Consider the following 41,063-nt stretch of genomic DNA (forward strand, 5'->3'; position numbering starts at 1 on the left):
GTACGCAGGCCGTCGAGCTCGCACGAAGCGTCGGCGATGCCACGCTGCTCGCGCAGACTCTCGTCGATTGGCTCGCGGGGCAGTGGTATCTCGACAACCTCGCCGCGCAGGACGCCGTCAGCGAGGAGCTGATCGATGTAGCAGGGCGCAGCGGGGACGGTGCGCTGCTGGCCACGGCGCACGGCTGGCGCGTGGTGATCGCGCTGTGCCGCGGAGAGATCGACCGTGCCGAAGCGCACTGCGAGGCGCTGTGCGATCTCGCGCAGCGCCTCGGACAGCCGACCTATCGATGGTGCGGCCTGTATCTGTCGGCGACGCTGGCGCTGCTGCATGGCCGGCTCGACGCTGCAGAGCGCTTCGCGACCGAGGCATTCGACATCGGACGCACCGCCAGCCCGCAATCGGCAACCATCGTCTATTTCACGCAGATGGTCTCGATCCGTCGCGAGCAGAACCGGATCGGCGAGCTGCTCCCGATGCTGGAACAGAACCCGGCGAGCATGAGCAGCGACGCGCTCGCCTGGAATCTTCCGCACTTCTACATGGAAGCCGATCGCGTCGAAGACGCGGCTTCGGCATTCGCGCGTGCGTGTTCACTCGGCTTCGACGCGATGCCGGGCGAGAATTCGCGCAATCGCCGGCTGCTCACGCTCGGCGCCATGTCGCTGGCGTGCGCCGCGCTCGGCGACAAGGCCGCGGCGGCCCCTCTGTACGAGATCGTGCGCCTGGAGTCGCATCGATGGGCCGTGGCCGGTTTCGGTGCGGTCAACTACGGGATGGTCGAGAACGGCGCCGGAGCGCTTGCGGCGTGCCTCGGCGATTACGAAGCGGCGGTCGGACATTTCGAACGCGCCATTGCCGAGTATGAGCGCAAGAACGTCCCGATCGCGCTTGCGCGGGCATGCTGTCTTTACGCCGATGCATTGCTGCGCCGCGGATCGCCGGGCGACCCGCAGCAGGCGTCAGCGCTGCTTCAGCGTGCAGAGCTGCTTGCCGACGAGCTCGGGCTCGTTCGCGTGCGCGAGATGGCAAGGCGCGTGCGCGACGGCGCTTCGCGTCCGTAGCGGATCCAGCAGTCCACGCGATCGGCGTACCGACCGGTCGATGGCGCACGATGTCGATCTGATGCTTGCGCAGGACGTCCATCGTGACCTTGCGCGTGTTCTCGTTCGTGCCCGCCCGTCTGCGTGGTGCGGGAAGAAATCCTCTGTAAATGGAGCACAAGCGTGGGAAAGGGTGCGGGATGATTTCCCGCATACTGCGGTAACTTCGCGCACCACTTGAAACACGGCCCAACCCGTACGGGTAGGCCGCGAGGTCACTCCATTGCATCTGTGAAGCCAAATGCCCACTTCGATGAGGGGTGTGCTTGTCGAATTCGCCCCCGGACGCTCTTTTGGCCTCGCAATGGCGCACGATTTGCAATGTCGGGAACGGGGAACGCGACTCAACTGCTGGGGGAACGGAAAGATGAGCAGCAAGATCGACACGACCGGAACGATGGAAGGTGCGCAGGAGCTGGCGCTTCAGGAAGTGGAGAGGACGGCGGGGGATCGTCCGGTCGCTGTGCATGACGAATTGCTGCTCGAGTCGCAGGGCGCTTCGCTCGACGGACGCGAAGGGGATCGCGTCCGGCCGAGCGACTGCTCGAGCATCGCTGCGATTGTCTCGCCGCCTGCGGACATCGCAGAGACCGACGAGGTGGTGCTGTTCAGCATCGAGCTGCCGGGGATGAGCGAGAAAGATGTCGAGGTCCAGATCAGTCCCGACCTGCTGGTGATTCGCGGGGTGCGGCGGTCAGACGATCCGGGGATCACGCTCTGGCACCTGCGCGAACGCTCGACCGCCATCGTCGAGCGAATGATCCTCATTCCGGACGGCGTCGATACCGAGGACTGGTCGATGCAGTTCCGCGACGGCGTTCTTACCGTGCGCATGGCGAAATCCTGCCGGCAGAGAAAGAAGCGGCGCGTTTACGCTTCGTAAACACCTTCGGTTTCGAACGCGGGCGTCCGGCCAAGGGGGGCGGACGCCCGCGTTCGAGCCGCAAGCCGACGAGCGCTGCGTGTCATGACGCTGCCTCGGCGCGGGACTATCGTTGCGCGCCGGCATCTCCTGCGATAGCTCCGAGCCATCGATCCGGGCCTCGCGGCCTTCGTCTGCGTGACTTCCATCGAAGCGCTGCGCAGACGGCGGTTGCGCATCGCCCGGACGTACTCTCGGACAAAGCGGTGGGAATGCTCGTCGACGAAGCCACGCGCCTGGTAGTCGGGTATCCGCGATGAAGGGTAGCCTGGGGATTTGTCTCGTTGCTGCCCTGCTGCTTGCCGGCTGTACAGCGACCGTTGCGCAAAAGCCGGTCCGCCCGGAAAGCAGCCGCGTCGAAAAAGCCCCGATCAAACCGGCGCCGGTGATTCCGCGCGCCGAGCACTGCGGGCCGGCGATGGATACGAAGGTGTGGAAGGTCCAGTGCTCGCAAGGAGACCTCGCCATGATGTGCCGGAAGTCGGATCCGACCGACCGCCGCTGCGCCTACAAGCGGTCGGGCAAGTATCGATGGACTTACGGCTCCTACTGCCACCGATCGCTGGCCTGCTACAAGCGGGCTTGCCGCTGAGCGGCGATCCTTCGCCTCGAGCGCGCGCCCGTCCTAGATTTCGCCGCGTGGAACAACAGAAGAAGAGTCTTTACTTCGAAGCGGCGACGATGCCGGCATCCGGCGCGTGGGCGCAGAAACGACGCCTCGCCGCCAATCTGCGAATCATCATCGACCGGCTGGTTACGAGCGATGCGCCCGAGGAACAGCTTGCCCGCGCCGCCGATGCCGCCGCGAGCTTTGCCGAATCGCTCGCCGGGCATCCGCATCGCCAGCGAATGTGGGGTTTTGCCGAAAGCGCGAACGCCGGCGTGGGAGCGTTCTTCGACCAGAGCCCGCTCATCGGCCTGTCGAACCCATTGGCACCGCCGATGACACTCGAAGCCCGGGGAGATCGCGTGTACGGAGAAGTCTGCTTCGGTTCTGCCTACGAGGGGCCGCCCGGCCATGTGCACGGCGGCTTCGTTGCGGCTGCGTTCGATGAGCTTCTTGGCTTCACGCAGTCGCTCACCGGCAATCCCGGCATGACGGCGAGTCTCACCGTGCGTTATCGCCGGCCGACGCCTTTGCACGTGACCCTTCGTTTCGATGCGGGAGTCGATCGCGTGGACGGTCGCAAGATCTACGCGTCCGGTCGAGTCCTCTCCGGCGAAACCGTCACGGCGGAGGCCGACGCCCTGTTCGTTTCTGTCGATCCCGAACGTTTCCAGGCGCTGATCGACGAGGTCCGGACGCGATGAGCCAGCCGCTCCATTTCCCGCCCGACTACTCCGAGACGCGCGTGGTCAAGGACGGCACCGAGATCGGCCTTCGCCTGCTGCGACCGCATGATCGCGATGTGCTCGCGAAGGGCTTCGAGGAGCTCTCTGCCGAGTCGCGCTACACGCGCTTCTTCTCACCGATGAGCAAACTGCCGGAGAAGATCCTCGAGAAGATGCTGGAGACCGACGACTGGAATCACCTGGCGATCGTCGCGTTCCGCAAGGAAGACGGCAAAGGGCTCGCCACCGGAAGATTCATCCGTCTTGCCGGCGAGCCGGAGGTCGCGGAGTTCGCCGTCGCGGTCATCGATTCGATGCAGGGTCGCGGGCTCGGCAAGCTGCTGCTCGGCCTGGTTGCGCGAGCTGCTCGCGAGCGCGGCATCACGCGCTTTCGCGCGCACGTGCTCGCGGGCAACGACGCGATGATCACGCTGCTGCGCGAGCTCGATCCGACGCTCGACGCGACCAGCGACGGCCGTTCCATCACGTACGACCTCGACCTGCCGGAGATGACCGACGAAGCCTCTTCCAGTGGTCCGATCTTCGATCTGCTGCGCGCCGCCGGTCGCGGCCTGGACGTTCTACTTCAGAGCCTGCGGTCGGGCTGAGAGCACTGGCCCGCGCAGACGACCAAGCCGCCGGGCGTCCGGTGCCCGCGCGTCATTCCGCGACCACGGTCACGACCGGGCTCGGCTGGATCTGGTCGCCCTGATTGTCGGTGGCATCGACGATCGTCACGTGGAAGTCGGCGCTTGCCGGAGTCGCCAATCCGTAGAACGTGCAGCGCGCAAGCGTCACAGGGCCATGGAACGGGTTCAGGCTGATGATGCCTACCGACAGCAATGCTCTGCCCTGCTGCACATGCGTCGCGGACACCACCTGCGGAATCAGGATCTCGCAGTCGGCGGTCTCTCCGATCGGGACGAGATCGCCTGCGGCATCCATGTAGTCGACGTCGAATTGCAGCGCGCCAAGGCTTTCGTCCGACGTGAGCACGAGATCGATTTTGCGCGCAACGCTGCACGCATCAACGGCCAGCCCGACCGCCACCCGCAGCGTGCCGAGCGCGTCGATTGCCGTCACGCGTCCGTCGCCGTTGCGATCGCAGCGCTGCCTGGGGCAGCGCGCGGCAAGCCCGACGGCCTTGCGCAGCACGACCAGTGCGCTGGTGGCGGTGACTCTCTCGCCATCGCCGGCGGGGCAGACAAGATCGAGTCGGCAGCGGCGCGTGCAGCGGTCGCCGCCGTCGAGGTTGCCGTCGTCGCACTCTTCTACTCCGGCCCAGACGTAGCCGTCTCCGCAGCGTGCAACTCGGCAACTGGCCAGGCAGGCCGCGTCCCAGTGGCGATCCTCGCCGTCGTCGCATTCTTCGACGGTGTTCTGGACGAAGCCGTCGCCGCAGACCGCGATGCGGCAATTGCTCAGGCAACCGTCGTTCTCGTTGGAATTGCCGTCGTCGCACTCCTCGAGGTCACCGTGCTTTGCGCCGTCGCCGCAAACGGCGTTGCGACAGTCGGACAGGCAGTCATCGGTATCGTCTTCGTTGCCGTCGTCGCACTGCTCCGCACCGGTGACGGCCTCGCTGCCGCACCCGGTCGGACGGCACGTCGAATCGCATCCGTCGCCGTCGACCGCATTGCCGTCGTCGCAGGTCTCGCCGACGTCGCCGGTGCCGTTGCCGCAGCCGCCGATTGTGCGTGCCAGCCGGACAGGACCGATGAGTCCTTCGTATGGCGAAAGCATCGTATCGGCGAGCCACAGCACGGCCCACGTGTTCGCGCCTGCATGCTGAATTTTCGGGTTGCGGTCGACCAGCGCATCGACGGCCTCGGCGGGATCCACCAGCGCCGGCATCGTCCACGTCGCCCCGCTGTCGCTGGAAAAGGACGTGACGACATCGGCGTCGAAGCCGCCGCCGCTCGAGTAGCTGCTCCACGCGATGGCGAACTCGCCGTTGTCGCCTGCGGCGACGCTCGGCGAGAAGTCGCCTCCGCCCGTGTCCTCGTGCCACGGCGCGAGCGCGGAAGGCACGGTCCATTCGGACAGAACCGACGGCGACCGCGAGACGAACACGCTGAGCTTGCGCTCTTCGAGCGGGTCCGCAACCCAGCCGACGTACGCAAGCAGCCAGCTACCGTCGCGGTTGGCTGCCACGCTGAGCTGCTGCGGCGAACGGTGACGTGTGCGAAACAACTTCGCGGCGGCCGACCACGTCGAAGCGTTGTCGATCGAATGCGCAGCCGAGATGCCGTCACCGCTCCACGCCACCAGCCAGTTGCCGGAATGGTCGGTCGCGACAGTCACGGCGTTGACGGTGTAGCAGGGCACCTCGTCCAGCGTGGATGCCGGCGACCAGGTCCTGCCGGAATCGACGGAAACCGACGAACGAATCGCGCAGAACGACGTGTACTTGTACTCGTCCGGAGAATCGATGTAGCGCGCGCCGAAAAATCCTTCTGACCACGCCGCCACCCAGCGTCCGCCGGCGCCGCCTGCGACCGCAACGTTGGAAAGCTTGTACTGCTGCTGATCGAAATCCGGTTTGTGCTCGACGGCATAAAGAACCTGTCGGTCGCCCCAGTTCTGACCGGCATCCGTCGAGCGATTGAACTGCAGATGCTCGTCGCGATAGTCGGCGCCCGCCTGGATCCAGACGCCGTTGCCATCGGTGGCGACGGTTGCTTCGTAGACATCGTCGAACGCGACCGGTCCCGGTTGCAACGGCCGCGCCGGCGGCGACAGCCATCGCCGCGCGTCGTCGAGCGAGGTCGCGACAACCGGCTGGTAGGACTTCTCGTCGACGTAGGCGGTCCATCCGGCGGCCCACCGCCCTTCGGCATCCCCTGCAAGGCTGAAATATGGTGGTGCGGAGCTGGACAGCGAAAAGAGCTGGCGAGTCGAGACGAAGCGAAGCGCATCGGGATCGAGAGTAGTTGTGGTCGTCGTGGTGGTCGTAATGCTGTCGTCGAGGCTCATGCGTCGCGAAACCCAACCGCCCTGCGTGTACGGGTTGCGCCACGACGCTAAGAGTGTTCCGGCCTCTTCCACCCGAAGCATCGGCCACAGACAAAGCCCGGTCGCGGCTTCGCTCAGATCGATGGGCACGCCGGCTGCACCGCTGCTGTCGATAACGACAGCGCGTACGTGAAGAGCGTAATTCGTCATCGAGCGCTCGCGCCAGCCGATGACGATCGTGCTGCCGACCATGGCTGTCATCGTGCCTTCGATGCGATTGTCGACGGGCAACTCCAGGATCCGGATGGTATCGCCGGCGGCGACGCCGTCTCGCGTGAAGAAGCGGCCGAACAGCTCGGTGCCTTGCTCGGCCGCCCACGCGGCGAAAAAACCATCGGCGGTTGCCGTTATGCCCGGCTGATACGCTGAGCACGAGGTTTCACCGCAGACCGTCGCCGCCGATTCGCGGCGGCCCTCCGGATCGACGACGGCCACGCGTCCCTCGGAGATCACCATCACCGCGCCATCGCCGGCACACCCAAAACCATAGTCACGCGAAGCGTCCGTGAATCCGAGCGAAACCGGTCCCGAGACGAGCGTACCGTCCGCGCTGCGCCACTCGACCACCGGTTCGCCGGAATCCGAATCGCACGCTCCGTTGACGGTCGTGAACTCGCAGCGGAAGAAGACTCTGGCCGTCGAGCCGTCGGCCGCGACGCACGGGTCGATGCCGTCGCGTTCGGCGGCGGTAGGGCGGAACTCGTGGCCAACGGCATTCAGTCCGGCATGGGCGACGGCCGGAATCAGGGCGAACGCAGCTCCGAACGAGATCACTGCCTTGCTGGCCAGCGTGAGCGTGCGACGTTTCATTGTGACCCCCTTCGCGCTGGAACCCGCGTCCCGTCGCGATCGTGAAAGCATGACGCCGCGCGAGGGTCGGCGCTACTGACTTTCCCCCACCGGAGGAAAATGCGGCGGGCGCCATTGCTGGCTGCCGCGCCAACGTCTACCTACATATCTGTAAGCCGAGCGATCGGCGGGGAGGGTAAAAGAGGAGGAAAGAACAGAAATGAGAGTTCCGTGTGTCCGGACCGCGGCCGTGCTGTTGGCTGCGCTGACATTTCCCGCCCTGTCTCCCGCCCGCGCGAGTACGTTCGACTACAACCCGGTCCTTTTCGTGCACGGCATCGAGGGCTCCGGCGCGCAGTTCGAGTCGCAGGCGATGCGCTTCGAAAGCAATCGCTATCCGGCCGACTGGATCGACGAGGTGGATTACAACTCGACGCTTGCCGTCGGCGACAAGACCGAAGTGCATCAGCAGATCGACGCTGCCATTGCCGCGTTGCAGGAACGAAGCGGCAAGGCGCAGGTCGACGTCGTTGCGCATTCGCTCGGCACCTCGGTGATGTACGACTACCTGACCGATGAGACACTCGGTGCCGCGCGGCGCGCGAACGTCGGTCATTACGTCAACGTCGATGGACAGAGCGAGCACCCCGGTGTTCCGACGCTCGCCATCTGGGCCGGACGCGGTACGCCCGGCCGCAGCATGGACGGAGCCGAAAACGTCACCGTTCCAAACCAGACTCACGTTCAGGCGTGCACGTCGTCGGAAACATTCGCTGCAATGTACAGGTTCCTTACCGGACGAGAGACTCACCGCAGCATCCGCCGGCACAGCCACATCGAAGTTTCGGGACGGGCACTCGAGTTTCCGCAGAACTCCGGCCTTTCGGGCGCCACCGTCGAGGTCTGGCCGGTGGATTCGGACGGCCGGCGAACGACGGATGCTCCGATCGCAACCGTTGCGATCACCGACGGCTCGGTCGGCGGCGGAAACTGGGGACCGGTCCCCGTCGAACGCCGCGAGCGTTACGAGTTCGCCCTCGTACGTCCGGCGCTGCCGACGCTTCACATCTACTACGAGCCGTTCGTGCGCAGCGATCACACGCTCAGGCTTCTCGCCTCCACCGCTTTTGAGCAGTACGCGGGCAATCGCCCCGGCAGCTCGTCGTTCGTGAGCATCCGCTACAAGGAGCTGTGGGGCGACCAGCCGGGCGAAAGCGACCAGCTTCTCGTCGACGGGCTCAACATCGCTACCGCGGATCTGTGTCCTGCGAGCAAACAGGTCAACGGTTATTTCGGTTTCGACCGCAATCGGGATTCGCAGACCGATCTGAGCGGCGATCCCGTGATCGGTGCCTTGCCGTTCCTTCAGGGTGCCGACGTGTACGTCCGCGGAAGCGCTCCGCCCGACGCGACCATTTCGTTCCAGCTCCTGTCACGCGGCGGCGGCGACATACGGACGCTGAACGTTCCGAACTGGCAGGCGCTCGGCGATGGAATCACGCTGACATGGAGCGATTTCGACCGGCTGAAATTCTGACACGTTTGGCGAGCACGGGCTCCGGCACAGGTTTCGGCGGAAAACCGCATTCGGGACGACCTCCCTTGACCGTCTTCCGGCTGCTGCGATAGGTTCGATCCTGACGCGAAGCCTCGACGTTGCCGGTTCGAAGCATCCGGAGAACCCGAAGGCCAGTCTTATGGCCGAACGGGACGTGAGAAGGCGGAACAGCTGGAGGGGAAAGTGAAGCGCGACAAGCAAGACAATTCCGCAGAACCACAAGATACCCGCAGCACGCGACGGGAAATTCTCCGTGGCGGACTGCTGATCGCAGGCGCCGCCGCCGTCGCTCGCGTGGCCGGCGGAGGACCGAAGGAAGCTCAGGCTGCCAGCGGCTCCCCGCTGATCCTGGGCCAGCCGAACGACGCGACGAGCGCGACCACGCTGACCGTATCTCCCGGCGTCTCGGGTCTCGTCGTCTCGAGCTCTTCGATCGATCCGAACCAACCGGACGGCACCGTCGAGGCTGTATCGGCCCTGCGCGGCATCGGCGGCGATGGGGTCGGAGTCCATGGCACCACGACCACTGGCGTAGGAGTATTCGGCTCGTCGATCAATACCGACCCGAATCAGCCCGTGAACGGAATCGGCGTATTCGGCTCATCGATCAATACCGACCCGAACATGCCCCTGAGCGGAATCGGCGTCTTCGGCCAGGCCGGAACTTCGATCAGCACCGATCCGAATCAGCCGATTTTTGCCGGTGTGTATGGATCATCGGTCGAGGCAATCGGCGTCGGCGGCCGTTCGCTCGAGAACTACGGAGTTCTCGGACAGACGGGCGAGTCGCCGGTCCTTGACCCGAACCAGGTCTTTCCGTTCGCAGGCATCATTGGTCTCGGCGGCAGCACGGGCGATCCGAACACTCCCAATGACTTTGCGGGTGTCATCGGTTTTACCGCCGATCCGAACATGCCGGGTGTGCTGGCCTGGAACTCGACAGCCGACGGCCTTGCGCTCAACGTCCAGGGCCGCGCGCTCTTCTCGAGCGCCGGCACTGGAACGATTGCTGCGGGAAGCGATCGCGTGTCGATCTCTCATCCCGCAGTAACATCGAGCAGCATCGTGCTGGTCACGTTGTCGAGCGATCCCATTGGAGGAAGACGCCTCAAGTTCGCGAGAGTGAAGGGTGGCGGCTTCGACGTGGTTCTGTCGAGCAAGGCGAAGACTCCGGTCAGTTTTGGCTTCCTCGTCGTGAACTGAACGAGCCGGGTCGAATATTCGCGTGAGCGCCAGCGTACCGCGCGCCGCGATGGCGGTGCAGCGGGATCCGGGACTCGCCCGCATCGCGAATCTCGTCCCGGACTCTGCGCGAAGGATTCTCCATCTCGGCTGCGGCACGGGCGTCGCGGCGCTGCTCCTCAAGCTGCGCCGCGCCGATCGCTACGTTACGGGCGTCGTCGGCGACGCGGCGCTCGCGCACGAGGCTGCACTGCGCTGCGACGAGATTGTCGCGCCTGCGCTGAGCGCACGTCTTGCACCCGGATCCTTCGACTGCATCATCGCCAGCGATCTTCTCGACCGTGCGGCCGATCCGCAGGCCGCACTCGCATCGACGCTCCGCCTTCTCGTCCCGGGTGGTCACTTCGTCGTCGAGGCACCTTCGGCGGCGCATGCTTTCGCCGTCGCGTCGTTATCCCGGCGGAAGCAGGCGGCGAGCGCCGGTTTCACGCGCCGCGCGCTCGTCGAGCTGCTGCAGCAGAACGGTTGCGAGGTGACGAGCCTGCGGCTCGATCTCGAGCACTCCATTCCGGTCAGGCCGCTGCCGCTGGTGCGGCAGCACGGGCTTCGCATCGAGCACATCGAGGAGGCTTCCACGCCTCGCCTTTTCGCGACCTGTGTCTACGCGGAAGCCGCCGAACGAATTCCCGTCTGTTCGGTGATCGTGCGTCCCGGCGGCATCGAACCGTCGAGCGGCGATGCGCGAGCGGCGATGGATGCGACACTCGCGGCGCTGCGAAAGGATGCGACACGGCTCGCGATCGAGCTTCTCGTCGCCGGCGGCGCGACGTCGGCCGATCTCAACCGGATCGTCCCCAATGCGCGCGGCCGCTATCTCGCTTTTTTCGATGCCGGCACCGAGCCGCAGCGCGGATCGCTCGCGTCGATGATCCAAGCACTGCAGACGACCGGCGCCGGAGTGGCCGGCAGCGTGCTCGTCGACGAGAACGGTGCGGTCGAGCACTCGGGCCTCGCGTTTCATGCGACCGATCTGCCGTACCGGCACTACCCGTTCCCGATTCGTCGCCCGCCCGGCGAAGCCGCGGCCGTCGTACCAGCAGTCTGCGGCGACGGGATGATGATCGAGCGCTCGCGATTCATCCTGCTCGGCGGCTTCGACGAGCGGCTGCGGTCGGAGCTTTTCGACGCGGATCTTTGCCTTCGGCTGCGTGCGCACGGACGGGCGACGATCTGCTCGGGCGCGAGCATTGTGCATTCCGGTCGCAGTACCTCGCCTACGAACGCGCCCGGTGGCGCGGATGCCGATCACGCGCCCGGTGGCGCGGATGCGGATGACGCGCAGCCGGACGAAGCGCTTTCGAGCGCACCGCGCGGCTATACCGAGCGCCAGTACTTCGCCGACAAATGGTCTCCGGGGATCGAAGCGACCTTTCTCAACCAGCCCGTCGCCGCCAGCCCTCCCGGCGTCGATCTGCGCTCGCGCGCGAACGGTCGGGCGGACTCGAAGCGGGCGCTGGTCTGGTCCGGCCATTTCTACGGCGCCGGCGGCTATGCGGAAAGCACGCGCAATTTCCTGGCCGCGCTCGATCGCCACGGGGTGCGGACGCTCGCCAACTCTTTCACCTCGGACAACCCGAGCTCGCTCGCCGAAGCGATCGAGATCGATCCGTTCGTCATCGACCGTGCGCCTGCGGGTTTCGTCAGCATCGTGTCTCGTCCGGCAATTTTTTTCCGGCGCCATCCGAACGAGCACATTGCGATCGGACGGACGATGAACGAGACCGACAGGATCGGCCCGGGCTGGGTGGCTCGCTGCAACCAGATGGATCAGGTCTGGGTGCCGAGCCGTTTCAACCTGGAAGCGTTTGTCCGGTCCGGCGTGGACCGCGAGCGGGTCTTCGTCATTCCGGAAACCATCGACGACCGAATGTACGGCCCGGATGTCGAACCGATGGCCATCGAGAATGCGAGCGGCTTCGTCTTTCTGTCGGTGTTCCTGCTCGGCCCGCGCAAAGGCTGGAAGCTGCTGCTGCGCGCGTACTTCGACGAGTTCCGGCGCGACGAGGACGTGACGCTGCTCTTGCGCGTCTCCCCGTCCATCCGGTCGCCGCTGTCGGAGCTGACGGATTTCATCGGCGGGCATTTCGGCGGTGACGCGGGGCTCGGGCCGCGGGTCGTGCTTTGCCCCGCGAACGTCGTCGGACCGACGATGCCGCGCCTGTATCGAAGCGTCGATGCGTTCGTGCTGCCGTCGCGCGGCGAAGGTTGGGGACGGCCGTACATGGAGGCGATGGCATCGGGGTTACCGACGATCGGGACCGGATGGAGCGGCAACACCGAGTTCATGACCGCGCAGAACTCGTACCTGATCGACTATGCGCTCGTACCGCACAACGACGAAAGCCTGCCGGCGCACTTCCAGACTCCGGACGGGACGATGTGGGCGGAGCCGTCGCTCGATCACCTCAGGCAGCTGATGCGCACGGTGTTCGAGAATCGCAGCGAAGCAGCCCGTCTCGGCGCTGCCGCCCGGGAATCCATTCTCGATCGCTTCCGGCACGATCAAGTCGCCGCGCAGATCGTCGAACGCCTCGAACAAAGCGGCGTCGAGATCGCGCGGACGATCCGCCGGCTGCCCCGGACACCCGCTCCGGTCTGTTCGGTGATCCTGCTGGTGCACGGCGTCGTGGAAAACGCCCGCGAGTGCATCGAACGACTGGATGCGAACGCGCCCGGGTTCTGCTGGGAGCTCGTCGTCGTCGTGCGCGCTGAGGATCGATCGGTTGCCGCGCAGGCGCCGGCTTTACCATCTGCCGATGCCCGCGCAACGCGCGAATTCCGGATCGTGACCGTCGCCGGCGAGCTCGGCGAGAGTGCGGCGCGGAATCGCGGCGCTGCAGAGGCTCGCGGTGACTACGTCGTCTTCGTGGACGAGGGCACGCGTGCGTGCCCGGGCTGGCTCGACAACCTCGTCGCGGCATTCCGCACCGGTGCGGGAACGGGCGTGGTCGGAAGCAAGCTCGTTGCCGAAGACGAATCGCTTGTTCATGCCGGACTGGTCTTCGGTCCCGAGCTGCTGCCATATGCCATCTATCGCGGAGCGCCGGCTTCGGCGCGTGCCGCAAATCGAACTCGAGCGATGCGCGCTGTCGCGGGCATCGGCATGCTCGTCCCGCGTAAGAACCTGCAGGCGCTCGGCGGCTTCGACGTTTCGCTCCACGGCGTCTATGCCGATGCGGATCTCTGCCAGCGCGTGCGCGAGGTCGGTCTGGAGGTTTTCTACTGCGCGGAGAGCGTGCTCGTGCAAGCCACGTCTGCGGAGCCGGGACCACGCGACGATCACGATCACGGCCTCGATTTTCTCGAAAAGTGGGCGCCGGGCGTCCGCTGCGATGATGCGGACCGGTGCGCGCAAGACGCTACCGACGTGCTTTCCGTTCGCGCGGCATTCTGGCCGATGCCGCCGCGAGGACGAGCCGCCGCTTCGCGGCCGCCGGCGGTACTGTGGTCTGCACCTGTTTTCGATCGCAGCGGTTACGCGAACGAGGCCCGCGACTACGTGCTTGCTCTCGACGATTCCGGCGTGGACATCTATGTCAATCCGTATCCGTGGCAGCACGTCGCCCCGGATCTTCCCAGGCGCGACCTGACGCGAATCACCGAGCTGTCTCGCGCCGCGCTGCCGGCCGATTTCGTTCACGTGATCCAGCACCAGGCGATCCGCTTCTCGCGACATCCCGACGCCATCGCGAATATCGGCCGCACGATGTTCGAAACCGACTCGCTGCCGCAGGATCGCGTCGAGCTGTGCAATGCCATGGACGAAGTGTGGGTGCCGAGCCGCTTCAACGTCGAGACCTTCACCCGTGCCGGCGTCGATCCCGGCCGGATCGTCATGATTCCCGAAGCCATCGACGCCGATCTCTACCGCCGCCGCATGCGGCCGCTCGGGATCCCCGATGCCGGCGGCTTCGTCTTCCTGTCGGTCTTCGCATGGAGCGTACGCAAAGGCTGGGACGTGCTGTTGCGTGCATTCGTCGAGGAGTTCGGCCGGACCGAGGACGTCACGCTCGTTCTCGCGATCAGCACGAGCGCTGCAGGAACGGCCGGCACCCCGGCGCCCGCGATCGTTTCGTACCTGCGCGAAACGCTGCATGTCGATCCGCGGCAGACTGCTCGCGTCGTCGTGTTGCCGCTTGCGCTCTCGCCGGAGCGAATGCCGGCGCTTTACGCCGCGGCCGATGCGTTCGTCCTGCCGTCACGCGGCGAGGGCTGGGGCCGGCCTTACATGGAAGCCATGGCCTGCGGGCTGCCGACGATCGGCACGGGCTGGAGCGGAAACACCGAGTTCATGAACGCAGGCAACTCCTGGCTGATCGACCATGAGCTGGTCGAGTTGCCCGACGACGGATGGGCACGTCCCGGCCTCTTTCGCGGGCAGCGCTGGGCGTCGCCGTCGGTCGAGCACCTGCGCAGCCTGATGCGCGAGGTGTACACCAACCGTGAGGCCGCCCGCCGTATCGCCCGGCGAGCCCGCGCCGAAATTCTCGAGCGCTACGACCGCCGCCGCATCGCGCAGATGATGAAGGAGCGCATTGCGGCGGTTGCGAGTTGAGCGCGCAGCAGGCCATGTCGCTCGTTCCGTCGTAACGATGTCGAAACTGGCTCGACCGAGGGCTTTGCGCGCCGTTCCGACTTGTCCCCGACGGCTATCGGGTTCAGCTTTTTTTGAGCGGCGCGAAGCGCGCGCAGAACGAAAGGAGTCACTCCGATGGCGTTGGACAAAGTGCATGTCAGAACGGCCGTACTCGCGACGATATTGAGCGCAATTCTTCCGGTCGCGCGCAGCTTCGCGGAGGAAGGCGCCAGCGTGGGGATCGATGGCAGAGTCAACACGGGCGAGCAGCGCCTCGGTGTCGGAACGAAGCTCGACGCAAGCCCGGGCGGCGTCTCCGGAGGCGCGGACGCTACGAACAGTGAGCCGAATCTTCGCGAACAGACGCATGGCGGAAATGTACCAAGCGTAAACGTCGGCGGCGGACGACAGGGTGTCCGGGCCGGTGCGGGCGTTGAGACGAGAGACTCGGGCGCCGATCCGGACCGGAACGTTCAGGGTCGCTGAAGCCTTGCATGCCGTCGGCTGCGCCGCTTGCCGCGCGGCGGAACGCGGCAGCACGCATCTCCGGCCCTATCCCACGCCCGGCAATTCGACTTCACAGATCGGGCAAAGCCGTGCCACCGGCTGGGCTACGGCGAATTTCAGAATCAGAAGAGCGTCACCGGCGCTGATTCCCCCCGAGCCGTTCGCGTCACAAAGGCAGAAGTCGCAGGTTTCGAGGCCGACCGCGGTCTGCAGTGCGTCGAGCGCATCCGTCGCCGTGATCGATGCATTGCGGTTCGCATCCCCGCAGTGGAAGAACGGCGGAAGCAGATCCTTGTCGGCCGTGTTCGCAAGCCGGATCTCGTCGAGCGTGCCGGTAAAGTGAATCGTCTGGTCTTGTGCGGTGCATGCGCTGGTGCCGGCAACCAGAGATGCGTCATTGGAAACGTTCGCAGCCGTGCCGCGATCGATCTCCTGATCGAGGAAGCCATCCACGTACGACCTCATGACCGTACCTTCGCGCGTGAACACGACCGTATGAAACAGCCCGTCGTTGATCGGCCGGGTGGTCGTCGTTCCGAGATTCGTATCGGTCTCGTAGACTTCGAGGCTCAGGTCTCCGTGCCCGCGCGTACGAATGTCCCAGAACGAGCCGAACGCGCAGACCGACCGCTTTCCGAGAACTCCCTCGACGACGCCGGTGCTCGTGGTGCGAATGACGAATGCGATCGTAAAGTCGCTGTTTCCGAAGTTGCCCGCGGTCTGTCCGAAGCTGACCTCGTCGTCGACGCCGTCGAACACGAAGGCCTCATCGAACAGGCCCTGTCCGAACGTCGTGCCGCCGGAAAGCGTTCCGTCGGCATCACCGACCGCGTCGAGCGCGTCGCCGTCCGCGGGCCATTCGTGGGTCAGTCCCGCATGGACGGTGGACACGTACAGCAACGGCGGAAGCTGGAGAACGGCGAAGGCCGCGAGCGCAGGAAGCGTGCGAAGGATGCTGCGGTCGGACATATGCCCGCGAAGATATCGTATTTGTCGGTGCGCGGGGAAGGACGGCGGCCCGGTAGCCCGGGTGAGGGTGAGGCGCGATGTGCATGCTCCCATTCCGCCAGCATCCCGAGCGTGCCGTTCGATCCGCTGACGACGTCTCCCGCGCCGCGTCAAGCCGCGGCGACCGGTGTTGCAGTGGCTTCGCGGAAGAAGCGTTCGTACTCGGCGCGCATTTCGCGGCCGCCGATCTCGATCGTCGCGTGATTCTCGATCCATGCGCGCACCAGGCTGAAGCCGGCACCCGGCGGACCGTTGTGCACCAGATCGGCCCTCCAGCCCTCGCGCGCGAATGCAGCCAGGATCGCGTCCGCGTCGCAGGCATCGGTCGTCACGTAACCATGATGGGGCCACGCCTCGGGCAGTGGCAGATTGCTCAGCTCGAGACGCCCGCTTCCGACGCCGCCGCGTGTCTCGGCTGGCCATATTTCGATGGCGCTGCCGTCGCTGTCACCCGCGTATACCAGGAGCGAGCCGTGCGGGTGCGGCATAGGAACGACGCGCGCGCCAAGCACCTCTGCCAGCACACTGGCGACACGTTTCGGGTCGTGGGCAGGAACGGTGAAGTGATGAATTCTCATTCTGGTTCCTCCTTCGGGTTGACGTGATGTAAACTAACACCGAGGTTTACGTAGTGTCAACCAGAAAAGACGATACCAGGGCCCGTTTGTTTGAGGCGGCGCGCAAGCTGCTGCTCGAGCGCGGCTTTCACGGAGTGGGACTCGAAGACATCGCCGAATCCGCGGGTGTGAGCCGGCAGGCGGTCTACAAGTCGCACTTTGCTTCCAAGGCGGACCTTCTGCTGGAGCTCGTGCGGCACGTCCATGCAGCGGAAAAAATCGACGACTTGACGCGGCCCATCTCCGAAGCGCGGACCGCGCTTGAAATGCTGGCCGCCACGATCCGCGCCAGCATCAAGATCGAAGCCCGTGTGCACGAGCTGTCGCTCACGCTTGCCGCCGCTGCCGTGTCGGACGCCGCAGCTGCCGCCGCGTGGCGCGATCGCATGGAGCTCCGGCGCGGCGCATTGCGCGCAGCGGTGTCACGACTCGAAGCGGAAGGCCGGTTGCGTCCGGGCTGGAAGATCGAGCAAGCCGTGGACGTGCTCGACTCAATGCTCTCTGTGGACACCTATCAGCGACTCGTTACGGAACGAGGCTGGAAGCACGAGGAGCTGATCCGGAAGGTGCAGGAGTTGAGCACCGGCACGTTCCTGGTCGAGCCGCCGGGCAGACCGCGGCGCAGAACCGGAGCTACGGCCCTCGCCGCTCCGCGGCGCTGATCTCGCGAACACCGTCATGGTTTCGGCCGACCGGGATTGCCATCATCACCGTAGTCGAGTCGAGCGATGGTGCGCGGTCCCGTCCGGTCAGTCGAGCTCCGCGAAGACCGAGTCGAGCAGGATCGAGAACCCCGGCAGCACCGAGGACTCGGCGGCGCCGCGCATGATCTGTTTCGCCTCACCGTAAGCTTCGCCTTCCAGGCAGAAGATCGTGACGCGACGAGACCTTGGATCGACGATCCAATACTCGCCGACGCCGTTCTTCTCGTAAATTTTCTTCTTCTCGAGGCGATCTCGCGATGCCGTCGACGGCGACAGGATTTCGACGACGAGGTCGGGCACCAGCCTCAGGAACGCGTCGGGATCGGGCTTTGGACCGCGCGAGAGCGTAGCCGCAGAAACGAACGAGACATCCGGCTCGAGCACGTCGCCGCTTGGCAGCTCGTAGCCGGTGCTCGAATCATATCCCCGCCGGCTGCCGTCGTGCGAAGATAGTCGCCGAGCGCAGTCACGATTTTGAAACCGACCGATCCATGTCCCGACCTGGATGGCGGTGACATGACGACCTGCCCGTCGAGCAGCTCGTAGCGGTGGACGTCCCCCCTCGGCCGGCTCTCAAGCCACTCGAAGAACTCGGCCTTCGTGAAACGCTCTTCGGAGCGGAATGCAGTCTCCATGGGCATCGACCTCCGAGTGTAGTCGCCGGCATGATCGACGCAACGTACGGGCATGACGGCGCTCGCGGCTACGACAGCGATCGCAGAGCGGTTCATGGCTCACTCCTCATACGGCGCGTCCGCGATGAACTGGAAAAAGCCGAATCGCACCATCATTGCCAGTCTCGCACCAGGATGGGCTTCGGCTTCGCGGCTCAGCACCTCGACCAGGTGTTTTTTGAGGTCGAGCCGCGGATACTGCGCGACGACTTCCGCCTTGCGCGGTGACACCTTGGCCAGGTCCCATCCGACCACGTCGATCGATGCGCCCTGCTGCAGCAGGTAGTTCAGGTACGGCGGAGCGACCGGCGCGGGTGCAATGTTCAGATGCATCGTGATGCTCTCTGCGATCGTCGGCGCCAGCGCTGGGCGTTCGTGGTCATGAAGCAGTGCTTCGGCCATCTCGGCGCCGCGCACCGCGAAGCACTCCTTCTCCGAACCCGGCCGTGGTTCGCACGCGAGAGCGAGGTCATGGCAAAGGGATGCCACCAGCAGCTCCTCGCGATCGACGTTGAGAGATTCGAGCTGGCCGAGCAGCCCTCCCCAATAATAGGTGCGTATGCAGTGGTTGAGCAGCCACGGCTGGTAGACCTCCTCCGCGTGCTCGAATGTTCGCTTGACCAGCGCACTGTCGATGAAGCGAAGACCTGCCAGGTCGAGTCTCTCCACCCGCAGCGCGGGCGGATGACCTGCCTCGCGTCGTCTTCGCGCGCGGCTGCGCAGTGCGGATGCGACGAAGAGGAAACGGTCTCGAACGGTCAGGCGACCGCCACGACGACGGGCCCATGGAAGCGTGCCGACGGCACTCACTGCGTATTCCCGGCTGAGCCGAACGCAGACGAAGCAAGAAGTCCGCTTCGTTCCAGATCGAGAGTCTGCGCCACGCTCGGGCGATCCTTGACCGAATCACGAAACGCCAGCAGGGCCGGATAATCCTCCAGCGAGACTCCGAGCTGCGGAAGCAGCACCAGGGTCCAGAACAGGTAAGCATCGGCCAGCGAGAAATCGTCGCCAATAAGGAAGCGTCGGTGCTGCAACGCCGCTTCGGGATGAGGAAGCACCTTGGGCAGCACGTATTCGGCGACGTGCGTCTTCATCGCCTGCGGCACGTCCGGATCGAAATGGGCCCACAATGCCTGCTTGTGAAGCTCGGTCGAGATGAAGCTCAACCATTCGTAGAGTCGCAGTCGCCTCTCGCTGCCGGCGGGTGAGGACAGCCCGGCATCCGGTGCAAGGTCGCCGATTGCGAGGAGTACGGCGATGTTCTCGGTCACGATCGAGCCGTCCGGCAGCCTGAGGGCCGAGACTTTCCCCTTGGGATTCACATCGCGGTATTTGCGTCCGTCCGCCATGGCCAGGCTTCCGCGCGCGACCCATGAAACGTCATGCGGGACGGCCGCCTCCCGAAGCGCGATGTGCGGTGCCATCGAACAGGCAAAAGGAATTGCGTAGAGCGTCGTGCTGGTCGTCATGGCGCGAACGATAGGCCTGTATTCGATCGGCCGAAATGACGATGAGCCCACGATTCGAGCCGTCAATCGCTTCGCGCAGAACGCAGCGTGATCTTGCTTCGCGCGATTGACGTACGGACGACTCCAGCCGGTATTGCGATCGGCCGGTTGTGAGACAGACAGCGGGCAATCAAGGCCACTACACATGGCCTGGCCGGCTGAATATCAAGCCACACGTGCTCGCTTCACTCCTGTCTCTCGTCGCTCCAGCGATGCGGCCTCGTCGGTCGGCACCCGGTACTGCAACGCTTCTGAAACATGTGCGACGTCGGTCTCGTCACTTCCGTCCAGGCACGCGATGGTGCGCGCCACACCAATCGTTCGCGAGATGCCGCGTGCAGATAACGCCATCGAGCGTGACGCACGCGCGAGCAGCCTTTCTGCATTCGGGGAGAGAGACGTGGCGGCGCTGCGTTGCCGCCGTTGGCGCGCAGCGCAAACACGTGCGCGAACAGTCGGACTGCTTTCTTCGTTCGTGTCCGTCCGCAACTCGTCCACATCGATGCTGGGAACGTCGACATAAAGATCGATTCTATCGAGCAGCGGTCCACTGATGCGTGCGCGATAACGCGCGACATCGCCGTCGCTGCAGCGGCACTCCCTCAAGCCCGTCCGCCAGTACCCGCATGGACACGGGTTCATCGCCGCCACCAGCAGAAACCGCGCCGGAAACGTAACTTTCGCGCCCGCGCGGCTGATCGTCAGTTTCTTGTCCTCGAGCGGCTCGCGAAGCTGATTGAGGATACGCGGCGAGAACTCGGGGAGCTCGTCGAGGAACAGCACGCCGTTGTGCGCGAGGCTGATCTCGCCGGGATGCGGCCAGGAGCCGCCGCCGACCAGGCCCGCGCCCGACGTCGTGTGGTGCGGCGCGCGCCACGGACGCTCGAGCACGAGCGCCGCATCGCCCTTGGCGCGGGCGACGCTGTAGACCGATGTCGTCTGGATGGCTTCCGCGACGGTCAGAGGTGGCAACAGCGTCGTCAGCCTTCGCGCCAGCATCGTCTTGCCGGCACCGGGCGGTCCGGAAAACAGCAGCGGGTGCTCGCCGACGGCCGCAATCTCCAGCGCGCGCTTGGCGACGCGAAGGCCTCGAACCTCCGCAATGTCGACGTCGTCGTTGCGTGAAGCCGCCGCGAGCAGCGCAGCGGCATTTGTGCGAACCGGTGTCGCCGTGAAATTTCCTTTGACGAGGTCGAGCGCTTCGCGAAACGTCGAGGCTCCGAACACGTCGACGCCCTCGGCGAGTGCGGCTTCGCGCGCATTGTCCCTGGCGACGACGATGCGCTTCGGACCGTCGCGCGCGGTCGCGATTGCGGCGGGCAGGGCGCCCGCGACGGGTCGCAAAGATCCGTCGAGCCCGAGCTCGGCCAGGAACACCGCCGACGCGATGTTCTGCGCGGGAACTTTTCCGTCCGCGGCCGCGATCGCCACCGCGATCGCGAGATCGAAGCCCGAACCGGCCTTGCGGCGCGAAGCCGGAGACAAATTCACCGAGCACCGCGAGCCAGGAAATGAGCCGAACGCGTCGCGAACGGCTGTACGCACGCGCTCGGCGCCTTCTCGTACCGCCGCGTCGGGCAGCCCGACGATGATGAAGTACGGAAGCCCGGTCGCGATGCTGGCTTCGACTTCGACGAGGTAGCTGTCGACTCCCTGGTGCGCGGCGGTTCGCGTGACGGCGTACACGCGGCGTTCTCGCGCGATCGTGCGTGCGACGTCAATGACACCGCCGACATGATCAGCGTTGGTGTTTACACGCGGCCAGCGGAGCCGCAGCCAGGCCGATAGCCCGCGCTTACGAAACCTTCGGCACTGCCATCCCGCGCTTCACCGCATCGCGCGCCCCGACGCGCTCTACCCACGCGCCGAGCGCCGGCATCTCGCGCACCTTGTCCGGCATCATCGCCGAGAACGGTCCCCACGCGGCTGCTATCCACGGATAGCTCGCCATGTCGGCGATCGAATAGTCGCCGGCGATATACTCGCGCCCATCGAGCGCGCCGCTGAAGACGGTCATCAGCCGCACCGATTCGTCGAGATAGCGCTGGATCGCCGGTGCGAGCTTTTCCGGATGCGTGTTCATCCAGTAGTTGACCTGGCCGAGGAACGGACCGATGCCCGCCATCTGGAACATCAGCCATTCGAGGGCGAGTGCGCGCTCGCGCGGCTCGGTCGCGAGGAAGCGCCCGTGCTTTTCGGCGAGGTAGATCATGATCGCGCCCGACTCGAAGATCGCCAGCGGTCCGCCGGCGGCATCGTGGTCGACGATGGCCGGGACCTTGCCGTTCGGATTGATGGCCCGGAACTGGGGCGTGTGCTGCTCGCCTTTGACAAGGTCGACCGGGATCGTCTTGTACGGCAGGCCGAGCTCCTCCAGCAGAACCGAAACCTTGCGGCCGTTCGGCGTGGTCCACGTATACAGATCGATCATGTGGTGTACTCCTCGGTGCCGCTGCTGACCTTTTCGCGGCCACGATGCAACCCGGCGCGCCGTTTGTCGCACTCGCGACCTACCCCGATGCGTGGCAATCTAACCATACGCTCACATTGACACTTCACTGTCCGCCGTCCTTAGTGAACCGGTCCTCCTTCCGGCTGCCGGACTGACCGGCTTTCGGGCGATGGGGACGGCGATTTCCGATGAAAACCGACGCGGCCACGACGATCTCGCTCGATGCACCCGAGGCGTTCCTGAACAGGGAGCTGAGCTGGCTCGCGTTCGCGCGCCGCGTGCTCGAGCTAGCGGCCGACGTCGATCTTCCGCTTCTCGAACGCGTCAAGTTCGTCGGCATCCACGCGATGCTGCACGACGAGTTCCTGATGAAACGCGTCGGCGGACTGCTCGAGCAATGCCGCAAGGGAAGCAGCAAGAGATCGGTCGACGGCCGCACTCCGTTCGAGGAGCTTGCGGCGTGCCGCTCCGAGATCCGCGAGCAGATCCGCATCGTCTCCCTGCTGATGGTCGAAGAAATCCTGCCCGCGATGCGTTCGGCCGGAATTCCGCTTCTCGACTGGGACGAGCTGATCGACGAGCAGCGCACGCTGCTGCGCGACGATTTCGAACAGACGGTGCTGCCGGTTCTGACGCCGCTGGCGATCGATGCCGAGCACCCGTTTCCGTTCATCGGCGGGCAGGGCCTGAACCTTCTGATTCTGGTGCCCGGCTCGTCGGGCGGACGCGAGCGGATCGTGCAGCTCAAGGTTCCGACCAACCGCTCACGATGGGTTCCCGTTCCCGGCACCAGCGGCTTCGTCGCGATCGAGCAGGTGATTGCGGCCAACCTCGACCTCGTGCTCGTCGGAAGCGGACCGTTCCGGCCGTATCTGTTCCAGGTCACGCGGTCCGCGGAAGGGCAGGTCAACGAAACCGAAGACACCGAAGACGGCGACAGCCTGCTGCCGGGAGACATCGTCCGGCAGGTCACGCGTGATCTGAAGGCGCGGCGCTTCGCCGGAGTCTCGGGCCTCAAGGTCAGCGATGACATGCCGGTCGAGCTCCAGCGGTGGCTCGGCCGCCAGCTTCGCGTTTCGATCGACGACATCTATCCGAGCTCGGTGTTCCTCGGCCTGAGCGACATGATGTCGCTGCGCGTGGCGGGTGCCGACAACCTGCTGCTGCCGGCGCACGAGCCCGTCGATCATCCGCGCTTGCGCTCGTACGTGGGCGAGACGCCGCCTTCCATCTTCGAGGAGATCGCGCGAGGCGACATCCTGCTTCATCACCCGTACCACAGCTTCGAGTCGTCCGTCGTCCGCTTCCTTGCGGAGGCGGCCGAGGATCCGAAGGTGCTCGCGATCAAGATCACGATCTATCGGACCAATCGGGATTCGCCGATCATCCGTGCGCTCGCCGAAGCGGCTCGCCAGGGAAAGCAGGTTGCCGTGCTGGTCGAGATCACGGCACGCTTCGACGAAGCGCCGAACATCGCGTGGGGGCAGCTTCTCGAGCGCGAAGGCGTGCACGTCTCGTACGGCGTCGAGAAGCTTAAGACCCACGTCAAGCTTGCGCTCGTCGTGCGCGAAGAGGGAAGCAAGCTTCGCCAGTACGTGCACATCGGCACCGGCAACTACCACACCGGAACCGCACGAATCTACGAAGACATCGGCCTGCTGAGCTCCAACAAGCCGCTGGCGCGCGACGTGGCGATGCTGTTCAACCAGCTGACGGGAGCGCTCAAGTCGCGCGCGTACGACAAGCTGATCGTCGCGCCGCAGGACATGCGCTCGCGCTTCATCGAACGCATACGGCGCGAGGCCGAGAACGCGAAGGCTGGGCGCCCGTCGGGAATCCGCGCCAAGATGAATCAGCTGCAGGATCAGGAATTGATCCGCGAGCTGTACGAAGCCGGCCGTGCGGGCGTGCCGATCGTGCTGCACGTGCGCGGGCTGTGCTGCATCCGACCGCAGGTACCCGGACTTTCCGAGAACATCCGCGTGTTCAGCGTCGTCGGCCGCTTTCTCGAGCACGCGCGCATCTACGAATTCGCCAACCGCGGCTCACCCGAATACTTCCTCGGGTCGGCCGACTGGATGAAGCGCAACCTCGACCGTCGCGTCGAGAGCGTCGCGCCCGTCGAGGATGCCGAGGCCCGGCGCGAGTTGGCGGCCATTCTCGACGTCTACGACTCCGACAATTACTCGTGCTGGGAATGCAACCCGGATGGCTCGTACACGCGGCGCAGGCCCGCACCCGGAGAGCCGCGCCGCGCTTCGCAGGAAGTATTCCTTGCGCTCGCCGCGAGTCAGAAGAAGCCCGAGCGTCCCTCACGCCGGCGGCGGCGCAAGGATTGAACTTGCAGCATTCGGTCATTGCCGTCATCGATCTCGGATCGAACTCCGCCCGCATCGTCGTTTTCCGTGCCACCGCCGGCGGCGTTCTCGATGTCGTTGCGGACGAGCACGTCTCGCTGCGGCTGATCCGCGGGCTCGACAAGAAAGGCCTGCTTCGCGACAAGGCGATCGACGGCGCCGTGCGATTGCTCAGCGACTTTCGAAAGCTCGCCGACGGCGCCGGCGCCGGCCGGATCCTCGCATTCGGCACTGCGGCCCTGCGCGAAGCCGGCAACAAGGACGAGCTGCTCGCGCGCGCGCGCAAGGAGAGCGGCATCCGTCTTTTGATCCTCGACGGCGACGAAGAAGGGCGGGCGGGATTTCTCGGCGCGGTCTATGGCCTGCCGGTCGAAGACGGGATCGTCTTCGACATCGGCGGCGGCAGTGCGCAGATCACGCACTTTCGCGGTCGCCGCCAGAAGCGTACCACGAGTCTTCCGCTCGGTGCGCTGCGGCTTGCCGATCGCTTCCTCAAGTCCGATCCGCCGGCGGCGTCCGAGATCCAGAAGCTGCGTCTTCACGTACGACGTCTGCTGGCCAAGGAGAAGATAGGAAAACTCGCTGACGGCGCGCGCGTGATCGGTACCGGCGGCACAGTCCGCAACCTGGCGAAGGTCGCGGCCAAGCACTGGAGCTATCCGATCCTGAGGCTTCACGGATACGAGCTGAGCTTCGCGCGGCTGCGCGAGCTGCGCGCGCTGTTTTTGTCGCGCGACTCCGCTTCGCGCGGATCGCTGCCGGGTCTCAACTCGAGCCGCGCGGATTCGATCATTGCCGGCGGTATCGTTGCCGAGACGATCCTGGAGGCCTGCGGCGGCACTCGTTTTCTCGTCGCCGGTTATGGAATGCGCGAAGGCTCGGTGCTTGCGGCGGGCGGCGGTCAGCTGCCGTCGCCCGAACATGTCCGCAAAATGGCCATCGGTGCCTTCGCCGCGCGCTTCGCGAGCTGCGAGCGGGAACGAGCCGTGCGCCGCGCGCGCATCGTTCTGTCGCTGTACGACCAGCTCGAGCCGTTTCCCGATCCCACGTGGCGCGAGATGCTGCTGCATGCGGCCATCGTCGTCGACGCGGGGCGCAGCATCGACTTCTACCGGATGCATTCGCACAGCGGCGAGATGATCCGCTCGAGCGGGCTTGCGGGTTTCAGTCATCGCGGCATCGCGATCCTGTCGTCGATCGTCGAGATGGCCGACGTGGAAGGCTGGGATCCGCGCAAATGTTCGCCGCCGCTCGCTGCGGACGACTACGACGCACTCGAGCGCGCCGGTGTGCTCCTGTGTCTTTCGGATGCGATCGAGCAGCGGCGGCCGCCGGGTCTTGCGACCGCCGCACGCGGAAAGACGAAGGGCAGTGCGTTCGTCATTTCCGATCCCGGCATGACGAGCTGGGACGATGCGTATGTTTCCAGGCGCTTCCGCCAGGCTTTCGGCAAGGATCTGGTGTTTTCGGGCTCGCCGGCGAGCGCCGAGCCCGCGAAAGTCTCTGACGATGCGCCGGAATCCGCTGAGCCCTCCGGCAAAAGAGCCCGGCCCTCGCGCAGCAAGAAACCCGCGGCCCGAGACAAACGCGCAAAGAAGAAGAAGTAGCAGTCCGGCTAGCGGCCGCGGCTTGCGCGGCGGAACAGCGGGCGTTCGTCGTCGGCGGCGGCCTGGTACGTGACCGAGAAATCGTCGAACGCGCTGAGCGCTTTTTCGATGTCCTTGCTGGCCTTGACCGCGAATGAATCGATCCCGCAGCGGCTCATCAGGAACATCTCGTCGCGCATGACGTCGCCGACTGCGCGGATTTCGCCCTTGTAGCCGTGCCGGCTGCGCAGCATGCGCGAGGTCGTGTAACCGCGGCCGTCGGTGAACGACGGGAAGTCGACGGCGATGAGCGCCGCCCTGTCGCGTTCCGCGACGTCATCTGGCGACTCGTTGCTGCGCAGCAGCACGCCGATCGGCTCGCCGGCGGCGACGAGCGTCGGTGTTTCCGCGTTCCAGCGCGCGAGGCTCACGATCGCGTGAGAGCCGGCGGTCTCGTCATCGGCGACGAGATGCCATGCGTCGTCGACGATCCGCCTGTTTCTTACAACTTTCATCGCGTGCGCCTCGCTTTGCGGTCGTTCCGACGTGCCCTGTTCATGCCGCGTAGGCCGCTTCCTTGAACGGCTCTGGTCCGAGCCGCCGGTAGCAGTCGAGGAAGATCTCATCGTCGCCGTTGCGCACTGCGAGGTACTTCGCCAGCACTTTCTCGACCGCGTCGGCGACCTGGTTCTCCTTGAGCGCCGGACCGAGGATGCGGCCGAGCGACGCGGAGTCGCTGTCGTGTCCGCCGAGCATCAGCTGGTAGACCTCTTCGCCGTTCTTGTTGATGCCGAGGATGCCGATGTTGCCCACGTGATGATGCCCGCACGCATTGATGCATCCGCTGATCTTGATGCTGCACGGACCGATGTCTTCCTGGTAGTCGATGTCGTCGAAACGCCGCGACAGCTCGAGCGACAGCGGGATCGATCGCGCATTGGCGAGCGCGCAGTAGTCGAGCCCGGGGCACGCGATGATGTCCGACAGCAGCCGGAAGTTCGGCGTTGCCATGTCGAGCGCGACGAGCTGGTCGAACAGCTCCGCGAGGTCGGCGTCGCGCACGTCGGTCAGCACCATGTTCTGCGTGTGCGTGGTCCGCACCTCGCCGAAGCTGTAGCGGTCGGCGAGGTCGGCCACGCGATCGAGCTGCGTGTCGCTGATGTCGCCCGGCGGAATGCCTGGATGCTTGAGCGACAACACGACGATGTTGTAGCCGGCAACCTTGTGCGACAGCACGTTGGTCTTGCGCCAGCGTGCAAAGGCCGCATCCGTCCGCATCCGTTCGGCGAGCGCCGCCGCATCGCCGCGCGCCGAGCCTTCCGGCTGATACGCCGGAGGCTGGAAAAATGCCGCGATGCGCTCGACCTCCGAGCGCTCGAGCAGAAGCTCGGGCCTCCTGCTTCGCGCGAAGTCTTCCTCGACCCAGCGCGTGAACTCTTCGGCGCCGATCTCGTCGACGAGGATCTTGATGCGGGCCTTGTGCTTGTTGTCGCGCCGTCCGTGCAGGTTGTAGACGCGCAGGATCGACTCGAGATACGCGGGAAGATCGGCGTACTCGACGAACGGGCGGATTGCCGTCGCGATGAACGGCGTGCGCCCCATGCCGCCTCCGACCCAGATCTCGAACCCGCGCTTGCCTTCGGCGTTGTCGACGATGCGGATGCCGATGTCGTGGAATCGGATCGCGGCGCGGTCGTGCGACGGCGTACCGGTGATCGCGATCTTGAACTTGCGCGGCAGGAACGCGAATTCCGGATGGAACGTCGACCACTGGCGCAGCAGCTCGCAGTACGGGCGCGGATCCTCGATCTCGTCGGGCGCAACGCCGGCAAACGGATCGCTCGTGATGTTGCGGATGCAATTGCCGCTGGTCTGGATGGCATGCATCTCGACCGACGCGAGCTCGTCGAGAATGGTCGGAACGTCGCCGAGATGCGGCCAGTTGAACTGGATGTTCTGCCTGGTCGTGATGTGCCCGTAGCCGCGATCGTACGTGCGTGCGATGTGCGCGAGCTTGCGGACCTGCCTGCTGCTGAGCACGCCATACGGGACCGCAATGCGCAGCATGTACGCGTGAAGCTGCATGTAGAGGCCGTTCTGCAGGCGCAGCGGCTTGAACTCGTTCTCGGTGACTTCGCCGTCGATGCGGCGCTGGACCTGGCCGCGGAACTGGCGCGCCCGTTCTTCGACGATGGTCTGGTCGTAGCGGTCGTACTGGTACATCGGGTTATCCTTCTGCCTGCGCCGCGCGCTCGGCCTGCGCGGCACCCGCTGCGTGCGGCGCGTGCTCGGCCTGACCCGGGCTGCCGGACGGTGAAGGCCCGGTGCGGTCGGGCCTTCGGTACGCCACGCTCGGCCCGCTCGCGCGGATCTCCTCGCGAGCGGTCAGCGGGTCGATGAGCGAGCCTTCGAGGCGCACGGGAAACGCGTAGGCGTCGGCAACCTCGCTTTCCTCGAGCACGGCTTCCGCCAGCATCGCGTCCCGCTCGGCTTCGGTTGCGACAGGATGCGCGTCCTGGAGACGCGGCGACCAGCTTCGGTCGGTGCGGCGGTACGCCGGCCCGCCGCTGGCGAGAAAGTTCGCGGTTACGACGAAATGTGTTCCCTTCGGGGTAGCCATGACCGGCGATTATGACGCCGGTTGGGGAATATACAAAAGGCATAATATCTATGACGACCATGCCCATTAGTTATGCTACGCTCAGGTCGTGCCGCTCAACCTCAATCATCTGAGGATATTCCGCGAGGTTCTGGAGCAGGGGTCGATCACGGGTGCGGCCTCGGCTCTTCGCATCAGCCAGCCTGCGGTTTCCAGGCAGCTCGCCGAGTTCGAAGCGGCGCTCGGCACGCGGCTGGTCGACCGGCTTCCGAGAGGCATCCGCGCAACCGCCGCCGGCGAGATGCTCGGCGAGCGTGCACGCCGAATTTTTGCCGAGGAGCGCGCGGCCGAGCAGGACCTCGGCGAGCTGCTCGGCCTGCATCGCGGACACCTCGCGGTCGGCGCCAGCACGACCATCGGCAGCTATCTGGTCCCGCAGGTCTTCGGCGACTTCGCCGTGCGCCATCGCGACATTGCGATCGATCTGAGGATCGGCAACACGCGCGCGATCCAGAACGACGTGCTCGAAGGCGAGCTCGACGTCGGACTGACCGAAGGATTCGCCGACGCCGAGCCGCTCGAATCCGAAGTCTTCCTTCACGACGAGATGGTCCTGATCGCCGGTCCCCATGCGTCCGGGCGCCCGCTTGCCGGCGTCACGTCGATTCATGCTGCCGAGCTGGCAAATGTTCCGTTCATCGTGCGCGAAGCCGGCTCGGGAACGCGCGAGGTGATCGAAGCCGCGCTTGCCGGGCGCGGAGTCGATGTCCGGCCGCACATGGTCCTCGGCAGCACCGAAGCCATCAAGAATGCCGTCGTGCTGGGTCTCGGCGTCGCGATCGTTTCGAGGCTGACGGTGACGCTCGAGTGCGACATCGGTCGGTTGCGCGAGGTGGCGCTCGCCGATCTGCGCATCCACCGCGCGCTGCACTGCGTGACGCTGCGGGGAAAGCGGCCGAGCCCGGCGGCGACCGAATTCCTCGCGCTGCTGCGCGAGCGCTACGGCGCGGCCGGCGAGAGCGACGGTGCCGCAACGACGCCGAAGTCTTCGGGCGGATCCAAGCGGAAGCACAGGAAATCTCCGCTTCGCGGATGACGGAAGCGAACTTCGCTGGCGTGAAGCGCGATTGCCCGCGCGTGGTTCTGCGCAATCTCGCGGCTTGCCGATTGCCCGCATGATGCGTCCGGCGAGCTGTCCGCGGGCTGGTACAGGTCGTCGAACAGAATCGGATGTCCGATGCTCGCAAGATGCACGCGAAGCTGGTGCGTGCGTCCGGTTTCGGGACGGAGCTCGACGAGCGTGCGATCCTCGCGGCGCGCGATCACCTTCCAGTGCGTGATCGCCCGCTGCATTCCGTCGGCCTGTACGCAGCGCCGTCCGCGCACTAGCGGATCGCGTCCGATTGCCGCATCGATGATTCCCGCGTCGCGCTCGACCACGCCGGAGACCATCGCGACGTAGGTGCGCGAGAGCTCGCCGCGTTTCTGTTCGCGCACCAGGGCTGCTTTCGCTTCGGCGCTTCTCGCGACGACGAGAAGACCCGCCACCACGCGGTCGAGCCGCTGCACGACATGCGGCCGCCAGTTTCCCCACGGATGGCCCGGCCGCACCCCGGCGTGAAACACGAGCGCATTGATGAGGGTGCGCTCGCGCCGGTCCGCGAGCGGATGCACGTGCATCCCGGCAGGCTTTGCGACCACCAGCACGTCGTCGTCTTCATGCAGGATCGCGACAGGGTGGTCCCACGGCGGATTCCATCGCGACGTGCTTTCGAGGCGGGCGAGCTCTGCGGCGTCGATCGAGATCCGGTCGCCGCCGTTCAGCCTGTCGATCGTCCGTCCCACCTGACCGCGATTGTCGGTATCCCGCCCGCGAAACGCGGAGCCCCCGTCTCGCGAGTCGATGGCAACGAAGCCGCCGGTGATGAGGTCCCCGATTTCGGTGACGGGAACGGCGACCAGGCACGCCTTGAGATAATCGACGAGCCGCACGGACTCGATGCCCGGCGGGACGACGTGCCGGATGGCTGCGGTCGGCGGCATGCATGCGGATAACCAAAAGCCGGCCGAGAGGCCAGCGCGAGACGTCGCGGCGGGCATCCCGACTTGATGACCGTCGGCGACGATGCCGATGTTGCCGACCTGGCGTTGGACGGAAAGTGCATTCGCCGCGCGGTCCGTTTAATCTTCGCCGATGCTGCTGATGATCGATAACTATGACTCGTTCACCTACAACCTCGTGCAGTATCTCGGGGAGCTCGGTGCCGACGTCGAAGTGCATCGCAACGATGCGATCGACATCGCCGGTATCGAACGGCTCGCTCCCGAAGGCATCGTGATTTCGCCCGGACCGTGCACGCCGAACGAGGCCGGAATTTCGCTCGAGCTCGTCCAGTCGTTTGCAGGACGTATTCCGATCCTCGGCGTGTGCCTCGGGCATCAGAGCATCGGACAGGTTTTCGGTGGGCGCGTCATTCGCGCGCCGCGGTTGATGCACGGCAAGACGTCGCTGATCCACCACGACGGACGCGGGATCTTCCGCGACCTCGAGAATCCGTTCATCGCCACCCGCTACCATTCGCTGATCGTCGAGCGCAGCACGCTGCCCGACGTGCTCGAGATCAGCGCGTGGACCGACGAAGGCGAGATCATGGGGCTTCGCCATCGCACGCTGGCTGTGGACGGCGTACAGTTTCATCCCGAGTCGATCCTGACCCTCGAGGGCAAGCACCTGCTCGCAAATTTCCTCGCGACGCTGCCGAAGCACGCCAAAGCCGCGTAACGCACGGCGCGAACCACGCCAGCCGGCGGTTCAGTTCGTTCGCCGCAGCCTGCGCGGCGGAAGGATCTCGACGTCGACGCCTTCGCTTCAGTAGTCGGCAATCTCCGCTGCGCGTGTAGTCGTACGGCCCGTCATGCAGTCCGGCGTCGCCTGACGGCGACTTGGCCCGACTCGACCATGTCGCGAAAGACTCTGGCGTTGAGCGGCGCGCGCGTGTTCGCGTCGTTGTTGAAATACGCGTGCACGTCGATGTCGGAGCTCACGGCTTGCCGGCACAGCTCGGCCCATGGCCGCAGCTCGGCCTTGGTGTAGTCGTGGGCGGCTCCGCCCGCGAGACCGTGAAAGCGGAGATAGACGAAATCCGTCGTGCGCGTCGTGTTTTCCGGCATCGCAAGCGAGCTCAGCCAGACGTGCGCCGCGCGATGCTTCGCCAGAAGCGCGAACGTCTCGTCGCTCTCGTACCACGACGGATGGCGGAACTCGACGGCGTGGCGGAAGCGCCTGGGAACAGACGCAAGGAAGCGGTCGAGCCGTTCGGGATCGAAACGCATCGTCGGTGGAAGCTGCCACAGGATGGGACCGCACTTCTCCCTGAGCAGCCGGGCACGATCGAAGAAGACCTTGATCGACTGCGGCTCGACCGCAAGCCGTTTCATATGGGTAATGAAGCGGCTGCCCTTGACCGCGAAGCGGAATCCCGGCGGCGAGCGCCGGTACCATCCGCGCACGACCTCGGGGTTCTGCAGCCGATAAAAGCTCGCATTGATCTCGACGGATCGGAAATGGTCCGCATAGAATTCGAGGCGGTCGACGCGTCCGGAACCGGAAGGGTAAAACGATCCGCCCCAGCTCTTGTAGATCCATCCGCTGGTGCCGACGAAAAGGCGATCCATGAAACACGCTATAGCAGCGCATTCCCGATCCAGCAGCGCAAGAACGCGCACGTCGAAAAGGTCGGACTCGTCCGCGTCGCGACGCGTCCGCATGAGGCGCGTCTCGTCGAAATCCCGAAACGCTCCGCCGCCATCGAAGGACTCGATCGAGACCGCCATCGAGTCGGCAGCAGAGGCCGGTCTTACCTACGTTACCGATGACCGCCCCGGCTTTCGCCGCATCCGTTCCGGCGCGGGGTTCCGCTATGTCGATGACAAGGGAAAGACCATTCGCTCGCGCGAGCACCTCGAGCGCATCCGGTCGCTCGTCATTCCGCCGGCGTGGAAGGACGTATGGATCTGCCCGACGGCCAACGGCCATCTGCAGGCAACGGGTCGCGATGCGCGCGGCCGCAAGCAGCATCGCTATCATCCCGGATGGCGCGACGTGCGCGACTCGACCAAGTTCGACCGCCTGATCGAGTTCGCCCGCACGGTTCCGAAGATTCGCCGCAACGTCGCGCGCGATCTGCGACGCAGCGGCCTCGGCCGCGAGCGCGTGCTCGCCGCGGTGGTTCGCCTGATGGACCTGACGGCGATCCGCGTCGGCAACGAGGAGTATGCTCGCGACAACAAGTCGTACGGGCTCACCACGCTCAAGGACCAGCACGCGAAGATTCGCGGCGGCGTGATCCGCTTCTGCTTCCGAGGCAAAAGCGGCAAGCAGCACGAAGTCGAGCTCAGCGACCCGCGCCTCGCGAAAATCGTCAAGGGTTGCCAGGACATTCCCGGCCAGGATCTGTTCCAGTATTACGACGACGACGGCGAGCGCCGCGACGTGACGTCACGCGATGTGAACGACTACCTGCACCAGGCCGCAGGCGGCGCGGACTACAGCGCGCGCGATTTCCGCACGTGGACGGGAACCGTGCTCGCGATGACCGAGCTCCAGCAGCGGCAGTGCGACGGAGCAGGCGAGATCAAGCGGAACCTCAGCGACGGCGTGCGCGCGGTGGCGTCCAGGCTCGGAAACACGCCCGCGGTCTGCCGCCGCTGCTACATTCATCCGTACGTCATCCAGAGGTACACCGACGGCAAGCTTCCCGGCGCAAACTCGCGCGCAAGCTCACGGCTCGCCGCAGCCACGAGGGCGCGGGCGACTTCGCTCAGCCCGCTCGAGAAGGCGACGGTGTCGTTCCTGCAGTGCTGCCGGCGTGAAGAAAAAGCCGGACGCAGGGCGGCCACGTCAAAGCGCGCGCGCAAAGCGTCGCGCGCCTGACTGGACCGCACCGTGTGCTGACCTCGACGACCTCGGCCGCCGACCCCGAAGCACACGGTGCGCATCGGTCTCAACGGCTGTGCTCGACGTCCGCCGGGATGCCGTGCTGACCTTTGATGTTCGTCTGCGGCTCGTTGTCATCGAACTTCGCGCGGCGCCCGCCTTTGCGCGCGGGATGTTTGTCGTCGCGGTCGCGGGCAAATCCCTGGTCTTCGCTTCCGCCGCCGCCTTGCCGCGTCGACGACTCGTCTTCGCGTGCGAACGGCGCATCGCCGCGACGCGCGCACTGCGCGTCCGGATCGCTGCCGGCGCCCGCTCCGCCGAGTCCTGTCTGCGGCGTTTCGCCGTATTCGTATTCCTGCCCGGATTGGTGCGGGTGCCTCTCCCGTTTGTCGAGCGGAATTTTGGTGGTGCTGGTATGTCTGGAATCGCATTTCGACATGGCAATCTCCTTGCCCGCGATGCGGGTCACTCGTGAACGCGACCCCGGCCCGCGCACCATTATTCACGCTCGCCAATGTCGTTCCGGTTCTTTGACCCCGGAAGTGCGATTCCCCCATGCGCACGCTTTATGGCTCGCATGGAATTGATGGCGGAGCCTCGCACGCGCTAGCACGCGGCAATGGGTACCGACCGAGCCGCCGAGGGCGCATGCCTGAGCGAGCCCGAGCTGCTCGCGTGGCTGACGCTGTCGCTGTGCATCGATGGGCGCCCCGGTGCGTGGCTCCGACTGGCGGATGCGTACGGCGGAGCCGCCGAGGTGGTTGCGGCCGATGACGAGCAGCTGGCGACGAGCGGCGCATCGCCGGCGGCGATCGCACTGCTGCGGGACGCTGCATCACGCTCCGCAAAGGTGCTCGAGACGTGCCGGCGTCTCGCGATCGAGATCGCTCCAAGGGGCTCTCCTGGCTACCCGGAAATCCTCGCCGGCATCCCCGACCCGCCGATCGTGCTGTTCTTTCGCGGCGCTCCTCCATCGAAGCTGTCGGACGGCAGGGAGGCGGACCCCGACGATGAGAACGCAGCGCTGGTCTCGGTCGCAATCGTCGGGGCACGCCGGTGCACCGCATATGGAGAACGAACGGCGCGGCGTCTCGGCCGCGAGGTGGCCGAAGCGGGCATCGTGGTCACGAGCGGGCTCGCGCGCGGGATCGACGGGGCGGCGCACCGCGGTGCACTCGAGGCAGGCCGCACGCTGGCGGTGCTCGCCGGTGGTCTGGACCGGGTCTATCCCGGCGAGCACCGGGAGCTTGCCGACCGCATCGTGGACAAAGGCGGCAGCCTCGTCTCCGAGCAGCCGCCCGGGGCACGACCGCTCGCGTGGCTGTTCCCGTACCGCAACCGCATCATCACCGGCGTTTCGGCTGCGACGGTGGTCGTCGAGGCGAGCCATCGCAGCGGCTCGCTGGCCAGCGTCCGTCACGCGCTGGAGCAGGGCCGCGAGGTCTTCGCGGTTCCCGGTCCGATCGACTCCCCGGCCTGCGAAGGGACCAACCAGCTGCTCGTCGACGGCGCTCCGCCATTTTGCCGGCTGACCGATCTCCGCATCGTTCGCGGACTCTCGAAACGGATCGAACTAACGACCTCTAAACACTTGCACGAAAAGAAGATTTCCCTTGCAACGATGAGCCCCGACGAAGCCTCGCTTCTGACTGCAATCCGCGCCGGTGCCGCCACCCCGGATGAGATCATGACGGCGACCGCGCTTGACGGCACACGAGTTCTGACGTTGTTAACGGCCCTCGAACTGGACGGCCTGGTTCGCCGTGAGGACCATGGACGCTTTCGAGCGACGGTCCGGGGCGTGTGATTTCGTGGCCGTCGCCATCCTTAGACTACCTGACGCCGACACGCAGCCAGACAAGCAGCAAGGAACTACAGAAAAGAGATGCCCGCCAGAAACCTCGTCATCGTCGAGTCGCCCGCCAAGGCCAAGACCCTGGCCCGATACCTTGGGCGCGACTTCCAGGTCGAGGCCTCGGTCGGCCATCTGGTCGATCTCCCCAAGAGCAAGCTCGGCGTCGACGTCGAGAAAGACTTCCTGCCCGACTACGAGGTCATCCGCGGCAAAGCCAAGGTCATCAAGGACCTGAGGGCGGCGGCCAAGGGCAAGGAGCGCATCTACCTGGCGCCCGATCCCGACCGCGAGGGCGAGGCCATCGCGTTCCACATCCGCGAGCACGTCGTCCCGAAGAACTTCAAGGGCGAAGTCCACCGCGTCCTCTTCAACGAGATCACCAAGAGCGCCGTGCAGAAGGCGATCAAGACGCCGAGCCACATCGACACGAGCAAGTTCGAGGCCCAGCAGGCCCGCCGCGTGATCGACCGCCTGGTGGGCTACCAGATCAGCCCGCTCTTGTGGGACAAGGTGCGCCGCGGGCTTTCGGCCGGCCGCGTGCAGTCGGTCGCGGTGAGGCTGCTGGTCGAACGCGAGCGCGAAATCCAGGGATTCGTTTCCGTCGAGTACTGGCAGCTGACCGCCAGGTTGTTTCAGGATGCGGCCAGGGGCGAGCCGCAGATGTTCGACGCGCGGCTCGTCGAAGTCGACGGCAACAAGATCGACACGAGAAACCTGAAAGCGGTCGTCAGCACGAACGGCGACGGTGCTTCGGCCGAAGCGGCCGACAAACGGTTCTTCATCTCCGACGAAGCGCAGGCTCGCGCGCTCGAAGCACGTTTCCGCGCGGCCACCGACTGGCGTGTCACCGACGTCAAGCGCACCGAGCGGCAAAGGCGGCCGGCGCCGCCGTTCATCACGTCGACGCTCCAGCAGGAAGCGTCGCGCAAGCACGGGTTCCAGCCGCGGCGCACGATGTCCGCGGCGCAGCGTCTGTACGAAGGCATCGATCTCGGCGAGGAAGGCACGACCGGCCTGATCACGTACATGCGTACCGATTCGACGCGCGTCTCGCCCGACGCACAGGTCGCGGCGCTTTCGTACGTGAAGGGCGCGTTCGGTGACGCTTTCGCCCCGTCGCAGCCGAACCAGTACAAGAGCAAGAAAAGCGCGCAGGACGCCCACGAAGCGATCCGTCCGACGTCGCTCGACTATCCGCCCGACAAGGTGCGCCAGTTCCTGCCGTCCGACGAATTCAAGGTCTACACGCTCATCTGGAACCGCTTCCTTGCCAGCCAGATGTCGCCGGCGATCTACGACCAGACCTCGGTCGACATCGAAGCCGCCGGCGGGCGTTTCCGCTCGAGCGGTCAGGTGCTCAAGTTCGCAGGCTTCCTGCGCGTGTACGAAGAAGGCCGCGACGCGCCCGACGAGAACGACGATGCGGCTTCGCTGCCGGATCTTTCGCCCGACGAACGCCTCGCGCTCGAGTCGCTCGCGGCCACGCAGCACTTCACACAGCCGCCGCCGCGCTTCTCGCAGGCGACGCTGATCCGCGAGCTGGAAGAACGCGGCATCGGCCGCCCGTCGACGTACGCGACGATCATGTCGACGATCATCGGGCGCGAGTACGTGCGCCAGGATGAGCAGCGCCGCCTCGTGCCGACCGAGCTCGGAACGCTCGTCACCGACCTTCTCGTCGAATCGTTCCCCGACATCCTCAACGCCGAGTTCACCGCCGAGCTCGAGGACAAGCTCGACGACGTCGAAGAAGGCAAGAGCGGCTGGCTCGATGCGACGCGCGGCTTCTACAAACCGTTCCGCGCCGATCTCGACCGCGCCAAGCTCGAGATGCGCGACGTCAAGCGCGAGGTGCGCGAGACCGAGCTGCCGTGCCCGAAGTGCGGCAAGACGCTCGTCATCAAGTGGGGACGCAACGGCGAGTTCGCCGCGTGTCCGTCTTTCCCCGAGTGCCGCTTCACTTCCAACTTCACGCGCAAGGAAGACGGCTCGGTGGTGCTCGACGAGGCCGAGGAAACCGACGAGACGTGCGAGAAGTGCGGCTCGGCGATGACGTACAAGTTCTCCAAGTTCGGCCGCTTCCTCGGATGCTCGGCGTATCCCGAGTGCAAGAACATCAAGTCGGCCAATCAGGCGATTCCGCTCGGGATCCAGTGCCCGAAGGATCTCGGCGGCTGCGGCGAAGGCGAGCTCGTGCAGAAGGTCTCGCGGCGCGGCAAGATCTTCTACAGCTGCAACCGCTATCCGGACTGCAAGTACGCGCTGTGGGATCGTCCGGTCGAAACTCCTTGTCCAGAGTGCGAGGCACCATTCATCGTCGAGAAGACGACGAAGCGCGCCGGCACGGTGCGGCGCTGCACTCGCGAGGGCTGCACGTATTCGGAGACGATGGACGAAGGGCCCGTGCTTCAGGAAGAAGCTTGAACGCATGCACGCGGATTTCCGTAATGCGCGCGGTCGGCGCGGGCGCATCGGCGCGCTCGCTTTAGTCCTCGCTTCGCTGCGGAACGACTCGCACGCCGACGCATCCGCACCGCCCGCGGGTTCCGGTAGTGCGCGCGGTCGGCGCGGGTGCATCGGCGCGCTCGCTTTAGTCCTCGCATCGCTGCGGAACGACTCGCACGCCGACGCACCCGCACCGCCCGCGGGGTTCGGTGGGGCGCGCTTGTCCGCGGCTTCTGAGGCCGCGCTGTGACCCAGCGAATCACGATCGTCGGTGGTGGACTCGCCGGCAGCGAGGCGGCGTGGCAGATCGCGCGGCGCGGGCTCGGCGTGGACCTGTTCGAGATGCGCCCTCACGTTTCGACCGAGGCGCATCAGACCGGGATGCTGGCCGAGCTGGTCTGCTCGAATTCGCTTCGCGACGATTCGCTGACGACGGCGGTCGGGCTGCTCAAGCGCGAGATGCGCGCGATGGACTCGCTGATTCTCCGCATCGCTGATGAGACGCGCGTGCCGGCGGGGTCGGCGCTGGCCGTCGATCGCGTGCGCTTTGCAGAGCGCATCACTGAGGAGATCCGTTCGCTCGCTAACGTTGCGATCCACAGCGGGGAGATCACGTCGATTCCGCAGGGCGGCATCGTCGTGCTCGCGACGGGGCCGCTCACGTCGCCGGCGCTTTCGGCCGAGCTCGCGACCTTCGTCGGCAGCACGCACCTGTATTTCTATGACGCGATTTCGCCGATCCTGACGGCCGATTCGATCGACATGGACATTGCGTTCCGCGCGGCACGCTGGGGAAAGGGCGGAGACGACTACATCAACTGCCCGCTCGACCGCGAGCAGTATGAGCGACTCGTCGATGAAATCCTCGCGGCCGACAAGATGCCGCTCAAGAGCTTCGAGCGCTGCATCCATTTCGAAGGCTGCATGCCGGTCGAAGAGATTGCGCGGCGCGGCCGCGACACGCTCGCGTTCGGACCGATGCGTCCGGTCGGACTCAACGACCCGCGCACCGGCCGCCGCGCGCATGCGGTCGTGCAGCTTCGACAGGACGATCGCGAAGGCCGCCTGTTCAGCATGGTCGGATTCCAGACCAAGATGACGTATCCGGAGCAGCGCCGCGTGTTCCGGATGATCCCCGGCCTGGCGAATGCGCAGTTCGTGCGGCTCGGCAGCCTTCACCGCAACACGTTCATCAATTCGCCGAAGGCGCTGCGGCCGACGTTGCAGACGCTCACGCGCGACGATCTTTTCGTGGCGGGCCAGCTCGTCGGTGTCGAAGGATACGTCGAATCGACGGCGACCGGGCTTCTTGCCGGGATCAATGCGGTGCGCCTTGCGCGCGGCGAGGCGCCGCACCATCCGCCGCCGACGACGTCGCTCGGTTCGCTGCTTGCGTACATTACCGACCGCCACAGGACCGACTTCCAGCCGATGAATGCGAACTACGGCCTGTTCCCGCCGCTTGCCGCGGCGGCGCGTCGGGGCGGGAAAAAGGCGGCACGCGGTCTCGAGAAGAAAGAGGCGATGGCGATGCGCGCGGACAATGATTTCCACGCGTGGTGGATGCCGGTGATTGCGCAGCACGAGGACGGCAGCGCAGACGCTGCGGCTTCCGGCGCCGGACGCGCGCACGACGGTCCCGGCGACGCCAGCACGATCGAAACTCCCGCGACGACGACCATCTGACGATGCGTCCGGCGCTCGAATCCGTCGTGCGCCAGGCCGCGCAGCCGTGGCAGAGCGCATTTGTGCTCGCCATCGAAGCGGCTCCGTCACCCGAGCACGCCGAATCTGCGTTCGAGCGGCTCGTCGAGACGGCCGGGCCCGAGCTGCTGCTGGCATGGCCGGCGGCCGAGCTCGAAGCGCTTGCGGTCGTCGTCGGCGCCAGTCCGTACTTCGCGCGCCAGCTCGTCTCCTCCGCCGAACGCTGGCCGGTGCTCGCGAAGTCGTACGAAAACCCGCCGCCGTCGCGCGAAGCGCTCGCCGATGCGGGCGGCGTCGCTGCGGACGACGACGCGGCAACGCTCGGCCGCAAGCTGCGCCGCATGGCCGCGGCCGAGATGTACCGCATCGGCGCGCGCGACCTGCTCGGGCTGGCAACGCTCGACGAGACGATCACGTCGCTGACCACGCTTGCCGACGTCGCGATCTCGATTGCCGTTGCGCAGTCGCGCGTGCTGCTCGTTCGCAGCGGCGGAGACGCACTCGGCGAGGACGGCCGGCCGCTCGGCTTCGTGGTGCTCGGGATGGGAAAGCTCGGAGGCTGCGAGCTCAACTTCAGCTCCGACGTCGACCTCGTCTACCTTTACGAATCCGACCGCGTCCAGGCGGGAAGCCGGCCAGCGCGCGAATTCTTCACGCATCTCGCATCGGCGGTGACGCGCGCGATCGGCGACGTCACGCAGGACGGCGTCGTGTTTCGCGTCGACCTCAGGCTGCGGCCCGAAGGCATCAACGGACTGCCCGTCAACCCGATCGGTGTCGCGCTCGATTACTACGAGGGGTGGGGCGACACGTGGGAGCGCGGGGCGCTGGCCAAGGCCCGGCCGGTTGCCGGCGATCTCGCCCTCGGCGAGCGCTTCCTGGCAGCGCTCGAGCCGTTCGTCTACCGGCGCCACCTCGACTTCGACACGATCGAAGACCTGCGCGGAATGAAAGACCGCATCGATGCCGAGCTCGCGCTCGAGAAGCCCGGCATCCGCAACGTGAAGATCGGCCGCGGCGGAATTCGTGAGCTCGAGTTCGTCGTGCAGGTGCTCCAGCTCATCCACGGCGGCCACGTTCGCGAAGTTCGCGGGGCGGGGACGCGCCGCGCGATCGATGCGCTCGAGCGCCACGCACTGCTTTCCTCGGAGGAAGCCGCTGACCTTCGAGGCGCGTACGCATTTCTGCGCAACGTCGAGCATGCCATCCAGGTCGAGGAGAAACGCCAGACGCAGACACTGCCGCTCCGGCCCGAAGGGCTGCGCTGGCTCGCGCGGCGGCTCGGTTACGGAACAGGCCGGCGCGGCGCGCCGCTGTCGCCCGACGAAGTGGCTGGCTTCGAGCACGACTGGGATCGCGTCACGCACCGGGTGTACGAGTTGTTCCTGCGCTTTCTCGAAATGCGTCCGGGCGAGGATCCGCGCCGCGACCAGGCAGCCGATCCGGTCGCGCTCGCGGTGCTCGGACAGATCAGCGACGGCCGCTTCGACGATGCGGGAGCCGTGCTCGAGCGCATGGGCATCGACGGCGGCGCCGATGCGGCAAAGAATCTCGCACGCATCTACCAGGGA

32 protein-coding genes (1 of these 32 only partly in view) are annotated in these 41,063 nt (G+C 65.8%); 18 read left to right on the forward strand and 14 right to left on the reverse strand.

What is annotated here, in order from left to right; all coding sequences use genetic code 11:
• From VN634_19170 to VN634_19190, 5 genes are all read left to right on the forward strand, one after another.
• Positions 1–1,064, forward strand: the end of a protein-coding gene (locus VN634_19170; GenBank protein ID HXC53016.1) for an AAA family ATPase. 2,008 nt of this gene lie to the left of the window's left edge; 1,064 of the gene's 3,072 nt are visible here — the last part of the coding sequence; its start codon lies beyond the left edge, outside the window; it ends in the stop codon at positions 1,062–1,064.
• A 406-nt stretch (positions 1,065–1,470) separates the two neighbouring features.
• Positions 1,471–1,986, forward strand: a complete 516-nt coding sequence (locus VN634_19175) for an Hsp20/alpha crystallin family protein (protein ID HXC53017.1) — start codon at positions 1,471–1,473, stop codon at positions 1,984–1,986.
• A 295-nt stretch (positions 1,987–2,281) separates the two neighbouring features.
• Positions 2,282–2,617 (forward strand): hypothetical protein, encoded by a 336-nt coding sequence (locus tag VN634_19180; GenBank protein HXC53018.1) that lies wholly within the window; start codon positions 2,282–2,284, stop codon positions 2,615–2,617.
• 47 nt (positions 2,618–2,664) lie between these two features.
• Positions 2,665–3,336 carry a PaaI family thioesterase gene (locus VN634_19185; GenBank protein ID HXC53019.1) on the forward strand — a complete coding sequence of 224 codons (672 nt, stop codon included), beginning with the start codon at positions 2,665–2,667 and terminating at the stop codon, positions 3,334–3,336.
• Positions 3,333–3,965: a GNAT family N-acetyltransferase gene (locus VN634_19190; protein HXC53020.1), complete on the forward strand. Its 633-nt coding sequence runs from the start codon at positions 3,333–3,335 to the stop codon at positions 3,963–3,965. The genes VN634_19185 and VN634_19190 overlap by 4 nt, the downstream gene beginning before the upstream one ends.
• A gap of 52 nt (positions 3,966–4,017) precedes the next feature.
• On the opposite strand, the gene VN634_19195 is transcribed toward VN634_19190, so the two are convergent.
• Entirely contained in the window at positions 4,018–7,182 is a 3,165-nt protein-coding gene (locus VN634_19195) for a DUF4215 domain-containing protein (protein HXC53021.1), read from the reverse strand.
• A gap of 199 nt (positions 7,183–7,381) precedes the next feature.
• Between VN634_19195 and VN634_19200 the strand changes: the two genes are divergently transcribed.
• The 3 genes from VN634_19200 (at position 7,382) to VN634_19210 (ending at position 14,516) form a co-directional block, all read left to right on the forward strand.
• Positions 7,382–8,698, forward strand: a complete 1,317-nt coding sequence (locus VN634_19200) for a hypothetical protein (GenBank protein ID HXC53022.1) — start codon at positions 7,382–7,384, stop codon at positions 8,696–8,698.
• 204 nt (positions 8,699–8,902) lie between these two features.
• Positions 8,903–9,922, forward strand: a complete 1,020-nt coding sequence (locus tag VN634_19205; GenBank protein HXC53023.1) for a hypothetical protein — start codon at positions 8,903–8,905, stop codon at positions 9,920–9,922.
• 22 nt (positions 9,923–9,944) lie between these two features.
• On the forward strand, positions 9,945–14,516 hold the full coding sequence (locus tag VN634_19210) for a glycosyltransferase (protein HXC53024.1): 4,572 nt from the start codon (positions 9,945–9,947) through the stop codon (positions 14,514–14,516).
• A 573-nt stretch (positions 14,517–15,089) separates the two neighbouring features.
• Here the strand turns inward: VN634_19210 and VN634_19215 are convergent.
• Positions 15,090–16,013: a LamG-like jellyroll fold domain-containing protein gene (locus VN634_19215; GenBank protein HXC53025.1), complete on the reverse strand. Its 924-nt coding sequence runs from the start codon at positions 16,011–16,013 to the stop codon at positions 15,090–15,092.
• A 149-nt stretch (positions 16,014–16,162) separates the two neighbouring features.
• Positions 16,163–16,630: a hypothetical protein gene (locus tag VN634_19220; GenBank protein ID HXC53026.1), complete on the reverse strand. Its 468-nt coding sequence runs from the start codon at positions 16,628–16,630 to the stop codon at positions 16,163–16,165.
• Between the two features lie 53 nt (positions 16,631–16,683).
• Between VN634_19220 and VN634_19225 the strand changes: the two genes are divergently transcribed.
• Entirely contained in the window at positions 16,684–17,331 is a 648-nt protein-coding gene (locus VN634_19225; protein ID HXC53027.1) for a helix-turn-helix domain-containing protein, read from the forward strand.
• A gap of 87 nt (positions 17,332–17,418) precedes the next feature.
• Here VN634_19225 and VN634_19230 read toward each other — a convergent pair whose 3' ends face one another.
• From VN634_19230 to VN634_19250, 5 genes are all read right to left on the reverse strand, one after another.
• Positions 17,419–17,880 (reverse strand): Uma2 family endonuclease, encoded by a 462-nt coding sequence (locus VN634_19230; GenBank protein HXC53028.1) that lies wholly within the window; start codon positions 17,878–17,880, stop codon positions 17,419–17,421.
• A 227-nt stretch (positions 17,881–18,107) separates the two neighbouring features.
• Complete coding sequence (locus tag VN634_19235) at positions 18,108–18,716, reverse strand: HD domain-containing protein (GenBank protein HXC53029.1); 609 nt, start codon at positions 18,714–18,716, stop codon at positions 18,108–18,110.
• A gap of 137 nt (positions 18,717–18,853) precedes the next feature.
• Positions 18,854–19,519, reverse strand: coding sequence for a glutathione S-transferase family protein (locus VN634_19240; GenBank protein ID HXC53030.1), 666 nt, complete (start codon positions 19,517–19,519; stop codon positions 18,854–18,856).
• Positions 19,520–19,723: 204 nt separating this feature from the next.
• Positions 19,724–21,244, reverse strand: a complete 1,521-nt coding sequence (locus VN634_19245; protein HXC53031.1) for a YifB family Mg chelatase-like AAA ATPase — start codon at positions 21,242–21,244, stop codon at positions 19,724–19,726.
• 109 nt (positions 21,245–21,353) lie between these two features.
• Complete coding sequence (locus VN634_19250; GenBank protein HXC53032.1) at positions 21,354–21,989, reverse strand: glutathione S-transferase N-terminal domain-containing protein; 636 nt, start codon at positions 21,987–21,989, stop codon at positions 21,354–21,356.
• A 209-nt stretch (positions 21,990–22,198) separates the two neighbouring features.
• Here VN634_19250 and ppk1 point away from each other — a divergent pair, with 209 nt between their 5' ends.
• Both ppk1 and VN634_19260 read left to right on the forward strand, forming a co-directional pair.
• Positions 22,199–24,349 carry a polyphosphate kinase 1 gene (gene ppk1, locus VN634_19255; GenBank protein ID HXC53033.1) on the forward strand — a complete coding sequence of 717 codons (2,151 nt, stop codon included), beginning with the start codon at positions 22,199–22,201 and terminating at the stop codon, positions 24,347–24,349.
• A 2-nt stretch (positions 24,350–24,351) separates the two neighbouring features.
• Entirely contained in the window at positions 24,352–25,974 is a 1,623-nt protein-coding gene (locus VN634_19260) for a Ppx/GppA phosphatase family protein (protein HXC53034.1), read from the forward strand.
• 8 nt (positions 25,975–25,982) lie between these two features.
• Here the strand turns inward: VN634_19260 and VN634_19265 are convergent, their stop codons facing one another.
• From VN634_19265 to VN634_19275, 3 genes are read right to left on the reverse strand one after another with little or no spacing between them, the layout of a single operon-like run.
• On the reverse strand, positions 25,983–26,468 hold the full coding sequence (locus tag VN634_19265) for a DUF934 domain-containing protein (GenBank protein ID HXC53035.1): 486 nt from the start codon (positions 26,466–26,468) through the stop codon (positions 25,983–25,985).
• Positions 26,469–26,508: 40 nt separating this feature from the next.
• Complete coding sequence (locus VN634_19270; GenBank protein HXC53036.1) at positions 26,509–28,176, reverse strand: nitrite/sulfite reductase; 1,668 nt, start codon at positions 28,174–28,176, stop codon at positions 26,509–26,511.
• A 4-nt stretch (positions 28,177–28,180) separates the two neighbouring features.
• Positions 28,181–28,573: a DUF2849 domain-containing protein gene (locus VN634_19275; protein HXC53037.1), complete on the reverse strand. Its 393-nt coding sequence runs from the start codon at positions 28,571–28,573 to the stop codon at positions 28,181–28,183.
• 88 nt (positions 28,574–28,661) lie between these two features.
• Here VN634_19275 and VN634_19280 point away from each other — a divergent pair, with 88 nt between their 5' ends.
• On the forward strand, positions 28,662–29,648 hold the full coding sequence (locus tag VN634_19280) for a LysR family transcriptional regulator (GenBank protein HXC53038.1): 987 nt from the start codon (positions 28,662–28,664) through the stop codon (positions 29,646–29,648).
• Here VN634_19280 and VN634_19285 read toward each other — a convergent pair.
• Positions 29,552–30,595, reverse strand: coding sequence for an RluA family pseudouridine synthase (locus tag VN634_19285; GenBank protein HXC53039.1), 1,044 nt, complete (start codon positions 30,593–30,595; stop codon positions 29,552–29,554). The two genes, VN634_19280 and VN634_19285, sit on opposite strands and share 97 nt — an antisense overlap.
• Before the next feature lie 160 nt (positions 30,596–30,755).
• Here VN634_19285 and VN634_19290 point away from each other — a divergent pair, with 160 nt between their 5' ends.
• Positions 30,756–31,334, forward strand: a complete 579-nt coding sequence (locus VN634_19290) for an aminodeoxychorismate/anthranilate synthase component II (GenBank protein ID HXC53040.1) — start codon at positions 30,756–30,758, stop codon at positions 31,332–31,334.
• 131 nt (positions 31,335–31,465) lie between these two features.
• Here VN634_19290 and VN634_19295 read toward each other — a convergent pair whose 3' ends face one another.
• Positions 31,466–32,320, reverse strand: a complete 855-nt coding sequence (locus VN634_19295) for a DUF72 domain-containing protein (protein HXC53041.1) — start codon at positions 32,318–32,320, stop codon at positions 31,466–31,468.
• On the opposite strand from VN634_19295, the gene VN634_19300 reads away from it, so the two are divergent.
• Positions 32,319–33,485, forward strand: coding sequence for a hypothetical protein (locus VN634_19300; protein ID HXC53042.1), 1,167 nt, complete (start codon positions 32,319–32,321; stop codon positions 33,483–33,485). The genes VN634_19295 and VN634_19300 overlap by 2 nt on opposite strands.
• Positions 33,486–33,555: 70 nt before the next feature.
• Here VN634_19300 and VN634_19305 read toward each other — a convergent pair whose 3' ends face one another.
• Complete coding sequence (locus VN634_19305) at positions 33,556–33,927, reverse strand: hypothetical protein (GenBank protein HXC53043.1); 372 nt, start codon at positions 33,925–33,927, stop codon at positions 33,556–33,558.
• Positions 33,928–34,107: 180 nt separating this feature from the next.
• On the opposite strand from VN634_19305, the gene dprA reads away from it, so the two are divergent.
• The 4 genes from dprA to VN634_19325 form a co-directional block, all read left to right on the forward strand.
• The gene (gene dprA, locus VN634_19310) at positions 34,108–35,295 is read left to right on the forward strand and encodes a DNA-processing protein DprA (GenBank protein HXC53044.1); all 1,188 of its coding nucleotides are present in this window, start codon (positions 34,108–34,110) and stop codon (positions 35,293–35,295) included.
• Between the two features lie 78 nt (positions 35,296–35,373).
• Positions 35,374–37,767, forward strand: coding sequence for a type I DNA topoisomerase (gene topA, locus VN634_19315; protein HXC53045.1), 2,394 nt, complete (start codon positions 35,374–35,376; stop codon positions 37,765–37,767).
• A gap of 267 nt (positions 37,768–38,034) precedes the next feature.
• Positions 38,035–39,474, forward strand: coding sequence for a methylenetetrahydrofolate--tRNA-(uracil(54)-C(5))-methyltransferase (FADH(2)-oxidizing) TrmFO (gene trmFO, locus VN634_19320; GenBank protein HXC53046.1), 1,440 nt, complete (start codon positions 38,035–38,037; stop codon positions 39,472–39,474).
• Between the two features lie 2 nt (positions 39,475–39,476).
• Positions 39,477–41,063: hypothetical protein (locus VN634_19325; protein ID HXC53047.1), on the forward strand; the 1,587-nt coding region annotated here is incomplete at its 3' end.

The sequence above is a fragment of the Candidatus Limnocylindrales bacterium genome, from assembly GCA_035571835.1.
GTDB lineage: Bacteria > Desulfobacterota > Binatia > UBA1149 > CAITLU01 > DATNBU01.

Coding starts and splice junctions, on each gene's coding strand:
- VN634_19265 (HXC53035.1), bottom strand. CDS start 26,468: ATGAAAGTTGTAAGAAACAGGCGGATCGTCGACGACGCATGGCATCTC.
- VN634_19300 (HXC53042.1), top strand. CDS start 32,319: ATGAGGCGCGTCTCGTCGAAATCCCGAAACGCTCCGCCGCCATCGAAG.
- VN634_19200 (HXC53022.1), top strand. CDS start 7,382: ATGAGAGTTCCGTGTGTCCGGACCGCGGCCGTGCTGTTGGCTGCGCTG.
- VN634_19290 (HXC53040.1), top strand. CDS start 30,756: ATGATCGATAACTATGACTCGTTCACCTACAACCTCGTGCAGTATCTC.
- VN634_19240 (HXC53030.1), bottom strand. CDS start 19,519: ATGACGACCAGCACGACGCTCTACGCAATTCCTTTTGCCTGTTCGATG.
- ppk1 (HXC53033.1), top strand. CDS start 22,199: ATGAAAACCGACGCGGCCACGACGATCTCGCTCGATGCACCCGAGGCG.
- VN634_19195 (HXC53021.1), bottom strand. CDS start 7,182: ATGAAACGTCGCACGCTCACGCTGGCCAGCAAGGCAGTGATCTCGTTC.
- VN634_19250 (HXC53032.1), bottom strand. CDS start 21,989: ATGATCGATCTGTATACGTGGACCACGCCGAACGGCCGCAAGGTTTCG.
- VN634_19295 (HXC53041.1), bottom strand. CDS start 32,320: ATGCGGACGCGTCGCGACGCGGACGAGTCCGACCTTTTCGACGTGCGC.
- topA (HXC53045.1), top strand. CDS start 35,374: ATGCCCGCCAGAAACCTCGTCATCGTCGAGTCGCCCGCCAAGGCCAAG.
- VN634_19190 (HXC53020.1), top strand. CDS start 3,333: ATGAGCCAGCCGCTCCATTTCCCGCCCGACTACTCCGAGACGCGCGTG.
- dprA (HXC53044.1), top strand. CDS start 34,108: ATGGGTACCGACCGAGCCGCCGAGGGCGCATGCCTGAGCGAGCCCGAG.
- VN634_19285 (HXC53039.1), bottom strand. CDS start 30,595: ATGCCGCCGACCGCAGCCATCCGGCACGTCGTCCCGCCGGGCATCGAG.
- VN634_19270 (HXC53036.1), bottom strand. CDS start 28,176: ATGTACCAGTACGACCGCTACGACCAGACCATCGTCGAAGAACGGGCG.
- VN634_19275 (HXC53037.1), bottom strand. CDS start 28,573: ATGGCTACCCCGAAGGGAACACATTTCGTCGTAACCGCGAACTTTCTC.
- VN634_19305 (HXC53043.1), bottom strand. CDS start 33,927: ATGTCGAAATGCGATTCCAGACATACCAGCACCACCAAAATTCCGCTC.
- VN634_19220 (HXC53026.1), bottom strand. CDS start 16,630: ATGAGAATTCATCACTTCACCGTTCCTGCCCACGACCCGAAACGTGTC.
- VN634_19215 (HXC53025.1), bottom strand. CDS start 16,013: ATGTCCGACCGCAGCATCCTTCGCACGCTTCCTGCGCTCGCGGCCTTC.
- VN634_19180 (HXC53018.1), top strand. CDS start 2,282: ATGAAGGGTAGCCTGGGGATTTGTCTCGTTGCTGCCCTGCTGCTTGCC.
- VN634_19175 (HXC53017.1), top strand. CDS start 1,471: ATGAGCAGCAAGATCGACACGACCGGAACGATGGAAGGTGCGCAGGAG.